Genomic DNA, 57,671 nt, shown 5'->3' with positions numbered 1-57,671 from the left:
TCAGCTGGGTGTTCTACATCTTCGGCGCGTTCCTGCTCTGGACCGCATGGAAGCAGGCCCAGGACGAGGGCGAAGACGAAGAAGACCGGGAGAACCCGCTGATCGCCAAGATCCGCAAGGTTATCCCCATGTCCGAGAAGTTCGACGGCGGCAAGCTGCGCACCACCGTGAACGGCAAGAAGGTCTTCACCCCCATGCTGATCGTGTTCATCACCATCGGCCTCACGGACCTGCTCTTCGCCGTCGACTCCATCCCCGCAATCTTCGGCCTCACCCAGAGCCCCTTCATCGTGTTCACGGCCAACCTGTTCGCCCTGATGGGCCTGCGCCAGCTGTACTTCCTGCTCGGCGGCCTCATGAACCGCCTGATCTACCTGAAGCACGCGCTCTCCTTCATCCTCGCGTTCATCGGCGTCAAGCTGGTCCTGCACGCCATGCACGTCAACGAGCTTCCGTTCATCAACGGCGGGCAGCACATTGAATGGGCCCCCGAAATCCCCACGTTCGTTTCCCTGGGCGTCATCGTTGGCACCATCGTCATCGCGGTGGTCGCCAGCCTGGTCAGCTCCAAGGCCAAGGAAGCGCACCTGGACCCCCGCCTCGAGGAGGACGTCCGGAGGAGCCACAGCGACGCCGAGTAGGCGTCCCTGCTCCTCCTGACCCGGACAATCCCGGCCGTATCCTGCGGCCGGGATTGTTGCTTTAAATCCCCTCTGCAGGAGGCGCATGGGGGGACTATGCTCGGACCATGGCCCCCACCCTGATATCGGACCAACGGGTGCGCCTCGTGCAGCGGCGCACGGTGGTGCTGCTGAGCGCGGCCCAGATTTTTGGCGGAATCGGCACCGGTGCCACGGTTTCGATCGGGTCCATCCTCGCCGTCGAACTGTCCGGGTCGAGTGCCTGGGCCGGCGCCGTCGCCACGGTCATGACCCTCGGCGCAGCCCTGGCTGCCCTGCCGCTTGCCTCGCTGGCGGACCGCCGGGGACGCCGGACCGGCCAGGTGGCCGGGCTGTCCGCGGCCCTCGCAGGCACGGTCCTGATGGTGCTCGCGGTGGTGTCCGGCCTTTTCGTCCTGCTGGTGCTCGGCGCAGCCGGGATCGGTGTGGGTACCGCCGCCAGCCTGCAGGCCCGCTTCGCCGCCGTCGACCTTGCGGACCCGGAGCACCGCGGCAGGGCCCTGTCCGCCGTGGTGTGGGCCGTAACCGTTGGCGCCGTCGCCGGACCCAACCTCATCCAGCCCGGCACCGTGGTGGGACAGGCGCTGGGCCTTCCGCCGGTGGCAGGGCCTTTCGTGATTGCCGGAGCCGGGCTTCTCCTGGCGAACGTCCTGCTTTTTACCGGCCTGCGGCCGGATCCGCTGCTGCTGGCCAGGGAACTTGCGCCGCAACAGGCGCGCACCGGCGCCCCCGGCACGGCACAACAAACGCCGGCAGCACCGGAGGGCAGCGGCGCGGGGGCAGGCACCAACGGGCAGGCAAAGCGCGACGGCGGCTCGCTGGTCCGCGGGCTCCGGGCCATCCGCGGCTCCCGGACCGCGCTCCTGGCAGTGGCCGCCGTCGTCGGGGCCCACGCGGTGATGGTGGGCGTGATGTCCATGACGCCACTCCACCTGCAGGAACTGGTCGAAGGGCCGGGCGCGAGCCACGCGGGCCACACGGCGTCCGGTGACGTCCTGGTGATCATCGGTTTCACCATTTCGCTGCACATCGCCGGGATGTTCGCTTTGTCGCCGGTGATGGGCTGGCTGACGGACAAGGCCGGCAGGGCGCAGACCATCATGATTGGCTTCACCCTGCTGATCACCGCCGTAGCTGTTGCCGGATTCGGCCAGGCATCCACGGGGGCGGTGGCGGCAGGCCTGGTTTTGCTGGGCCTGGGCTGGTCCGCGGCCACGGTGTCCGGTTCCACCCTGCTTGCCGAGAGCGTCGGCCGGGACTCCCGTGTAGTGGTGCAGGGGGTTTCGGACATGCTCATGGGTGCAGCGGGGGCCGTGGGCGGGGCGGTGTCGGGCCTGGTCCTCAGCTGGATCGGCTACCTGGGCCTGAACCTGCTGGGCGGCGTGGTGGGCGCAGCCGTCCTGGCCGCGGCGTTCGTGACCGTGGTGGCCGGCCGGCGCGAGTCAGCGCCCGCCTGACCTGGCCATACCCAGCAGCCTGGCGAAGATCGCCTCCCCGTCGTCGGCGATGCCATCATGGTGGAAGTCGCCGGTCTCCCAGACCTGCAGCCCGCGCACCGCGGACGCTGTTTCCAAGGAGAGTTTCCGGTCCACATAGATGTCGTCCGAGTAGACGGCGGCCGCCGCCGGAACGGTATTGGCCCCCAGCCGGGCAACATCGTAGAGCGGCTTCCAGTCCGTTTTGGCTGCAAGCAGGTCCGCCACGTCCCGGAGGGGCTGAAGCGCAGGGTCCTGTTCGAAGTACCACGGATAAACCATCTCGCCCGTCAGCAGCAGCGGCTCGGCGTCCGGCCGGAACTCCGGGTAGTCCGCCAGTACCCGCCAGGCGGACCAGCCGGTCGCCTGCCCCTGGCCGTAGATGGATTCATGCATCAGCGCGTAGAGGGGATTGGACCGGCGCGATACGATGCCCTGCACCTGGTCCAGGAAGGCATCCGAGAGCCGGGTGCCTTCCGCTGTTTCCGTGAAGGCGTCCTCCAGCAGGTGATGCAGGCTGTCCACGCGCGTATTGCCGCCGAGGAAGGAACCAACCATCTGGAAGCGCTCCACGGTGAGCGGGCCGCCGTCGGGCAGGAACTCCGGGGTGCTCCTGAGGTGGCGGGCAATCCGGTCAACCATGTCCCGGTCCTCCGGGTACCAGCCGAAGTACTCGGCGTTGCGGGCCGCAACGCGCTGGAACGTAGCCCGGTAGACGTCATCGGCCGGGCCGGTCAGCGGCGCAAGGCCGCCGGTGACCAGGACCTCCTTCAGGCCCTCCGGTGCAAAGGACAGGTACGTCAGTGCGCAGAAGCCGCCGTAGCTCTGGCCGTACACCGTCCACGGGCCCGCCCCCAGGGCATCCCGGATCAGCTCGGCGTCGGCCACGATTGAATCCGCACGGAAATGCTCCAGGTACGCGGCCTGGTCCGCGGCGGACCCCCGGAGCGGCAGGGTGTTCCGGTCCGCAGGCGTGGAGAGCCCCGTTCCGCGCTGGTCAAGCATGAGGATCCGGAAGTCCTTGGCAGCCGCTTTGCTCCAGCCGCCCAGCGAGCCAAACCTGTTGCCGCGCCCGCCGGGACCGCCCTGGAGGAACAGGAGCCACGGAAGACCCGCGGCCTGGTTCTCGCTGTGCGCGGCCGAAACGTACTCCCGGGCAAAGACGGTGATTGTTTCGCCCGAGGGGGAAGAATGGTCCAGCGGCACTGTGAAAAAGTGCTCCGTGGTCCGCATCCCGCGGAACTGGTGCTTCGCCCTTACCTCATGCCTTGCCCGGACCGCCGGGCCTGCCGGCGATGGCATCCCTGCACTAGCCATTGGCAGGGGCGGGGACGGCACTGCCGAACTGTTCGAGGGCCTGGCCGGTGAGCCGGAACGTGGACCAGCCGTCCATGGGCCTGGCGCCGAGGCGCCGGTAGAAGTTGATGGACGGCTCATTCCAGTCAAGGACGCTCCACTCCACCCTGGCGTAGCCGTTCTCCACGGCAATGGCGGCAAGGTGCTGGAGCAGGGCCTTTCCGTGTCCTTCGCCGCGGGCTTCCGGGCTCACGTAAAGGTCCTCCAGGTAGATGCCGTGCACGCCTTCCCAGGTGGAATAGTTCAGGAACCACAAAGCGAACCCCTGGACTTCGCCGGCCCCGTTCTCTGCCATGGCAGCGAACACGCGCGGGTTCTCTCCGAACAGCACCTGCTGCAGCATCCCGGGGGTGTTCCGGACGGCGTCAGGTTCCTTCTCGTAGTGCGCCAGTTCGTGGATCATCCGGAGGATTGCGGGTACGTCTTGCGGGGTTGCGGGGCGGATTACACTCATTGTTCGAGCTTACCGCCGGCACCCGGCAGGCGCTGGCAGCGTTCAGAGCCGGTTGACCTCAGTCACCCTGATCACAGCCGTTCCGGTTTCGTCCGAGGCAGCCAGGTCCACCTCGGCGGAAATCCCCCAGTCATGGTTGCCGGCGGGATCGTCGAAGATCTGCCGGACCTTCCACCGGTCCTTTTCCTCCGTGATGATGAGCAGGGCCGGTCCCCGGGCGTCCGGCCCGGTCCCGATGTCGTCGTGTTCGTCAAAGTAGTCGTCCAGGGCGTCTTCCCAGCGCTCGGCGCCCCAGCCGGCTGCGGCGTCGAGTTCCCCCAGCGCGGCCGCGTCCTCGTCGGCGAACAGCTCAACGCGGCGGAACAGTTCGTTGCGCACCATCACCCGGAAGGCCCGGATGTTGGACGTGAGCGACGGCGGGGGCGGCGGCGGCGCGTCGTGCGGTGTCGGGGCGGCGCCCGAGGCCAGTTCCTCCCATTCGTCCAGGAGGCTGGAGTCCACCTGGCGGACCAGCTCGCCGAGCCAGGCAACCAGGTCCTCCAAATCCTCGCGCAGCATGTCCTGGGGAACGGTCTGCCGCAGGGCCTTGAAGGCGTCCGCGAGGTAGCGCAGGACTATCCCCTCCGAACGGGCCAGCCCGTAGAACTGCACGAACTCGCCAAAGTTCATGGCACGCTCGTACATGTCCCGGACCACGGACTTGGGGGCAAGCTCGAAATCGCCCACCCAGGGCGCGGCCTTCCGGTACACCTCGAAGGCTTCCCCGAGAATCTCCGCCAAGGGCTGGGGGTAGGACACTTCCTCGAGCATGGCCATCCGCTGGTCGTACTCGATGCCGTCGGCCTTCATGGCGGCCACCGCCTCGCCGCGGGCCTTCTTTTGCTGGGCGGACAGGATCTGCCGCGGCTTCTCCAGGGTCGCCTCGATCACGGACACCACGTCCAGGGCGTACGACGGCGACTCCGGGTCCAGGAGTTCAAGTGCGGCCAGTGCGAAGGGGGACAGCGGTTGGTTGAGTGCGAAGTTCGGCTGGAGGTGGACAGTCAGCCGGACGGTCCGGCCGTCGGGTCCCTGCTCTTCCGCAGGGATCCGCTCCACCACCTCGGCCGCGAGCAGTTCGCGGTAGATGCCCAGTGCCTTTTTCATGAGCTGCAGCTGGGAGGACCGGGTCTCGTGGTTTTCCGTCAGGAGGCGTCGGGCCGCCGCGAACGGGTCCCCGGGCCGTTCCATCAGGTTCATCAGCATCGCGTGCGTCACCGTGAAGCTTGACGTCAACGGGTCCGGCACCGATTCGACGAGCCGCTTGAACGTAGGCTCGCCCCAGCTGACGAACCCCTCCGGCGGCTTCTTCTTCACCACCTGGCGCAGCTTCTTCTGGTCGTCACCGAATTTGGCCACGGCCTTGGCCATTGCCTTGACGTTCTCCGTCACGTGTTCGGGTGCCTGGACCACCACGGTCCCGGCGGTGTCGTAACCTGCCCGCCCGGCCCGGCCCGCAATCTGGTGGAACTCACGGGAGTTAAGCAGCCGGGTGCGGACGCCGTCGTACTTGCTCAGTGCCGTGAGCAGGACAGTGCGGATGGGCACGTTGATTCCCACGCCCAGGGTGTCGGTGCCGCAGATGACCTTCAGCAGCCCCGCCTGGGCCAGCTGCTCCACCAGCCGCCTGTACTTCGGCAGCATGCCCGCATGGTGCACGCCAATGCCGTGGCGGACCAGCCGGTTCAGGGTCTTGCCGAAACCGGCGGCGAACCGGAAGTTGGCGATCAGCTCTGCGATCTTGTCCTTCTCCTCGCGGGTGCAGACGTTGATGCTCATCAGCGTCTGTGCGCGGTCAATTGCCTCGACCTGGCTGAAGTGCACTACGTAGACCGGCACCTGCCTGGTGGAGAGCAGCTCCTCCAGCGTCTCGTGCACGGGGGTCTCGTGGTAGTAGTAATGCAGCGGAATGGGCCGTTCCGCGGAGCTCACCGTGGTGGTGGCGCGGCCCGTCAGCGTTGTCAGGCCTTCCTCGAACCGGCTGACGTCCCCCAGCGTGGCGGACATCAAAAGGAACTGGGCCTGGGGGAGTTCCAGCAGGGGAACCTGCCACGCCCAGCCGCGCTGCGGGTCCGAGTAGAAATGGAACTCGTCCATGATCACCGTGCCGAGTTCCGCGGCTGCGCCTTCACGGAGGGCGGTGTTGGCCAGGATCTCGGCCGTACAGCAGATGATGGGCGCATCCTGGTTGACGCCGGAATCGCCCGTGATCATTCCCACGTTCTCGGCGCCGAAAATATCGCACAGGGCAAAGAACTTCTCGGAGACCAGCGCCTTGATCGGCGCGGTGTAGTAGCTCCGCTGGCCCTGGGCCATGGCCTGGAAGTGGGCGGCGATGGCCACGAGGGATTTTCCGGACCCGGTGGGGGTGGCCAGGATGACGTTGGACCCCGTGGCCAGCTCCATAATGGCTTCGTCCTGTGCGGGATACAGGGCCAGTCCGCGGCTTTCCGTCCACTCAACGAACCGCGTGTAGAGGTCGTCGGGATCCACACCCACAGTACGGACGGAGGCGGGCAGATGGGGCAGCTGGTCAACGAGTTTCATTGATTGCCAGCTTAGTGCCCTGCCGTGCCCGGGATTCCGCCCCGCCCGGGTTAAGCTTCGCGGTACAGAAGACGGCACCAGAATGCGGAGATGGATATGAAGTGGGACCCGGCGAAATATGTCCAGTTCGGAGACTACCGGGACCGGCCCTTTTTCGACCTGACCGGCAGGGTCCGGGCGGACCGGCCCGTCCAGGTGGTGGACCTTGGCTGCGGGCCCGGGAACCTGACCGCCACGCTCGCGGACCGCTGGCCCGGTTCCGACGTGGTTGGCCTTGACTCATCGGAAGAGATGCTCGCCAAAGCCGCCGGACGGGCGGAAAGGAACCCGTCCCTGCGCTTCGAACTGGCGGACATTTCGGAGTGGAAACCCTCCGGGCAGACCGACGTTGTGGTCAGCAATGCGGCCCTGCAGTGGGTGCCGGGCCACCAGGACATGATGCGGACCTGGCTGGATGCCCTCCGCCCCGGTGCCTGGTTCGCGCTCCAGGTCCCGGGGAACTTCAACGCCCCGTCCCATGCGTTGATGCGCGGGCTGGCGGGGTCACAGCGGTGGGTGCGGCAGCTCGGCGGGGTGCTGCAGGGAGGCGAGTCGGTGGGCGAGCCTGCGGACTACCTTCATCTCATGCTCGACGCAGGGTTCTCGGCTGACGCCTGGGAGACGACCTACCTGCAGGTGCTGGCCGGCACGGACGCCGTCCTGGAATGGGTCCGCGGCACAGCGCTCCGCCCCGTCCTTGCCGCCCTTTCCGCGGCGGAGGGGGCGGAATTCGAGGCGGAGTACGCAGCCGTGCTGCGGGAAGCGTATCCAGAAACGGGGCATGGCACCGTCTTTCCCTTTCGAAGGATCTTCGCGGTGGGGTGCAAGAACCGGTGACGAACCGGGCCGCTGGACGCTCTTCACACTCCAGTCACACGCGTGACAACTCTGGAATGTGATCTGGCCTACAATGACGGGGTGGCGGATGGGGGAGAGGCCGCCGCAGGCTGTTCCCTCCGACGACTGACCCAACTGGAGGTACGTTGCTGATCGGACTGATGAGCCGGCTGCTTGGGGGCCACAAAGCCCATGTGGCTGCCATCGTAGTCCTCCAGCTGGTCCAGGCTGCGGCCACCCTGCTGCTGCCCACGGTCAACGCAGCAATCATCGATGACGGCATCGTTGCCGGAAACCACACAGTCATCCCGCGCCTGGGAATCACCATGGCGGTGCTGGCGGTAATCCAGGCCGTTGCCGCCATCGCCGCGGGGTACCTCGCCGCTGTGGCGGCCATGAGGATCGGGCACCAGCTGCGGGCGGAGATCTTCACCAAGATCCAGTCATTGTCCTCCCGGGAGGTGGCGGCCTTCGGAACCCAGAGCCTGGCCACCCGGGCCACCAACGACACCCAGCAGATCCAGGCGTTCGCGGTCCTCGTGTTCACCATGCTGGTTGCCGGCCCGGCCATGGGCCTGGGCGGCATTGTCCTGGCACTCCAGCAGGACCTGCCGCTGTCCGCGGTTGTGATCGTCATTGTGCCCCTGCTCCTGATCATCATGTACCTCATCGTGGGCCGCCTCATCCCGCTGTACCGCGAAGGGCAGGAACACCTCGACCGTGCAGGGGGCATCCTCCGCGAGCAGATCATGGGCGCCAACGTCATCCGGGCCTTTGTCCGCCAGGACCACGAAGTCCGGCGCTTCGCCCGGATCAACAGCATCCTGACGGCCAACAACCTCCAGTCGGCGCTGCTGGTGGCAGGAATGCTGCCTCTGGTCATGCTGGTGGTGAACCTTTCCTCCGTGGCCGTTGTCTGGTTCGGCGGGCAGCGGATCCAGGCCGGACTGATGAACATCGGGGCGTTGGCCGCGTTCATTGCCTACATCCTGCAAATCCTCCTGGCCATCATGATGGCCATGTACGTGCTTATGACGGCGCCCCGGGCTGCAGTGTGCGCGGAGCGCATCGGCGCCGTACTTGATACCGAACCCTCCGTGCGCGACCCGCAGCAACCCAGTCTGTTGCTTCCCGCGCCGGCGGGCGGCGCGCAGCATCCGTCGGCCAGGCAGGGGGTTCTCCAGTTCAAGGGCGTGGGTTTTTCCTATCCCGGAGCGGAAGCCCCCGTCCTCGCGGACATCAGCTTCACAGCCGTTCCGGGCACTACCACCGCCATCGTGGGGTCCACTGGCAGCGGAAAGTCCACGCTGCTGAACCTCATTCCGCGATTCCTCGACCCGACGGCAGGAACCATCACCCTCGACGGCGCGGACATCCGGGAGCTGCGGCTCGACACCCTTCGTGCCGCCATGTCCATAGTCCCCCAGCAGTCCCACCTGTTTTCGGGGACCATCGCGGATAACCTCCGGATGGCAGCACCGGACGCATCGGACGCCGAGCTTTGGCGCGCCCTCGAGACGGCCCAGACCATGCGGTTCATGAGCGTGCTGCCGTTGGGGCTTGCCACCCCCGTTGGCCAGGGCGGGACCAACCTGTCCGGGGGACAAAGGCAACGTTTGTGCATCACCCGCGCGCTGCTGAGGAAGGTGCCGCTGTACCTTCTTGATGACAGCTTCTCGGCGCTGGACTACGACACGGACGCGAGGTTGAGGCAGGCGCTGGCCGCGGAACTTGCCTCCAGCACAGTGATAGTGGTGGCGGAACGGATTGCCGCAGTGGAAAGCGCAGACCGCATTTTGGTCTTGGACGGCGGGCGCCTGGTGGCGCAGGGGACGCACGCCGAACTGCTTGAGATTTCCCCCACGTACCGGGAGATCGCGGACTCGCAGTTGGCCCTGGAGGGCCGGTCATGACGCTTCCGGCCGTTGCCCCAGGGGTGCCAGGGAGGTTTTGGCCAACAACTGGACGGCTTCTGGGCCTGCTCCTCCCGTTCAGGCGCTTCATGGTGGGCGCCGTGGTGGCTACCTGCACCTTTGCGGGGCTCAACGTGGCCGCGCCGAAATACCTCGGCGACGCCACCGATGTGGTGGTGGACGGCGTCGTGCTGGGATCCCTTGACCAGGGGCGGCTTGGCCTGTTGCTGGCGGGGGTGGCGCTGATGTACGTCCTGGCCTCGCTGTTCAACTGGATCCAGGGAGCGCTGACAGCCCGGTCGGTGCAGGGGCTCATGTACAACTTGCGGGCCTCGCTCGAGGACAAACTCCACCGCCTGCCCTCCACCTATTTCCAGGAACGCTCCCGGGGCGATGTCCTGAGCCGCGCCACCAATGACATCGACAACATCGCCCAGGCCCTGAACCAGCTCCTCACCCAGCTGATCATGTCCTTCCTCATGCTCTGCGGGTCCCTGGCAATGATGCTCTGGATCTCGCCGCTGCTCGCCGCAATCGCGGTGGCGACTGTTCCGCTGTCCACCCTGATCACCGTGCTCGTGGCCCGGCGTTCGCAGGCGCACTTCGCGAGGCAGTGGACCGAAACCGGCCAGTTGAACGCGCACGTGGAGGAGCTCATAACCGGACACGAGGTGATCAAAGCCTTCGGACACCAGGACAAGGCCGCCGAAATATTCGCCGGAAGCAACGGCCGGCTGGCGCGCGCAGCTACCAGGGCCCAGTATTCAGCCGGTGTGGTCCAGCCCCTGATGGTGCTGATGTCCAACCTCAATTACATCGCCGTGGCCGTGGTGGGCGCGCTCCAGGTCCTTGCCGGCGCCATGACCATCGGCGGGATCCAGGCGTTCATCCAGTTCAGCAGGCTCTTTAGCCAGCCGGTGGGCCAAATCGGCGGGATGCTCAACCTCATCCAGTCCTGCGCCGCGTCCGCTGCACGTGTTTTCGACCTCCTGGACACGGAGGAGGATCCCGCGGAGCCGTCCGCGGGATCCACCGCGGCCCTGGCCGGCGGCCGGATCGTCTTTGACGACGTGACTTTCGGATACCCGGAATCAGCCCCGGCGGTGCGCAACCTTTCCTTCTCCGTCGAGCCTGGCCAGACCGTAGCGATTGTGGGGCACACCGGTGCAGGGAAGACGACTGTGGTGAACCTCCTGATGAGGTTCTACGGGCCCGGATCGGGCCGCATAACCATGGGAGGACAGGACATTGCCGGGATCCCCCGGGACCGCCTCCGGGAGCAGTTCGGGGTGGTGCTCCAGGACGCGTGGCTCTTCGCCGGCACCATCAGGGAAAACATTGCCTACGGCCGGCCGGACGCCACGGACGCCTGCATCAGGGCGGCCGCCGAGGCCACTTACGTCGAACGGTTCGTCAGGGCACTGCCCGACGGCTATGACACCGTCCTGGAAAACGGCGGGGAACCCCTCAGCCAGGGCCAACGGCAACTGGTCACCATAGCCCGGGCACAACTGGCCGGCAGGGCTGTCCTGATCCTGGACGAGGCCACCAGCTCGGTCGACTCCCGGACCGAACTGCTCATCCGCCAGGCAATGCAGCGCCTGCGGCAGGGCAGGACGAGCTTCGTGATAGCCCACCGTTTGTCCACCGTCCGCAACGCTGATCTAATTCTGGTCATGGATCACGGCCGCATTGTCGAGCAGGGCACACACCGAAGCCTTCTGTCCGCCAACAGCTACTACGCCCGGCTTCACAACGCACAATTCTCCGTCCGGCCCGGCCGTGCGGACGCCCTTGAGGCCGGCCTTTGATGCCCGCATCCGGCTTCCCCGGAACATGGAAACCGAACACTGCCAGTTCCGTGGCGCTGTTTGAACAGCTGCGGCTCCAGGTCATCCACCAGGTGGACAACGGAGCCCTCCCGCCGGGGACCCGGCTGCCCGCCGTCAGGGCCCTGGCCGAGCGCCTGGATGTGGCTCCGCATACAGTGGCCCGCGCCTACAAGGAGCTCGAAGCCGCCGGAATCGTTGCCACCCACGGCAGGAACGGAACAACGGTGTGCGCACGTGACGAACGTCTCGGCGGGCTCTCAGCCGCCGCAGCAGCCTACGCTGCCGCGGCCAAAGCGCAGGGCGCCACGTTCGCCGAGGCGGTGAAGCTGCTGGCCGCCGCCTACGACGCCGGCTGACCGCCCCCGCGTGGATGTTCGAAGAAGTTTTCGATTAGCATAGTGGAGTGCCTAAAGCCGTAGCCGAAGAAACAGCCGTCCACCCCGTTTCCGTCGCAGCAGCACCCGCCGCCGCACCACACCGTCCGGACCTCTCCCGCCTGGTCGTCAAAGGCGCGCGGGAGCACAACCTGCGGAATGTGGACCTCGACCTGCCCCGGGATGCGATGATCGTCTTCACCGGGCTGTCAGGATCCGGGAAGTCCTCCCTGGCTTTCGACACCATCTTCGCAGAGGGCCAACGGCGCTACGTGGAATCGCTGTCCGCCTACGCGCGCCAGTTCCTGGGCCAGGTGGACAAGCCGGACGTCGACTTCATTGAGGGACTGTCGCCGGCGGTCTCCATCGACCAGAAGTCCACCAGCAAGAACCCCCGTTCCACGGTGGGCACCATCACCGAAATCTACGACTACATGCGCCTGCTCTGGGCCCGTGTGGGCCGGCCCCACTGCCCCGTGTGCGGCGAGCCGGTGGCCAAGCAGACTCCCCAGCAGATCGTTGACCAGCTGCTGGAGCTTGACCAGGGTACCCGCTTCCAGGTCCTGGCCCCGGTGGTGCGTGGACGCAAAGGCGAATTCGTTGACCTCTTCAAGGAACTGACCGCAAAGGGCTACTCCCGTGCACGCGTTGACGGGAACCTGGTCCAGCTGAGCGACCCGCCCAAGCTGGGCAAGCAGTTCAAGCACACCATCGAGGTGGTGGTGGACAGGCTGGTGGTCAAGGAAGGCATCAGCCAGCGGCTCACCGACTCCATTGAGACCGCGCTGGGCCTGGCCGAGGGCCGCGTCCTTGCCGAGTTCGTGGACCTTGAAGCGGACGATCCCGGCCGGCTGCGGGCCTTCTCCGAAAACCTGGCCTGCCCCAACGAGCACCCGCTTGCCATCGACGAGATCGAGCCCAGGTCCTTCTCGTTCAACAACCCCTTCGGCGCCTGCGCGGCCTGCAGCGGCATCGGCACCAAGCTGGAGGTGGACGAGGAACTCATCGTTCCCAACCCGGAACTTTCGCTGGCCGAGGGAGCCATCGCCCCGTGGTCGCTTGGCACGGCCACCACTGAGTACTGGAACAGGCTCCTGGAGGGCCTCGCCAAGGAACTCGGCTTCTCCATGGACACGCCGTGGGAGAAGCTGGGCAAGGACGTGCGCCAGACCGTGCTGCACGGCAAGGACCACAAGGTTGTGGTGCAGTACCGCAACCGCTTCGGCCGGGAACGGAAGTACAGTACCGGATTCGAAGGCGCCATCCAGTACGTCCACCGCAAGCACGGCGAAACGGACTCCGACTGGGCCCGCGACCGCTACGAAGAGTACATGCGGCAGATTCCCTGCCCGGCCTGCAACGGGGCGCGCCTCAACCCGGCCTCCCTGTCGGTGCTGATCAACGGCAAGTCCATTGCCGACGTCGCCGCCCTGCCCATGCGTGACTGCGCCGCGTTCCTGAACAACCTTGTCCTGACGGGCCGGGAAGCGCAGATTGCCCACCAGGTGCTCAAGGAGATCCAGGCCCGGCTGACCTTCCTGCTCGACGTCGGGCTGGAATACCTGAACCTTGAGCGTCCGTCCGCCACCCTCTCCGGCGGTGAGGCCCAGCGCATCCGCCTTGCCACCCAGATCGGCTCGGGCCTGGTGGGTGTCCTGTATGTGCTGGACGAACCGTCCATCGGGCTGCACCAGCGCGACAACCGGCGGCTGATCGACACCCTGACCCGGCTCCGCGACATGGGCAATACGCTCATCGTCGTTGAGCACGACGAAGACACCATCCACGTGGCTGACTGGATCGTGGACATCGGACCCGGCGCGGGCGAGCACGGCGGCCAGGTGGTCCACTCCGGCTCCTACAAGGACCTGCTGGAGAACACCGCATCCCTCACCGGCGACTACCTGTCCGGGCGCAAGAAGATCGAAGTCCCGAAGAAACGCCGCAAGTACGACAAAAAGCGTGAGCTGAAGGTGGTGGGCGCGAGGGAGAACAACCTCCTGAACGTGGACGCGGCGTTCCCGCTGGGGCTCTTCACCGCGGTCACCGGGGTGAGCGGCTCCGGCAAGTCCACGCTGGTCAACGAGATCCTCTATAAGGTGCTGGCCAACAAGCTCAACGGCGCCAAGCAGGTAGCCGGCCGGCACAAAACCGTCCAGGGCCTGGAGCACCTGGACAAGGTGGTCCACGTGGACCAGAGCCCTATCGGGCGCACCCCCCGTTCCAACCCCGCCACCTACACGGGGGTGTTCGACAACATCCGCAAGCTGTTCGCGGAAACCACTGAGGCGAAGGTGCGCGGGTACCTGCCCGGCCGGTTCTCGTTCAACGTCAAGGGCGGCCGCTGCGAAGCGTGCTCGGGTGACGGAACGCTGAAGATCGAGATGAACTTCCTGCCCGACGTCTACGTCCCCTGCGAGGTGTGCCATGGTGCGCGGTACAACCGGGAGACGCTCGAGGTGCACTACAAGGGCAAGACCATCGCGGACGTGCTGAACATGCCCATCGAGGAAGGCGCCGAGTTCTTCGCTGCCTTCTCGCCCATCGCCCGGCACCTCAACACCCTCGTGGACGTTGGCCTGGGCTACGTCCGCCTGGGCCAGCCGGCCACCACGCTGTCCGGCGGCGAGGCGCAGCGCGTGAAGCTGGCCGCCGAACTCCAGAAGCGGTCCAACGGGCGCAGCGTCTACGTGCTGGACGAGCCCACCACGGGGCTCCACTTCGAGGACATCCGCAAGCTGCTGATGGTCCTGCAGGGGCTGGTGGACAAAGGCAACACCGTGATCACCATCGAACACAACCTGGACGTCATCAAGAGCGCGGACTGGATCGTGGACCTCGGGCCGGACGGCGGTTCCGGCGGCGGCCAGATCGTGGCATCAGGAACGCCGGAGGAGCTGGCCAAGTCCACTGCCAGCCACACAGCCGCGTTCCTCGCTGAAATCCTGTAGAAGCGCGGCGAGGTCTCCTGACGTAATCCAAATGTATGCCGCTACGCGTATGCGAGTTTCAGGCATGAGTGGTGTCGTGAGAAACTAACCCGGTGACTCAAACAACAGTGCCCGTGATCTTTGACCTGGACGGCACTCTTGTCGATCCGGCCGGGGGAATAACAGACGGAATCTCCTTTGCCCTGAACGCCATGGGGCTTCCCGTTCCCGGGCAGGACCTGCTCCACGCGATGATCGGCCCGAAACTCAGCGATTCCCTGCTGAATGTGGCCAACGTGCCGGCGGACCTGCTGGACGATGTCATCCGCCTGTACCGCGAGTACTACGTCGCCACCGGGATCGCGCAGGGCCGGATCTACCCGGGCGTCCGTGAAGTCCTGGAGTCCTTCGCGGAAGCCGGGCTCCCGGTGGCTGTTGCCACCCAGAAGCCGCAGCGCCTTGCCCGCACTGTGCTGGCACACCATGGAATCGACGGGTTGTTCCACGGCATCCACGGCTCCGAGGATGACGAAAGCGCGGTGCAGGGGGTTCCGCTCGGCAAGACAGGGATCATCGCCGCTGCATTGAAGGACTTGAACACGCAGCATGCCGTGATGGTGGGGGACCGGGCACAGGATGTTTCAGGGGCCATCGCCAACGGCCTGGACTGCATCGGCGTGGCTTGGGGATTTGCGCCCGACGGCGAGCTGGAGGAGGCCGGTGCGGTGGCCGTGGTGGAAACCGCGGAGGGCCTGGTGGAGCTTCTCCGGCAGATGCAGGCCATCCACTCCGCGGCCCTGGGGGAGGTGACCAACGATGGCAATGTTTGATGCTGTCCGCTGGACCACGCGCAGCCTGATCTCGAGCACCTGCCGGCCCACCGTCGTCGGCCTTGAAAACGTTCCTGCCGACGGGCCGTTCATCGTCGCCCCGAACCATCTGTCATTCTTCGACAGCGTGATCGTCCAGGCCCTGATGCCGCGCCCCGTTGCCTTCTTCGCGAAGGCCGAATACTTCACAACCGGAGGCGTCAAGGGCAAGGTCATGAAGGCCTTTTTCGAGTCCGTGGGTTCCATTCCCGTGGAGCGGGGTGAGCAGGCCGCAAGTGTCCAGGCACTCAAGACGCTGCTGGACATCCTGGAATCCGGCAAGGGAATCGGCATCTATCCGGAAGGCACCCGCTCCCGTGACGGCATCCTCTACCGGGGACGCACCGGCGTGGGATGGCTGGCGCTCACCACAGGGGCACCGGTGATTCCCGTTGGACTTATCGGTACGGAAAACCTCCAGCGCGCCGGTGAGAGCGGGGTACGCCCGCAGCATTTCACCATGAAAGTGGGGGAGCCGCTGTACTTCGACAAGACCGGGCCGGACCATTCGCTGCCGGCCCGGCGGGCAGTGACTGACCGCATCATGGACGCCATTGCCGAACTCAGCGGACAGGAACGCTCCACCAGTTACAACCAGAGCAAGGCCACGGAATAACCCCGGTTCCAGCCGGATTTAAGGGCCGCGAGGACCGCCGGGTGGCAAAGGCACCCGGCGCGCCTCAGTAGACTGGATAGGTGGCAAATCCAGCAAGTTACCGGCCCAAGACGGGGGAGATTCCCACCAACCCGGGGGTGTACCGCTTCCGTGATGCGCACGGCCGCGTCATCTATGTCGGCAAGGCCAAGAGCCTCCGTTCCCGCCTGAACTCCTACTTTGCCAACCCTGCCGGCCTGCTGCCCAAGACCTACGCCATGGTCCACGCCGCCAGCAGCGTCGAGTGGACGGTGGTGGGCAGCGAACTCGAGTCGCTGCAGCTGGAATACACCTGGATCAAGGAATTCAAGCCGCGGTTCAACGTGGTGTTCCGTGACGATAAGACCTACCCCTACCTGGCCGTCACTGTCGGCGAGAAGTATCCGCGCGTCCAGGTGATGCGCGGCGACAAGCGGAAGGGCACCCGCTACTTTGGCCCCTACACGGCAGGCGCCATCCGGGAGACCATGGATACCCTGTTGCGAGTCTTTCCGGTCCGCAGCTGCAGCGCCGGGGTGTTCAAGCGCGCCGAGGCCAGCGGCCGGCCCTGCCTCCTGGGCTATATCGATAAATGCTCTGCCCCATGCGTGGGAAGGATCTCCCCGGAAGACCACCGGGCACTCGCTGAGGACTTCTGCGCCTTTATGGGCGGCGAGGCCAAGCGCTTCATCGCGAAGCTGGAAAAGCAGATGGCGGAAGCAGTAGCCGAGCTTGACTACGAGCGTGCTGCCCGGGTCCGCGATGACATCACCGCCTTGCGGAAAGTCTTTGAGCGCAACGCCGTGGTCCTCGCGGAGGACACCGACGCCGACATTTTCGCCCTGCACGAAGACGAACTGGAAGCTGCGGTCCAGGTGTTCCATGTCCGCGGCGGCCGCATCCGCGGCCAGCGTGGCTGGGTAGTTGAAAAGGTGGAGGATTCCACCACCCCGGACCTCGTGGAGCACCTCCTGCAACAGGTGTACGGCGAGGACGGCGATAGCCATGGCAGGCTGCCGCGCGAGGTCCTGGTGCCCGTCGCCCCCAGCAATACCGAGGAACTGGCGCTGTGGCTGGGCGGACTGCGCGGGGCAAAGGTTGATATCCGGGTCCCGCAGCGCGGGGACAAGGCCGCGTTGATGTCCACGGTGCGCGAAAATGCCGAGCATGCCCTGAAGCTTCACAAGACCCGGCGCGCGGGGGATCTCACCGTGAGGTCGCAGGCATTGCAGGAGCTCCAGGAGGCGCTGGACCTGCCGGTGCCGCTGCTGCGGATCGAGTGCTTCGACGTCTCGCACGTCCAGGGCACCAACGTGGTGGCCTCCATGGTGGTGGTGGAGGACGGGCTGCCCAAGAAAGCGGACTACCGGAAATTCTCCGTCACCGGACCGGCAGCGGCGGACGACACCGCCGCGATGCATGACGTCCTCACCCGCCGGTTCCGCCACTACCTGCAGGACAAGTCCGCGCAGGTGGGTGAGGCTGCCCTGGCCGGCGTCCCGGCGGAGGCCGAAGAGGGGCCTGGACAGGAACAGGAAGCGCGGGCCGGCCTGCTGGATACCACCACGCCTGCACCGCGGGCCAGGTTCGCCTACCCGCCCAACCTGGTGGTGGTGGACGGCGGCAAGCCCCAGGTCAATGCTGCAGCCCGTGCCCTCGCCGATCTCGGCATTGACGACGTCTACGTGGTGGGCCTGGCCAAGCGGCTCGAGGAAGTGTGGCTGCCGGACAGCGACTTCCCGGTCATCCTCCCCAGGACGTCCCAGGGGCTGTACCTGCTGCAGCGGATCCGTGACGAAGCCCACCGCTTCGCCATTTCCTTCCACCGGCAAAAGCGGGGGAAGGCCATGACCGTGTCCGCCCTGGATGGTGTACCGGGACTGGGTGCCTCCAAACGGAAAGCCCTGCTGGCCCACTTTGGTTCCGTGAAGGGCGTCAAGGCCGCCTCGGCGGCTGAGCTGTCCCAGGCGAAGGGCATCGGCCCTGCCCTTGCCGGCGCGATCGTGAACCACTTCGCGCCGGACGGACCGGAAGCTGCGGCTGTCCCTGCCATCAACATGACCACCGGCGAAATCATTGAAACTTAGCGGAGTCCCCTGAAACTTGGCTAGGGTAATGAACGGGGTTTCCGCCAACGCGGCAGCCTGCAGGACAACAACAGGAACGGGGCGGACTTAATGGCAGAGACGACGGCGGAATCCGGGGCCGGGGAGGACGGGCTGCAGCCCGTCAAGCCCCTCGAAGCGGAGCTGCTGGTGGTCACCGGAATGTCCGGAGCCGGGCGGAGCACGGCTGCCGATGCGCTGGAGGACCACGGCTGGTATGTCGTGGAGAACCTTCCGCCGCAGATGCTCGGAACCTTGGCCGACCTTGTGTCCCACGCCCCGCAGTCCATTCCGCGGCTGGCGGTGGTCATCGACGTCCGCAGCAAGGGCCTGTTCGCCGACATCCGGGCCGCGCTGGGAGCATTGGCCTCCAGCGGAGTGGCTTTCCGGGTGCTCTTCCTGGACGCCAGCGACAACGTCCTGGTCAGGCGGTTCGAGCAGGGACGCCGGCCGCATCCGCTGCAGGGCGGCGGCCGTATCCTCGACGGCATTGCCGCCGAACGGGAGTTGCTCCAGGAACTGCGCGACAGCTCAGACGTCGTCCTGGACACCTCCGGCTACAACGTCCACGGCCTTGCCACCGCCATCACCGAACTCTTCAGTGAAACGGGGCCCGTGGCCCTGCGGCTGAACGTCATGAGCTTCGGCTTCAAGTACGGCCTGCCCGTTGACGCCAACTACGTTGCGGACGTCCGGTTCATCCCCAACCCGCACTGGGTGCCCCAGCTGCGCCCGCACACCGGGCTGGACAAGGATGTCAGCGACTACGTCCTGGAGGCGGAAGGGGTCAAGAACTTCGTGGACCGCTACGTCATGGCCCTCGAGCCCGTCCTGGACGGTTACCGCCGCGAGAACAAGCACTACGCCACCATCGCCGTGGGCTGCACGGGCGGGAAGCACCGTTCAGTGGCCGTCGCCGTCGAGCTTTCCAAGAAACTGGCACAGTTCCCCAGAGTCACGGTGACCACCACGCACCGGGATCTGGGCCGGGAGTAATGTCGCTTTTCACCGGGGCCCTGCCGCTGGTTCCGCCCGCCGGAGCAGCGGGCGGCCAGCAAAACAAAGGCCCCAAGGTAGTTGCCCTGGGCGGCGGCCACGGCCTGTCGGCGTCGCTGTCCGCGCTGCGCCTCCTCACTTCGGACCTGACGGCGGTGGTGACGGTAGCGGACGACGGCGGCTCGTCCGGGCGCCTGCGCGAGGAGTACGGTGTCCTGCCGCCGGGGGACCTGCGCATGGCGTTGGCCGCCCTGTGTGACGACACTGACTGGGGACGCACCTGGCGGGACGTCATGCAGCACCGGTTCCGTCCCGGCAAGGGCCCGGGCGGCTCCCTGGACGAACATGCCATGGGCAACCTGCTGATCGTCACCCTCTGGGAACTGCTGGGCGACGCCGTCGCCGGGCTCAAGTGGGCAGGCGCGCTCCTTGGAGCACGCGGCCAGGTCCTGCCCATGTCCACCGTGCCGCTCACCATCGAAGGTGACGTCCGGATCACCGCCCCTGACGGCGGCTCCGCCCTGCACACCATCCGGGGCCAGGCGCGCTGCGCGGTGGCGGGATCCCTGGAGGAGGTGCGGCTCCTGCCCGGAGCCGCCCCCGCCTGCGTTGAGGCACTTACCGCGATCGAGCTCGCGGACTGGGTCATCCTGGGGCCCGGCTCCTGGTACACCTCCGTGCTGCCGCACCTCCTCCTGCCCGAGATGCGGGAAGCACTGTGCCAGACGCCGGCGAAGCGCTGCCTCACCATGAACCTGGCCACGGATACCAAGGAAACGTCCGGCATGACCGCCGCGGACCACCTTGACGTGCTGCGAAGATATGCCCCCGGGTTCAGCGTGGACGTTGTCCTGGCAGATCCCGCCTCTGTCCCTGACCGGCAGGAATTCGAGAAAGCCGCCGGGATGATCGGCGCCGAGGTGGTCTTGGGTAAAGTAGGGGCGTCGGGCCGCCGTCCCGTCCACGACCCCCTGCGTCTGGCGACGGCGTACCACGACGTTTTTGGGAACAGTTAGGAAGGTGCCATGGCACTGACAGCATCGGTCAAAGAAGAACTGTCCCGTCTGGACATCAAAAAATCATCAGTACGCAAGGCCGAGGTATCCGCCATGCTCCGCTTCGCGGGCGGGCTGCACATCATCTCCGGCCGGATCGTCATCGAGGCCGAGGTGGACCTGGCGTCCACCGCACGGCGCCTCCGGGCAGCGATCGCCGAAGTCTACGGCCACCAGAGCGAAATCATCGTCGTCTCTGCCGGGGGACTGCGGCGCGCCAGCCGCTACGTGGTCCGGGTGGTGCGTGACGGCGAGGCGCTGGCCCGCCAGACAGGCCTCCTCGACGGCCGCGGCCGCCCCGTGCGCGGGCTGCCGTCCGCCGTCGTCAACGGCTCAGCGGCCGACGCCGAAGCGGTGTGGCGAGGGGCTTTCCTGGCGCACGGCTCGCTGACCGAGCCGGGGCGCTCATCGTCGCTGGAAGTCACCTGCCCCGGACCGGAATCGGCCCTGGCGCTCGTGGGGGCGGCGCGCCGGTTGGACATCCAGGCCAAGGCCCGCGAAGTCCGCGGCGTGGACCGGGTGGTCATCCGGGACGGCGACACCATTGCGGCGCTGCTGACCCGCATGGGTGCCCATGACGCCCTGATGGTGTGGGAGGAACGGCGGATGCGCAAGGAGGTGCGTGCCACCGCCAACCGCCTGGCCAACTTCGACGACGCCAACCTGCGCCGCTCCGCCCAGGCCGCCGTGGCAGCAGGGGCGCGCGTGGACCGGGCCCTGGAAATCCTCGGCGACGACGTGCCGGACCACCTGAAGTACGCCGGCGAACTGCGGGTGGCGCACAAGCAGGCCAGCCTGGACGAGCTCGGCCGCCTGGCGGACCCGGTGATGACCAAGGACGCGATTGCCGGAAGGATCCGCCGGTTGCTGGCCATGGCGGACAAACGTGCGCTGGACCTGGGCATCCCCGGGACGGACGCCAATGTGACGCCTGAAATGCTGGACGAGTGACAGCCCCATAGAATCAAAAAGATTCCGGGCGCCAGCCGCCCGGATGCATAATCCGAGAGTTACCAACCGGACCGAATGTCCACGATATTGGAGGATTTTGTGACCGAGTACGTATTGCCCGAACTCAGCTACGATTACGCCGCCCTGGAGCCGCACATTTCCGCGCGGATCATGGAGCTGCACCACAGCAAGCACCACGCAGCCTACGTGGCCGGCGCCAACAACGCCCTGGCCCAGCTGGCCGAAGCCCGGGAGAAGGGCGACTTCGCCAACATCAACCGGCTCTCCAAGGACCTCGCCTTCCACACCGGCGGCCACGTCAACCACTCCGTCTTCTGGAACAACCTCTCCCCGGACGGCGGCGACAAGCCCGAGGGTGAACTCGCTGCGGCCATCGATGACGCGTTCGGCTCGTTCGACGCGTTCCGCGCGCAGTTCTCCGCTGCGGCACTGGGCCTGCAGGGCTCCGGCTGGGGTTTCCTCGCCTACGAGCCCATCGGCGGCAACCTGGTCATCGAGCAGCTGTACGACCAGCAGGGCAACGTTGCGCTCGGCACCACCCCGCTGCTGATGCTGGACATGTGGGAGCACGCCTTCTACCTGGACTACGTCAACGTAAAGGCCGACTACGTCAAGGCGTTCTGGAACATCGTGAACTGGGCCGACGTCGCCAAGCGGTTTGAGGCTGCGCGCACCAACGCCACGGGGCTCATCACCCTCCCGTAGTGAACACCGCCGCACCGCGGTGTAACAAACTTCACATTTCGGACATATGACGGCCGGGATGTGGACGGTCCGCCCCCGCACTTGCGGGGGCGGACCCAGTTAAACGTAAGATAGGTCACGGAAGGCGGTTAGCCTTCAGCAATGAGGCTGGTCGCCCTCCGTATGTAAATCATCTCTGCCCAATGGCGTGCGGGATCTGTTAGTTGGCTTGATAGCCCGCTCAACTAGTTGTGCTTCTGAAAGCACCAAGGAGACTGAACAAGTGACGACCCGTATTGGTATCAACGGCTTTGGCCGTATTGGCCGCAACTACTTCCGCGCAGCACTCGCACAGGGCGCGGACCTGGAGATCGTTGCAGTCAACGACCTCACCAGCCCCGAAGCACTCGCGCACCTCTTCAAGTACGACTCCGTCGGCGGCCGCCTGAAGGAAACCATCGAGGTCAAGGACGGCAACATCGTCGTCAACGGCAACGTCGTCAAGGTCCTCGCCGAGCGCGATCCCGCCAACCTCCCGTGGGGGGAACTGGGCGTTGACATCGTCATCGAGTCCACCGGCTTCTTCACCAAGGCCGCCGCTGCACAGAAGCACATTGATGCAGGCGCCAAGAAGGTCCTGATCTCCGCCCCGGCGTCCGACGAGGACATCACCATCGTGATGGGCGTAAACCACGGCCTGTACGACAACGCGACGCACCACATCATCTCCAACGCTTCCTGCACCACCAACTGCCTCGGCCCGCTGGCCAAGGTCATCAACGACGAGTTCGGCATCGAGCGCGGCCTCATGACCACCGTGCACGCCTACACCGCGGACCAGAACCTGCAAGACGGCCCGCACAGCGACCTGCGCCGTGCGCGCGCCGCGGCCATCAACATGGTTCCCACGTCCACCGGTGCGGCCAAGGCCATCGGCCTGGTGCTGCCCGAGCTCAAGGGCAAGCTGGACGGCTACGCCATCCGCGTCCCGGTCCCCACCGGCTCCGCCACCGACCTCACCGTCACCGTCTCCCGCGAGACCACCGTGGAGGAAGTCAACGCAGCCCTCAAGCGCGCCGCCGAATCCGAGGAACTGCAGGGATTCCTGACCTACACGGACGAGCCCATCGTGTCCTCCGACATCGTGGGCGACCCCGCATCCTCCATCTTCGACTCCGGCCTGACCAAGGTCATCGGCAACCAGGTCAAGGTTGTTTCCTGGTATGACAACGAATGGGGCTACTCCAACCGCCTCGTAGACCTTACGGAGCTTGTCGCATCCAAGCTGGGCTAGGGTTAGACACATGACATCTCACACCCTCAACGAACTGATCGCTGAAGGTGTCCGCGGGCGGTACATTCTGGTTCGAAGTGACCTGAATGTGCCGCTCGACGGCTCTACAGTCACTGATGATGGCCGCATCAAGGCCTCCCTGCCAGTGCTGTCAAAGCTCACGGACGCCGGTGCCCGCGTGCTGGTAACAGCCCACCTCGGACGCCCCAAGGGCGCTCCTGAGGACAAGTACTCCCTTCGGCCCGCAGTAACCCGCCTGGCGGAGCTGGCCGGCTTCAAAGCCACCCTTGCCGCGGACACCGTGGGCAGTGCCGCCAAGGAAGCAGCAGCCTCCCTGCAGGACGGCGAAGTGCTTGTCCTGGAGAACGTCCGCTTCGATGCCCGCGAAACCAGCAAGGACGACGCCGAGCGCGGCGCCTTCGCTGACGAGCTGGTTGCCCTGACTGGCGGCAACGGCGCCTATGTGGACGATGCCTTCGGAGCGGTGCACCGCAAGCACGCCAGCGTGTACGACGTCGCCACCCGGCTTCCGTCCTACCTTGGCGACCTCGTGCACACCGAGGTGGAGGTCCTGCGCAAGCTGACGGCCGACACGCAGCGCCCCTATGTGGTGGTGCTCGGCGGTTCCAAGGTCTCCGACAAGCTGGCAGTCATCGAAAACCTGCTGGGCAAGGCCGACACCATCCTGGTGGGCGGCGGAATGCTGTTCACGTTCCTCGCCGCGGCCGGGCACAAGGTTGCCTCCAGCCTGCTCGAGGAAGACCAGATCCCGGTGGTCCAGGACTACCTCAAGCGTGCGGCAGGCGCCGGCACCGAATTCGTGGTGCCCACGGACGTCGTGGTGGCGGAGAAGTTCGCCGCCGATGCCGCCCATGAGACTGTCCCCGCGGACAACATCGAAGGCAGCAGCTTCGGTGCCCAGGGCATCGGCCTGGACATCGGCCCCGAGTCCGCCGCAGCATTTGCCGAGCGGATCAAGGGTGCCAAGACGGTCTTCTGGAACGGTCCGATGGGGGTGTTCGAGTTCGAAGCGTTCTCCGCCGGGACACGTGCCATCGCCCAGGCGCTGACTGAGACCGAAGCGTTCACCGTGGTGGGCGGCGGCGACTCTGCTGCGGCCGTACGCACGCTTGGCTTCGCTGACGACCAGTTCGGACACATCTCCACTGGTGGAGGCGCAAGCCTGGAATACCTCGAAGGCAAGGAACTCCCGGGGCTCAGCGTCCTCGACCGCTAACGCCTTTCCGGCAGCAGTACCTGTCCCTCCGGCCGGCAGGTTGCCCCGCGGCAGCCTGCCGGCCGAACACATATCTAGAACTTTTTGGAGAATACGTGACTACGTCAACGAACGGCGCTTTCGACCGCAAGCCCTTCATCGCGGGCAACTGGAAAATGAACATGGACCACGTGCAGGGCATCACCCTCCTGCAGAAGCTCGCCTGGACCCTCTCGGACGCCAAGCACGACTACAGCCGGGTCGAAGTTGCTGTCTTCCCCCCGTTCACGGATCTCCGCGGCGTCCAGACCCTTGTCCAGGGCGACGACCTGGACATTGCCTACGGCGGGCAGGACCTCTCCCAGTTCGATTCGGGAGCGTACACCGGAGACACCTCGGGCCAGTTCCTTAACAAACTGGGCTGCAAGTACGTCCTGGTGGGCCACAGCGAACGCCGCACCATCCACAACGAAACCGACGACGTCCTCAACGCCAAGGTCAAGGCCGCCTTCAAGCACGGCATCACGCCCGTGCTCTGCGTCGGTGAAGGCCTGGAGATCCGCCAGGCCGGCACCCACGTCAGCCACACCCTGGAGCAGCTTCGGGCCGGCGTTGCGGGGCTTAGCGGCGAGCAGGCCGCCGAACTGGTCGTCGCCTACGAACCCGTCTGGGCCATCGGCACCGGTGAAGTAGCCGGACCGGAGGACGCCCAGGAGATGTGCGCCGCCATCCGCGCTGAGCTCGGGACGCTGTTCGGCGCCGATGTTGCCGCCAGGACGCGGCTGCTCTACGGCGGCTCGGTCAAGGCCAACAACGCCGCCGCAATCCTCAAGGAACGCGACGTGGACGGCCTGCTCGTGGGCGGGGCAAGCTTGGATCCTGCCGAGTTTGCTAATATTGTCAGGTTCGAGAGTCACTTGGTGACGGACTAGTCCGTCCGCCCAACTCCCGCAATCCCCAACTTCCGGAAAGGCCGTCGTGGACGTTCTTCATGTCATTCTGCAGATCCTCCTAGGCATCACCAGCCTCCTGCTGACGCTGCTCATCCTCCTTCACAAGGGCAGGGGCGGCGGGATGTCAGACATGTTCGGCGGCGGCATGAGCTCAGGCCTCAGCTCGTCGGGCGTCGCCGAACGCAACCTGAACAGGTTCACGGTGGTGCTTGGCGTGACGTGGGGCATCGTCATCATCGCGCTGGGACTGATCATGCGGTTCAGCGGCGGCGGGGACTCCTGACTACCTAATGAGCGAAAAGTGCCGTGGCGGAAACTGCCGCTGCACAGGTCTGCCAACTAAACTGTGGCTGTCGGTTCCCGACAGCCACAGTTCTGTTTAAGCAGGCAGGAGTCCCGATGATTCATCCGTCGTCAGGCTTCCGGGGCACCCGCGCGGGCGTCACGGAAGGAACGGGTTTCAGCTTCGAGTCGGAGGACCATGGGAAGCCGCTGCCGCGCATCCGGGTCTCGTACTGGTGCGCGAAGGGCCACGAAACCACCCCGGTATTTCTCAAACTCCCCGAGGACCAGATTCCGCTCGTCTGGGACTGCCGGAAGTGCGGCGGCCCGGCATCCCGGGATGGCGAGGCAGCGGCCGCCGACGCCTTGGACGACGGCTATAAAAGCCACCTTGAGTACGTTAAAGAGCGGCGCTCCGACCAGGACGCCGAAGATGTCCTGGCCGGAGCGCTGGAAAAACTACGCGCCCGCGGCGTCCTTCCGGACGAGCTGCTGGGGGACACGTGAGGCCGCGTTTTCGTCGATAAGCCACAGGGTCCGGGACGTCCCCCGTGGTCCTGCGGCCGGGACCTGGACGGGGTTGGCGCCTGCCAGTGCCAGGCCCACGGCGCCGGCCTTGTCCTCGCCCGCCACCACCATCCACACCTCGGAGGCCGTATTAATGGCCGGCAGCGTCAGGGATACCCGCAGGGGCGGCGGTTTTGGCGAGTTCCTGACTCCCACCACAGTGCGTTCCTTTTCGCGGATGCCGGCCTGCTCCGGGAACAGCGACGCGACGTGCGCATCCGGACCGACGCCCAGCAGGACGACGTCCAGGCGCGGCAGCGCGGACGGCTCCTCCGGCCGGTCGTCGGACATGTCGGCAGCGTGCTCGGCGGCTGCAGCTTCCCGCAACCGCCGGGCGTAATCCTCGGCGGCTTCTTCCGGAGTGCCGAAGTCATCCGCGGACCCCGGTTCGTGGATCCGTTCAGGGTCCACGGGGATGTGCGACAGCAGGGCGTCGGACGCCTGCTTCGTATTCCGTTCCGGGTCCCCGGCGGGGAGGAAGCGCTCGTCGCCCCACCAGAAATTCACCTTTGACCAATCGACCGCCGGGGCAGCCGGGGAGTCAGCAACAGCCTTTAGCGTGCCGATACCCACGGTTCCCCCGGTCAGCACCACGGTGGCCTCGCCGAACTTGTCCTGCACATCAACGAGCTTGGTGATCAGGCGGGCCGCGATCGCGGCCATCAGGACGGACGAATCAGGATGAATGCTTACTCTTGGGTCAACGCTCACTGGGTCGGACGCTCCTTAGATTGGTTCGTGGCAGTCCCATAGTAATCACTTCCCCAAACACCTCGTCCGGGTCCAGGCGCCGCAGTTCCTCGGCAAGGCAGTCACGCAGGCTGCGCCGGGGCAGCGAGATGCGCTGGGCGGGCTGGCCGGGCTGCGTTAGTTCGGCGACGGACAGGCCGGGCCGGAAGAGCTGGATGTCGCCACCGGGCCGGGAAAGCCGGACCCGGCGGATGCCCGTACCGGCCGGGTCGGCGACGATGGTCACGGGCGCGTCCAGGGTAAGCGTCAGCCAGGCTGCCAGCAGGATGGTGCTCGGGGAGTCCGAGGCCCCTTCGACCGCGACGGCCGTGACGGGGGAAGAGTCCACCTGGTCCAGGACGGCCGCGAGCTGGATCCGCCAGTTGGTCAGGCGCGTCCAGGCGAGGTCCGTGTCTCCGGCCTTGTAGGTGGACCGGATGTTCTCCAGCGCACGCTGTGGATCCGGCTCATTCGCGGAGTCGGTGATCCGGCGGTGGGCGATTCTCCCGATGGAGGTTTCGCACGCGTTTTTCGGCGCGCCGTGCGGCCACCAGGCCACGATCGGTGCGTCCGGGAGGAGCAGCGCGGCTACCAGGGATTCGCTTTCGTGCGCGAGCTCGCCGTAGCCGCGCAGTACGATCACCTCGGATGCGCCGGCGTCACCGCCGACCCGGATCTGGGCGTCCAGGCGATCAGGCGCCGTCGCCCCGGCGTCGGCCAGGACGATGATCCGGCAAGGGTGCTCGCGGCTGGCCTCGTTGGCTGCCTCGATAGCCTCTTCCTCAAGCCCGGACTTGGTGACCACCACGAGGGTGAGCACCCGGCCCAGGGCAATCACGCCGCCCTGCTCGCGCAGGGACATGATCTTCTTGGAGACAGCGGAGGTTGTGGTGTCCGGCAGGTCTACAATCATGGCCTTCTCCAGGTTCGTCCGTCGCGGGCCAGCAGCTCGTCAGCCGAGGCGGGGCCCCAGCTGCCCGGGGCGTAGGGTTCGGGCTGTTCGTCCAGGGTGGCCCAGTATTCCTCGAACGGGTCGAGGATCTTCCAGGACAGCTCCACTTCCTCATGCCGCGGGAAGAGCGGCGGCTCGCCCAGGAGCACGTCCAGGATCAGCCGCTCGTACGCCTCCGGGCTGGATTCGGTGAAGGAGTGGCCATAACCGAAGTCCATGGTCACGTCCCGGACTTCCATCTGCGTGCCGGGAACCTTGGAACCGAACCGGATGGTCACGCCTTCATCAGGCTGGACGCGGATCACCACGGCGTTCTGTCCGAAGTCGTCCTCGGCGTGGTCGCGGAACAGCAGGTTGGGCGCACGCTTGAAGACCACGGCGATCTCTGTGACGCGGCGGCCCAGGCGCTTTCCGGCGCGGAGGTAGAACGGGACGCCGGACCAGCGGCGGGTGTGGATGTCCACCCGGATCGCGGCGAAGGTCTCGGTGGTGGAATCGGCCGGGATGCCTTCCTCCTCCAGGTAGCCCTGGACCTGTTCGCCACCCTGCCATCCGCCGGTGAACTGGCCGCGCGCCGAGTGCGTGGAGAGGTCGTCCGGGAGCTTGACGGCGGCGAGGACCTTTTCCTTCTCGGCGCGCAGGTGATCGGCGTTGAAGGAGATGGGCTCCTCCATCGCGGTCAGCGCCAGCAGCTGCAGCAGGTGGTTCTGGATGACGTCGCGGGCTGCTCCCACGCCGTCGTAATAGCCCGCCCGGCCGCCGGTGCCGATGTCTTCGGCCATGGTGATCTGGACGTGGTCCACATAGTTCGCGTTCCACAAAGGCTCAAACAACTGGTTCGCGAAGCGCAGCGCCAGGATGTTCTGGACCGTCTCCTTGCCCAGGTAGTGGTCGATCCGGAACACGGCGTCCGGCGGGAACACCGATTCCACGATGTCATTCAGCTGCCGGGCAGACTCGAGGTCGTGCCCGAACGGCTTCTCGATCACCACGCGGCGCCACTTGTCACCCTCAGCCTGTGCCAGGCCGTGCTTGGACAGCTGCCGGCATACCTGCTCGAAGGCCTTGGGCGGAATCGAGAGGTAGAACGCGTGGTTGCCGCGGGTACCGCGCAGCTCATCAAGCTCATCGATGACTTCACCCAGCCGCTCGAAGGCGTCGTCGTCGTCGAACTCTCCCTGGACAAAACGGATGCCCTCGGAAAGCTGGTTCCACACCGCCTCATCAAAAGGCGTGCGCGCATAGGACTGCACGGAAGCCTTCACCTGACCGGCGAAATCCTCATCAGTCCATTCCCGGCGTCCGAAACCCACCAACGCGAAGCTGGGCGGCAGGAGCCCGCGGTTGGCGAGGTCGTACACGGCCGGCATGAGCTTCTTGCGGGCGAGGTCGCCGGTCACTCCGAAGAGCACCAGCGATGACGGGCCGGCGATCCGGTTCAGGCGGCGGTCACGCGGGTCGCGCAGCGGGTTCCGCAGCGTTCTCCCGGAACGCGTCCCGGGCGTCCTGCCGTATTCAGTTTCTGGCATGTTGCTTCTGTGCCTTAGCTTTCGGTAACGGAGGCTGACCTGGCGGACAGCGCAGCAATAATGTCCTGCAACTGTGCCACACCGGCGGCACGGTCGGTCAGGTGCAGGCGCAGCACGGGCCGGCCATGCCCTTCCAGGACCTGCGCGTCGCCGGCTGCCTGGGCGGCAATGAGTTCCCCGAAGGTGAAGGGACGCTCCGGGATGGCGACGTCTTCCGCTGAAGCCGCGGTGACCTGGAGGAACACACCGATGGCCGGCCCGCCCTTGTGGAACTGCCCGGTGGAGTGCAGGAAGCGCGGTCCCCAGCCGAATGTCACGGGCCGGCCGGTGACGGCTGCGAGCTCGTCGCGGACGCCTTCGAGCTGCGCGAACGCAAGGCGGTCGAAGTAGGCCTGGACGCTGAGGTAGCTGTCCGGCTGGAGGGTATCCAACAGTGCGCGCACTGCCTCTTCCGCCGTTGCCGCGCTGCCAAGCCAGTCTCCGCCGCGCACCTCGATGGAGCCGTCAATGAAAGCTGCGGGCGTGGGCTCGGGCTGTGCGTCCAGCAGGCCGCGCGCTGCGACCTTGGCGGCTTCGACATCGGGCTGGTCGAAGGGGTTGATGCCCAGCAGGCGGCCCGCCACGGCAGTGGCAAACTCCCACACCATCATCTGGGTGGGAAGTCCGCCGGCGATGGCCACTTCGTTGTCCCCGAGTTCGACGTCGGCATCGGCGGCTACCAGCCGGACCACCAGAACGTCGTCGGCGCCGGAAGTCACTTCGGGCGAGTTGGGGCCGGCCACCACCGGCAGGACGCCGGTGCCGAGCTTGCCGGTGGACTCGGCGATGAGCTGCTCGGCCCAGTCCGCGAAGCCAACAATCCCGGAGCCGTCCTCGGCGATGACAATCTTGTTGCGCAGCGGGCTGGTTCCGCCCAGCGCGGTTCCGAGTGCCAGCCCGATGTTTTCAGGAGCATCCTCGTTCAGGACTACCGCCGCTTCCTCGGCCTCGTCCAGAAACGCCTGGATATCCACCCCGGCCAGGCCCGAAGGCACCAGTCCGAAGGCAGTCAGGGCGGAGAAGCGGCCGCCGACATTGGGGTCGGCGTTGAAGACGGCCCGGTATCCGGACTCGCGGGATGCCTTGTCCAGGGGCGAGCCCGGGTCCGTGACGATGATGATCCGGCTGGCGGCATCGATGCCGGCGTCGTTGAACGCCTTTTCGAAGACCCTCCGCTGGGAGTCTGTTTCAACGGTGGAGCCGGACTTGGAGGAAACCACAATGGCGGTTTCCGCCAGCCGGTCCGCCAGGGCAGCACGGACCTGGTCCGGGTCCGTGCTGTCCAGCACAGTCAGCTCGACGCCGGCGGTGCCGGCGATGACCTCCGGAGCCAGCGACGATCCGCCCATGCCGCAAAGCACGATGCGGGTCACACCCTCGGCCCGGAGGGCGTCGCGCAGTTCGAGGATCTCTTTAACGAGCGGCTGGGAGACAGTGGCAGCCTCAACCCAGCCGAGGCGGATGGCCGACTCTGCTTCGGCGTCCGGACCCCACAGCGTGTGGTCCTTCGCGAAGATCCGGGTGGCGATCCGGTCCTCCACCAGGGCGGGAAGGTGCTGTTCGAGTGCCTGCTGTGCGGCACCGGTGGCTTCGTAGCTGAGTGTGCTCATGGTGGGTTAGGAAGCCTTCCGTGCGGAGGCGAGGGCGCCCTCGACGTCGCCGAGCAGTTCCTTCCAGCTGGCCACGAACTTGTCCAGGCCTTCGGATTCAAGGATTGCGACGACGTCGTTGTAGGAAATGCCGAGCTTCTCAAGGGCATCCAGGGTGGCATTGGCCTCGGCGTAGGTGCCGGTGACCGTGTCCCCGGTGACCACACCGTGGTCGAACGTGGCGTCCAGCGTCTTCTCGGGCATGGTGTTCACGACGCCCGGGGCCACGAGCTCGGTGACGTAGAGGGTGTCCGGGTAGGCCGGATCCTTGACGCCGGTAGAGGCCCACAGCGGGCGCTGGGGGAGGGCGCCGGCCTCGGCCAGCAGGGCCCAGCGTTCAGTGGCGAAGAGTTCCTCGTAGACCTGGTACGCCAGGCGGGCGTTGGCCAGGCCGGCCTTGCCCTTGAGTGCCTTGGCTTCGTCGGTGCCCAGGGCGTCGAGGCGCTTGTCGATCTCAGAGTCCACGCGGGAAACGAAGAACGAAGCCACGGAGTGGATCTTGGAGAGGTCGTGGCCGTTTTCCTTGGCCTGCTCCAGGCCGGACTGGAAGGCGTTGATGACTGCGCGGTAGCGCTCGAGCGAGAAGATCAGGGTCACGTTGACGCTGATGCCCTCGGCCAGGGTGGCGGTGATCGCTTCCAGGCCCTCAAGGGTGGCCGGGATCTTGATGAGGACGTTGTCCTTGTTGACGCGCTTGTACAGGTGCTTGGCTTCCGCGATGGTGCCTGCCGTGTCCCAGGCCAGGCGAGGGTCGACCTCGATGGACACCCGCCCGTCCACGCCCTTGGTGGCTGCGGCGACCGGTGCGAACAGGTCGCAGGCGTCGGCGACGTCGGTGGTGGTGATCTCGAAAATGGTGTCCTCGACGCTGGCGCCGGCTGCTGCCTGCTTCGCGATGGTGGCGTCGTAGTCCGTGCCGGCGGTGATCGCTGCGTGGAAGATCGACGGGTTGGTGGTTACGCCAACCACGTTCTTCTCTTCGATGAGCTTGGCCAGGGTGCCGGTTTCCAGGCGTCCGCGGGAAAGGTCATCAAGCCAGATGGAAACTCCGGCGTCGGAGAGCTGCTGGGTGGGAGTAGTCATGGTGTTTATCTCCTCGAAAATTGGGGTTATGCCTGGAGGCTGGCGAGGGAGTCCTTGGCGGCCGCGGTAACTGCTGCTGCGGTGAGGCCGAACTCCTGGAAGAGGCGCTTGTAGTCTGCGGAAGCGCCGTAGTGCTCGAGGCTGATGGAACGGCCGGCGTCGCCGACGAATTCCTTCCAGCCAAGGGCCAGTCCTGCTTCAACGGACACGCGTGCCTTGACGGCGGCCGGCAGGACGGATTCGCGGTAGGCGGCGTCCTGCTTGTTGAACCACTCAACGCAGGGCATGGAGACGACGCGGGCGGCGATGCCTTCGCCCTGCAGTGCCTTGCGGGCCTGCACGGCCAGCTGGACCTCGGAACCGGTGGCGATGAGGATGACGTCGGCCGGGACGGTGGCGCCGTCCTTGGCGGCCTCGGCCAGGACGTAACCGCCCTTGGCGACGCCCGCAACGGAACCGAACGTGTCGCCGTCGGCCTCGCCTTCGCCGCGCTCCCACGTGGGGATGTTCTGGCGGGTCAGCACGATGCCGGCAGGGTTGCTGTGGTTCTCCAGCATGGTCTTCCACGCAACGGCGACTTCATTGGCGTCACCGGGACGGACAACATCCAGCCCCACGATGGCGCGCAGCGAGGCCAACTGCTCCACCGGCTGGTGGGTGGGTCCGTCCTCGCCCAGTCCGATGGAGTCGTGCGTCCAGACGTACAGGGACGGGACACCCATCAGCGCGCCAAGGCGGATGGCCGGGCGCTGGTAGTCGCTGAAGATCAGGAACGTGCCGGAGAACGCACGCGTGCGGCCGTGCAGGCTGATGCCGTTCACGATCGAAGCTGCGGCGTGCTCGCGGATGCCGAAGTGCAGGACCCGTCCATAGGGGTTACCGGACCACGCGTCAGTCTGCTTGGAGGCGGGAACGAACGACGGCGAACCCTCGATGGTGGTGTTGTTCGACTCGGCGAGGTCGGCCGAGCCGCCCCACAGTTCCGGCAGGACCGGGCCCAGGGCGTTCAGGACCTTGCCCGAGGCGGCGCGGGTGGAGACGTCCTTGCCGGCGGGGAACACCGGAAGCGCTGAGTCCAGGCCTTCGGGAAGTTCCTTGGCCTCGATGCGCTGCAGCAGGGCCGCGCCCTCGGGGTTGGCTGCCTGCCATGCGTTGAAGGACTCCTCCCACTCCTTGCGGGCAGCGGCGCCGCGGTCGACGACGGCGCGGGCGTGGGCCAGGACATCCTGGTCGACGTCGAAGGACTTGGCGGGATCGAAGCCCAGGACTTCCTTCAGCGCTGCGACTTCCTCCGCACCGAGCGCGGAACCGTGGATCTTGCCGGTGTTCTGCTTCTTGGGTGCCGGGTAGCCGATGATGGTGCGCAGGGAGACGATCGAGGGCTTCGAAGTCTCGGCCTTGGCGGCGAGGAGTGCGGAGTACAGCTCCTGCACGTCTTCCTTGTACTCGCCGGTCTTGGTCCAGTCCACGCGCTGGACGTGCCAGCCGTAGGCCTCGTAGCGCTTCAGGACATCCTCGGTGAAGGCGATGTCGGTGTCGTCCTCGATGGAGATGTGGTTCTCATCGTAGACAACGACGAGGTTGCCGAGCTCCTGGTGGCCGGCCAGCGAGGAAGCCTCTGCCGTGACGCCTTCCTGCAGGTCGCCGTCGGAGGCGATAACCCAGATGGTGTGGTCGAACGGGCTCTCGCCGGCGGGAGCATCGGCGTCGAACAGTCCGCGCTGGCGGCGCTGGGAGTAGGCGAACCCGACGGAGGACGCCAGGCCCTGGCCCAGCGGGCCGGTGGTGATCTCGACACCCGCGGTGTGCTTGTACTCGGGGTGGCCGGGGGTCAGCGAGCCCCAGGTGCGCAGTGCCTGCAGGTCCTTCAGTTCCAGGCCGTAGCCGGAAAGGAACAGCTGGATGTAAAGGGTGAGCGAGGTGTGGCCGGGGGAGAGGATGAAGCGGTCACGGCCCAGCCAGTCAGGGTTGCGGGGATCGTGGCGCATCAGCTTCTGGAAAAGAAGGTATGCGGCCGGCGCCAGGCTCATGGCCGTTCCGGGGTGGCCGTTGCCCACCTTCTCCACCGCGTCCGCGGCCAGCACGCGGATGGTGTCCACCGCGCGCTGGTCCAGGCTGGTCCAAGACAGTTCTTGCTCTTCCAAATGTGGCACGAAAACCGGGCCCCTCTCTGTGCTGATGGCAGGCGGCACACGGGATCCGTACAAAGGCACGCTGTGTGGCGCCCGCTCGGTGTGTACCAGCCGTTCACCATCGAAACGTTGATCTTTTCACTCAGCCACTGGCCAGTCAGGGAATGCGTTTTCCACTGCTTCCTCGCTGCGTGCTGATCTTGTGACAGCTTAGCTCTATTCCATCCTTTGGTCGCTGCAAATCTCACGTTTTGGACGCAATTTCCGCTTATATGAATGCGTCTGAAGTGAGGTTGAGTTAATCTGCTCGAATCGGTGCGCGAGCAATCACCAGCACCTAATGGCGGGCCGTCGGGAGCAGGCCGGCGCGGTATGATATTCGGAGGCCAGCGCCGGGTCGGGGAATAATTCCAGCCGCCCGCACTCCCGGCTGTTGCGTGGATCACTGTTCCGCGGGCGCCCGGTTGGACCGGGCCGCATGACTAGCTGGACAGCCAGACAGAACTGCCAACAGAACGGGTGACTGCCACCGTGAGCACAACAGATACGCCGCTGAACGCATCCCGGGCCTCGCGACCCGGGATCGCCCGTAAGGCAAAGGCGTATCTCGCCCTCACCAAGCCCCGCGTCATTGAACTGCTGCTGGTCAGCACGCTGCCCACCATGATTTATGCGGAACGCGGCTTTCCGTCCATCGGGCTCATCCTGGCCACGCTGGTGGGCGGGGCCTTTGCTGCAGGCAGCGCCGGAGCCTTCAACTGCTACATCGACCGCGACATCGACAGGCTGATGCACCGGACGGAGAACCGGCCGCTGGTCACCGGTGAGGTCAGCCCGCGCGAGGCGCTGGTCTTCTCCTGGCTCCTCGGTGCCGCCGCCATCGCCATCCTCTGGTTCGGCGCCAACCCGCTGTCCGCGTGGCTTGGGCTTGGGGCGATCTTCTTCTACGTGGTGATCTATACGATGATCCTCAAGCGCCGCACCGCGCAGAACATCGTGTGGGGCGGGGCGGCCGGCTGCTTCCCCGTGCTGATTGCCTGGGCCGCCGTCACCAACTCGGTGGAATGGCCCGCCGTCATCCTCTTTATGGTGATCTTCCTCTGGACGCCACCGCACTACTGGCCGCTGTCCATGCGCTACGGCGAGGACTACCGCAACGCCAAGGTCCCCATGCTCGGCGCCATCGCCGGCGCCCAGGTGGTTTCCGTGCAGGTGGTCCTCTACGCCTGGGCCATGGTGGCCTGCTCGCTCCTGATGGTTCCCGCGGGCGGTGCCGGCTGGGTCTACACCGTAACCGCCGTCCTGGCCGGGGCCTGGTTCCTTTACGAGTCGCACGCCCTCTACAACAGGGCACAGCGTGAGGACATCTCCGACAAGCGGGCCATGAAGGTCTTCCACGGCTCCATCAGCTACCTCACCCTGCTCTTCATCGCCCTGGCGGTAGACCCGTTCGTCGGGCCCGCCGTCATGGCCGGCTAGCAGGGGAAAGCGGTCCGGCGGGTTCCTTTCGCACCCGCAGCTCTCCATTACTTTCCGCGGGACTTTCCGCAACGCCCTTGCACTTTGGACTCAGCCCCACGGGGGCCGCCTTCTGTAGCGCCCGGGCGTATGACGTTTTTGTCATGTGGATCACGTTTCCTGTCATTTGAAATGACGGCGTGGTTACGGTGGGGGGATCCTGCCCGCTAGCAAAGGAAGTTCCATGGCACAGGCACCCGATCCATCCTCCGTCCGCACCGCGACCAGTCCGCCCGGAGCAGGGAGCGGGGGGATGGGACGGCGCCGCCTGAAGTTCCCTGGCAATCTGGGCGCAGACGTCCCGGCGTCACTCGTGGTGTTCCTCGTGGCACTGCCACTTTCCCTTGGTATTGCCGCGGCATCCGGTGCGCCCATCATGGCGGGCCTCATAGCGGCCGCCATCGGCGGCATCGTTGCCGGCAGCCTGGGCGGGTCTCCGCTGCAGGTCAGCGGACCGGCGGCCGGACTCACCGTCGTCGTGGCCGGGCTGGTCCAGGAGTTCGGCTGGCAGGTGACGTGCGCCATCACCGCAGCGGCCGGCGTCGTGCAGATGCTGCTGGGCTTCAGCCGCGTGGGGCGCGCCGCGCTGGCAGTCTCGCCGGTGGTAGTGAAGGCGATGCTGGCCGGCATCGGCGTCACGATCATCCTTCAGCAGATCCACGTACTGCTTGGCGGCCAGCCGGCCGGCTCGGCTGTTGAGAACATCGTGGGCTTGCCTGCAGCTATCACCAATGTCGAACTGCACGCAGCCCTCCTGGGACTGGCCGTCGTCGTAATCCTCCTCGGCTGGAAGCACCTTCCCGCGGCGGTGCGCCGTATTCCGGGGCCGCTTGCCGCCGTCGCCGCCGGCACCGCGCTTTCCATCGCCTTCGCTCCCGGGGTGGGACGCATTTCCCTCGAAGGGTCGATCTTCGACGCCGTCGCGCTGCCGCAATTGCCCGACGACAACTGGCGCGCCGTTGCCTTCGCCGTCATCTCAATGGCGCTGATCGCCAGCATTGAATCGCTGCTGTCCGCCGTCGCCGTGGACAAAATGCACCACGGCCCCCGCACCAACCTGGACAGGGAGCTCGTGGGCCAGGGCGCAGCCAACATTGTTTCCGGGTCCTTGGGCGGACTGCCCGTGACCGGCGTCATCGTCCGCAGCGCCACGAACGTGGAAGCCGGCGCCGCCACCCGTTCGTCCGCAGTCCTGCACGGCATCTGGGTCCTTGCCTTCTCCGCCATCTTCGCCGGACTGATCCAGCTCATCCCGCTGGCCGTCCTTGCGGGCCTCCTTGTGGTGATCGGCGCGCGCCTCATCAAAATTGCGGACATCAGGATCAGCCTCCGCACGGGCGACCTCCTGATCTACTCCGTGACCCTCCTCTGTGTCGTCTTCCTGAACCTGCTCGAAGGTGTCATGATCGGCCTCGTGCTGGCGGCGGCGAGCGTGCTTTGGCGTGTGTTGCGGGCGGCGGTCCACGCACACAAGCCCGTTTCGTCGTCGGATCCCTGGCGCATCACCGTCGCGGGGTCCTGCAGCTTCTTCGCCCTGCCGCGGCTCAGCCGCGTGCTGCATTCCGTGCCGAACGGCAAGGGGGTTGTGGTGGAGCTGAACGCGGACTACGTTGACCACGCATTCCGCGAGGCGCTGATCGCCTGGCAAAGGCAATACGAGGCGGCCGGCGGAAAGGTCCGCCTTGAGGAACACGGCAACAGCCTGTTCCAGGATGCTGCTGACCGCACGCCCAAGCGCCAGGACGCCAGGGAGCTTCCGCTGCCGCCCAGGACGTCATGGCAGTCCGCCATGCCAACCCGGGAAGGGGCCGGGGAAGCAGCCGGACGGCAGGCCGGGCCGCTGGATTCGCTTCTTCAGGGGATCAGCAAGTACCACCGGCGGTTCGCCCACCAGGTCCGGCCCCTGGTCCGGGATCTGGCAGAGGGCCAGAACCCGGACACCCTGTTTATCGCCTGCGTTGATTCCCGCTTCAACCCCAACCTGATCACCAGCAGCGGCCCGGGCGACCTGCTGACCCTGCGGAACATCGGGAACGTGGTGTGCCACGAGGGCCAGGATGCCTCGATTGACTCGGCCCTGGCCTTCGCCGTCAAGGGCCTGAACGTGGATTCGATCGTGATCTGCGGGCACTCCAACTGCGGTGCCATGAAGGCGCTGGTCGAGGAGGCCAACGGCAAGGGGAATGGTGTTTTGGGGGCGGCCTTCGATTCCTGGCTGGACCACGCGAGGCCCAGCTACGCCGAGCTTCTCGCGGAGCATCCGGTTGCATTGGAAGCTGCAGCCGCAGGCTACAACGAGGTGGACCAGCTGGCCATGGTGAACGTTGCCATTCAGCTGCGCAAGCTGGAACGCCATCCGGCGGTTGGCCCGGAACTCGTTACCGGCAAAGTGCAGGCAACAGGGCTGTTCTATGACATCGCCACGGCGCGGGTGCTACTGGTGGAACCCACCGGCATCCGGTTCCTGGACCCGGACCGGGCCGCCGCCCCGGTGTGTGCCGGGTGACGCGAACGGCAGGACCAAGGCGCCCGCGCTCCGGCGCGGAATGAAGAGTGAATGTTTCCCTCAGGTGTCGCGAGGGGAGTCCCGGCGAAAGGTTCAATTTTTCGGGCGGACGGCTTTGACCACCAGGACGACGGCGGCGATCGCCCAGAACGCCATGCCCCAGGCCAGCGAGGGAACCAGGATGGCAAGGCCGGATCCAGTGCCGGAGGCCGCCATGAAGGAGAGGATGAAAGCGGCCGCCGAAAGTGGCGCATGCATCGCCATCGCCAGGGGAAGGCTCCCCGTCCGCTCGTACACCCACACCATCAGCACCCTGTACGGGGGAAGCCACGCGAAAAGGTACACGGCCACCACCAGGGCGGCGGGTACGGCTCCTGACGGATCAGCGCTCCCGGCGAACATGGGGTAGTGCCAGGCGCCCCACAGCAGGCCCATGATGAGCCCGGTGGAGAGGATGCCGAACCGCTGCCGGAGCCGGGGAAGCGCAAAGCCTGTCCAGCCGAGCTCTTCCAGGCTGCCGACCACGGTTCCCACCACGACGCCGGCCAGCACGATGATGGCCAGTTCACCGGGGGTGGCAAAGCTCCGGTAGAACCCCGGGAACGCCCATGTGACAGCAGCCGCAGTGGCAGCCATGACCAGGGGTCCGGTCAGGAGCGCAACCGCGTACCAGCGTGCACCGGCCGGCCATGTACGGAGCCGGATTCCGAGCTGCCGCAGGCCGGCTTTTCCGTGCAGGAGCCAGGTGAGGAGGACGCCTGCGGCCGCCGGGCCCAGCGGGCCTGCCGTTAGCGCGACGCCCATCGGTACCGGCCCCACACCCTGGATGGCAGCTACGGCGCCCCAGGAGATGGCGAAGGTCAGGAGGTAGTAGGCAGGGGCGGGATGCCGCCGCATGAACGCTGTTGGTCCGTTCCCGCTGCCGGCAGGTACCCCTGGCAGCGGGACTCCGGGCTGTGGCTGGCCTGCCATCGCGGATCCTCCTGCCCGTAGCCCCCCCCTGGGACCGCCTTTCGGCACCAGAGAGCAAGCCAAAGTGTTTCAATACCCAGCCTGATGGCGCAGGGGTCGGGGGAGTAGGGGCGTTGGTCACAGATTGGCAGCGGCCGGACCGATCCGCTGCAGGGGGTTATTCCACCGGACTTGCTTTTGCGAGATCCCAGGCGTTCGTGGAGGCAACCATCAGCAGCGCGGCCCCCAGCATGTGGGCGGCCACCAGCAGGGCCGGGATGCCGTTGTAGTACTGGGTGAAGCCGATGACGGCCTGGAGGACTGTCACGCCAAGGAGTCCCAGGACTGCCGTTCGGATGGGGCCTGTGATCCGTCGCAGCAGCACCAGCGCAAGCGCAACCAGGGTTCCTGCGGTCACCAGGTAAGCCGGCACGGCGTGGATGTGGGAGAACAGGTCCCAGTCGAGCCCATTGCGCGGAGCGTCCGCGTCGCCGGCGTGGGGGCCGGCTCCCGTTACCACCACGCCCAGCATGACCGCGAGAGCGGAAAAAAGCGCGACGGCGGCGGTCACCGGGCGCATGGCGCCGGGCAGGACGGCGAGGGGAACGGTCCGGAACCGGCCGGTCCGGCCGAATGCCCGGTTGACCAGAAGCGCGGCGAACACCACCAGCGCCATGGATACCAGGAAATGAAGTCCGACTACCCAGGGGTTCAGGTTGGTGAGGACGGTGATGCCGCCGATCACGGCCTGGGCGGGGATGCTGGCCAGGAGGCCCAGTGCCAGCAGGAAAAGGTCGCGCCGCTCCTTGCGCAGGTTCCACAGGTAAACCAGCATCAAAGCGGCGACGGCGGCCAGGGCGAAGGTGAGGAGGCGGTTGCCGAATTCGATGAAGCCGTGGATGCCCATCTCGGGGGTGTTCACCAGGGAGCTGTCAGTGCAGCGGGGCCAGGTGGGGCAGCCCAGGCCGGACGAGGTCAGCCGTACGGCGCCACCGGTGACCACCAGCAGGGTCTGCCCGATCAGGGAAGCTACGGCCAGGCGGCGGACGCTGGTGTCCACAGTGCGGGGCAGCCGCGCCGCCAGGCGGCCGGCGAACTCAGGAAGGCGGAAGGCGGTGCTCACGAATATCTCAATTCCACTTGAACCAACGGATTGCTGCTGCGCCGGCTATGACTGTCCAGAGCACCAGTATGAGGGCGGCGGCGCCATTCACCGCACCGTGCAGGAAGGCGTCCCGCAGGGCTTCGCCGAGTGCGCCCGAGGGCAGGTATGCAACGATCTGCTGGGCCCCGGCGGGGAGCCTTTCCGCGGGAATCACGATGCCCCCGAGGGCCCCCAGGAGGATCCACAGCAGGTTGGTGATGGCCAGGGTGGCTTCCGGGCGGACAGTTCCGGCCACCAGGAGGCCCAAGGCAGTAAAAGCCGCCGCCCCCAGCGCAAGGAGCAGGAGCCCCGGAATCCAGCCGGCCGCCGTCGGCCGCCACCCCAAAGCCAGCCCAACGGCGGCCACCACGGCAACCTGCAGGCACAGCACCGCCAGGACCGAAAGCACCTTGCCCGCGATCAGCCCGCCGCGGCCCAGCGGCGTGGTGGAGAGGAAGCGGAGCACGCCATAGCGCCGGTCGAATCCGGTGGCGATGCCCTGCCCGGTAAAGGCCGTGGACATGGCGCAAAGGGCGAGGATGCCGGGCACCGCCACATCGATGCGGGTGGGTCCGAGCCCGTCCAGGAAGGGTGTCACGGTCAGGCCGGCAAGCGCCAGCAGCGGCAGCACCACTGCGAGGATCAGCTGCTCGCCATTGCGCAGCATTGCCAGCGCTTCGTACTTGCCCTGCAGCAGTATGCGCCGCAGCAGGGGTGCGGGCGACTGGCGGCCGGGGCCTGGAGCGGTGCCTGCGGCACCCGCGGGAGTCCCGTTCATCGGAGGTCCTTTCCCGAGATGTCCAGGAAGACGTCTTCAAGGCTACGCGCCTGCAGGGTCATGGAAGCGGGCATGATGTCGTGGACGGCCCACCACTCTGCCAGGGCTGCAAGGTGGCGGGGGGTCAGAGTACCGGTGGCGGTGTAGCTGCCGGCCCGTTCCTCGGAGATGACGACGTCGGCGGGCAGCACGGCGGACAGGTCCAGTCCCGGCTTCGCCTCGAAGGAGAGGGTCCGCACGTGGTGGGCGCCTGCTTCCAACGCGGGTCCGCGCTGAAGGAGTTCCTGGACTGTCCCTTCGGCGACGTTCCGGCCGCCGTCGATGATGTAGACGTAGTCGGCCAGCCGCTGGGCGTCGTCCATCAGGTGCGTGGTGAGGATGATTCCCAGGCCGGCATCCCGCAGTTCGCCGATCAGCTCGAACACAAGCTGGCGGGACTGCGGATCCAGCCCGGCGCTCGGCTCGTCGAGGAACAGGACTTCCGGCCGGCCGATCAATGCTGCCGCGAGGGCAAGGCGCTGTTTCTGGCCGCCTGAGAGCCGCCGGACGGTGGTCCGGCCGAACGCGTCGAGCCCCAGCCGCTCAACCAGGTCCTCCACGGGCCAGGGGCGCGCGTAGAGTCCGGCAATGTGCCGCAGCAGCGGCAGCGGCCTGGCCGACGGCGGGAGGCCGCCGTCCTGGAGCATCACGCCTACGCGGGACCGCAGGTCGGCCCCTGCCGACGCCGGGTCCTGGCCCAGCAGGGTGATGCTGCCGCCGCTGCGCTTCTGCAGGCCCTGGGCGCATTCGAGCGTGGTGGTTTTGCCTGCACCGTTGGCACCCAGCAGTGCCGTGACCTGCCCGCGCTCGGCGACGAGTGAGATGCCGCCCACCACCCGGAGCATTTTTCCGTCCAGGCTGGAAAGCGGACCTACATCCTTGATGAGCCCGTTAATGGACAGGACGGGGGATTGGGGCGATCGCACCCCAGTATTCTACGGGAAGTAGTATTGCCGGCAGTCCGCTGTTGCGGGTCAGGTCAGCCTCGCCTTACTGGAACCCGGGACTAAATTACGACACTATTGTGTTGTGTATTCCATGACCAACGCTACTGCTGTGCCTGTTGTCCGGCACGGGGCTTCCGCTGTTTCCGCGGAAGGCGGCGTCATGCCCGCAGGGCCGGTGGCTGACGCAGATGAGCGTACCCGCGACCGCGTCCTTGCTGCGGTCCTGGAACACGGACCGGTAAGTGCCGCCGAACTGGGCGACCTGCTGGGATTCACGCCCGCGGCAGTCCGCCGCCACCTGGACCATTTGTCCCGCGCCGGCGTTATCGAAGTCAAGCGGGTGGCCAAGTCGGGTGCAGGGGCAGGCCGCCCCGCCCGGCGTTACGTCCTTAGTTCCCAAGGCCAGTCGAGCCTTGGCAACGACTACCTTGATATTGCGGCCCTCGCCCTCCAGCAGCTCCAGGAAATGGCAGGCCCGGACGCGGTGCGGGCCTTCGCCGTCGAGCGCTTTGCGGACATGGAGCGCCGGTATGCGCCCGAGATCGAAAAGGCGGGTCCGGACATCACCGACCGCGCCAAAGCGCTTGCGGACGCCCTGAGCCGGGACAACTTCGTGGCGTCGGCAGCCTCCATCGAGGCCAAGGCTCCGTTGCCGGCAGCCCTTTCCAGTGTCCAGCTGTGCCAGGGCCATTGCCCCATCCAGCAACTCGCCGCCCGTTTCCCCGTGTTTTGCGATGTGGAGACCGAAGTGTTCTCGAGGCTGGTGGGGGTAGACGTACGCCGGCTCTCCACACTTGCCCGCGGCGGCCACGTCTGCACCACCCACATTCCCACAGGAAGGCTGTCTGCCGGAGGGCCTAAACCGCTCCCGGCAGCCCCCGCCCGCCTGAATGAAGTAACCAACCATCAGCAAGAAAGGCCGTGATGACGGACCAACTATCAGAGAAAGCAGTCGCCGAAAACACTGTGATCTCGGAGATTCTTGAGAAGAATCCCGAGCTTCACGGCATCGGCAACTACGAGTACGGCTGGGCTGACAAGAACGACGTCGGCGCCAACGCCCGCCGTGGGCTCGATGAAGAGGTAGTCCGGGACATTTCGGCCAAGAAGAGCGAGCCGGAATGGATGCTCGACCTGCGCCTCAAGGGCCTGAAGTACTTCGACCGGAAGCCCATGCCCACGTGGGGTGCGGACCTCTCCGGCATCGACTTTGACAACATCAAGTACTTCGTCCGCTCCACGGAGAAGCAGGCTGCCACCTGGGAAGACCTGCCCGAGGACATCCGCAACACGTACGAGAAGCTGGGTATCCCGGAAGCCGAGCGCAGCCGCCTCGTCTCCGGTGTTGCTGCACAGTACGAGTCCGAGGTTGTCTACCACCAGATCCGCGAGGACCTCGAAGCCCAGGGCGTCATCTTCCTGGACACCGACACCGCCCTCAAGGAGCACCCGGAGATCTTCCAGGAGTACTTCGGCACGGTCATCCCCGTGGGCGACAACAAGTTCGCGTCGCTGAACACCTCGGTGTGGTCAGGCGGTTCCTTCGTCTATGTGCCCAAGGGCGTCCACGTGGACATCCCGCTGCAGGCATACTTCCGCATCAACACCGAAAACATGGGCCAGTTCGAGCGGACCCTGATCATTGCCGACGAGGACTCCTACGTCCACTACATCGAAGGCTGCACCGCGCCGATCTACACCTCGGACTCGCTGCACTCGGCCGTCGTGGAGATCATCGTGAAGAAGGGCGCCCGCGTCCGGTACACCACCATCCAGAACTGGTCCAACAATGTGTACAACCTGGTGACCAAGCGTGCCATCTGCGAAGAAGGCGCCACCATGGAATGGGTCGACGGCAACATCGGCTCTAAGGTCACCATGAAGTACCCGGCCGTCTACCTCGTAGGCGAGCACGCCAAGGGCGAAACCCTGTCCATCGCGTTCGCCGGCGAAGGCCAGCACCAGGACACCGGCTCCAAGATGGTCCACATCGCGCCGAACACCAAGAGCTCCATCATCTCCAAGTCCGTGGCCCGCGGCGGCGGACGCGCAGCCTACCGCGGCCTGGTCCAGGTCCGCGAAGGCGCCAAGCACTCCGCAAACACCGTCCGCTGCGACGCGCTGCTGGTGGACACCATCAGCCGTTCGGACACCTACCCGTACATCGACATCCGCGAGGACGATGTCGTGATGGGCCACGAGGCAACTGTTTCCCGGGTCAGCGAAGAGCAGCTCTTCTACCTCATGTCCCGCGGCATGCGCGAAGACGAAGCCATGGCGATGATCGTCCGCGGCTTCATCGAGCCGATTGCCCGCGAGCTCCCCATGGAGTACGCACTTGAGCTGAACCGCCTGATTGAACTGCAGATGGAAGGGTCCGTCGGATAACGATGACTGAAATCACTACTGAAAAGGCACGCATCGGCGCGCCCTCAGCCCAGCCGTTCATTGACGGCTTCACGGAGGAAGGCGAGAGCCTTTCTCCCATCAATGCCGGCAACAAGGCACCGCTTGCCGGCGCTCCGGCCAAGCGCCACTCCCACGGCGGCGGCGTCGGTGTCCCGGACAGCTCACGCGCCGGCCGCCTGACGTCCTACAGGCTTGCCGATTTCAAGCCGCTGACCGGCATGGAGGAAGACTGGCGGTTCACCCCGCTCAAGCGCCTCCGCGGCCTTCACACCGAGGTCCTTTCCGGCGCGGCGCCCGCAGTGGTTGTCACCGGTCCGGAGCAGGTCATCGTTGAGAGCGTCGGCCGTGACGACCAGCGCATCGGTACGGCCGGCATCCCCGAGGACCGCGTGTCCGCCAACGCCTGGGAGAACTTCGCCGGCGCGACGGTGGTAACCATCCCGTCCGAGTTCGAAGCCACGTCGGAGATCAACGTGGACATCGAAGGCACGTCCCTCGAAGCCGCCGCCCAGCACCTCGTGATAGTCGCAGAGAAGTTCTCCAAAGCGGTGGTTGTCCTGAACCACAGGGGCTCCGCCGTTGTTTCGGAAAACGTCGAGATCATCGTGGAAGACGGCGCGAACCTGACCGTGATCACGCTCCAGGAATGGAACGACGACGCCGTCCACGCCTCCTCCCAGCAGGCGAAGATCGGCCGCGACGCCAAGCTCAAGCACGTCATGGTGAGCCTCGGCGGCGACCTCGTCCGCGTCACGCCGTCGGCCCGCTTCACCGCCCCCGGCGGCGAAGCCGAGATGTTCGGCCTGTACTTCGCCGACGCCGGCCAGCACCTGGAGCAGCGCCTCTTCGTTGACCACGCCGTGGCCAACTGCAAGTCCAACGTGCTGTACAAGGGCGCGCTGCAGGGCCGGAACGCCCACGCAGTCTGGGTTGGCGACGTCCTGATCCGCAAGGAAGCCGAAGGCACCGATACCTACGAGGCCAACCGCAACCTGCTGCTGACGGACGGTGCCCGCGCCGACTCCGTGCCCAACCTCGAAATCGAGACCGGCCTGATCGAGGGTGCCGGCCACGCCAGCGCCACCGGCCGCATGGATGACGAGCACCTGTTCTACCTGATGGCACGCGGCATCCCCGAGGACGTTGCCCGCCGCCTGGTGGTCCGCGGCTTCCTGAACGAGATCATCCAGCAGATCAAGGTCACCTCCATCGAGGAGCGGCTGACCGAGGCTGTTGAGCACGAGCTCGCCCTCACGGACAACTAGGAAGCACGGAGCACGGTTTACAGATGACTGACCAGCCAAAGGGCGAGCTTGTCTGCAAGGTGGATGAAATCCAGCTGAAGCAGGCGCTGCGGATCCTGATCGACGACTACCCTGTGGCCATCGTCAAGGACTCCATGGGGGAGATCCACGCCATCGGCGACACCTGCTCGCACGCGGACATTTCGCTGTCCGAGGGCGAGGTCGAGGGCTGCGCCATCGAGTGCTGGGGCCACGGGTCCCAGTTCGATCTGCGCAGTGGGCAGCCGCTGCAGCTGCCGGCCTACGATCCCGTCCCGGTGTTCGCCGTCGACGTCCGCGGGGACGAGGTCTACGTGGACGTCACCACTGTCCTCAACGGCGCCGAAGCTCCGAACTTCAGCTAGCACCACAGAATTACGAACCAACTTCCAGACAGAGAGCGCACCGCGGCCGGCAGGCACGGTGCAGAGGAGAACAAGACACATGTCTACTCTTGAGATCAAGGACCTGCACGTCAGCATTGAGACGGAGCAGGGAACCAAGGAAATCCTGAAGGGCGTCAGCCTGACCATCCGGACCGGCGAGACCCACGCCATCATGGGCCCCAACGGCTCCGGCAAGTCCACGCTGGCCTCCACCATCGCGGGCCACCCGCGCTACAACGTCACCAGCGGCTCCATCACCCTCGACGGCGAAGACGTCCTGGCGATGAGTGTTGACGAGCGCGCCCGTGCAGGCGTCTTCCTGGCCATGCAGTACCCGGTGGAGGTCCCCGGTGTCAGCATGACCAACTTCCTGCGCACCGCAAAGACTGCCATCGACGGCGAAGCGCCCAAGCTCCGCACCTGGACCAAGGACGTCAAGGCTGCCATGGAGAAGCTGCGGATCGACGCCGACTTCGCCCAGCGCAACGTGAACGAAGGCTTCTCCGGCGGCGAGAAGAAGCGTGTGGAAATCCTGCAGCTGGAACTCTTCAAGCCGAAGTTCGCCGTCCTGGACGAGACCGACTCCGGCCTGGACGTCGACGCCCTGAAGGTCGTCTCCGAGGGCGTCAACCGCGCCCACGCCGAGGGCAAGATGGGCACGCTGCTCATCACGCACTACACGCGCATCCTGCGCTACATCAAGCCTGACTTCGTGCACGTGTTCGTGGACGGCCAGGTTGTCGAGGAAGGCGGCCCGGAGCTGGCCGACCGCCTGGAAGAAGAAGGCTACGACCGCTACGCCAAGGGCGCCGGCGCGGCCACCATCGCGGCCTCCGCCGCAGCACAGGCCTAGTAAAGGACACTTGCCATGACCGAAATCAACACGGCACGCACGAGCCTTGAGGACGTCGAGGAGGCGCTGAAGGATGTCATCGACCCCGAACTCGGCGTCAACATCGTTGACCTGGGCCTGCTGTACGGCTTGAAGTACTCCGATGACGACGGCGCGCTGCTGATCGACATGACCCTGACCACCGCGGCCTGCCCGCTCACCGACGTCCTGGAGGAACAGGTGGGCAAGGCCCTGGACGGCGTTGTTGACGACTGGCGCCTGAACTGGGTCTGGATGCCGCCATGGGGTCCTGAGCGGATCACGGACGACGGCAAGGACCAGATGCGGGCACTCGGCTTCAACATCTGAGAGCTTCACAAGTACGACGACGGCGGGTCATCTTTCCCAGGAAAGGTGACCCGCCGTCGTCGTTCCTCCACCACAACCATCCGCTGCTCCGTACTTGTCGTTTTCACCGCTCTAAACGACATTTGCGGAGCAATCGATGGGGCTAGAGCTGCAGAGTGCTCGGCGGAGTTAGAGCGAGGGTGCCGAGAACGTATCGCACTGGTTGATGTCCCCGGTCTCGTAGCCGCGGTAGAACCAGCGCTGGCGCTGCTCGCTGGATCCGTGGGTCCAGGCCTCGGGCGTGACACGGCCGGTGGCCGCCTCCTGGATCCGGTCGTCGCCAACCGCAGACGCGGCGGACAGTGCATCGTTCAGGTCCTGCTGCGTGAGGGCTTCCAGGAATGGCTGGCCGTCGGGGCCCGGCTGGGTGGATGCGTGTTTTGCCCAGAGTCCGGCGTAGCAGTCAGCCTGCAGTTCAACCCGGACTGCACCGGACTCCGGCCCCTGCGGATCCTGCTGGGCTTGGTCGAGGCTCCCCAGCACGTTCTGGATGTGGTGTCCGAACTCGTGGGCCACCACATACTCCTGCGCCAGCGGCCCGCCTGAGGAACCGAACCGGTCCACGAGTTCCTGGAAGAACCCGGGATCAAAGTAGGCGGTGGTATCGGTGGGGCAGTAGAACGGTCCCACCGCGCTGGAGGCCGTGCCGCAGCCGGTGCTGACAGCCTGGTCGAAGATCACGGTCTCCGGCTGGGGGTACTGCACGTTGTACTGCTGCAGGTAGGCAGGCCAGAAAGCGTTCAGGCTGTTGACTGTGCCGGTGATGCGGCAGTCCACGCGGGCGTCCGCATCCGCCCCGGTCTGGCAGGCAGGAGCCGTGCCCTGGCTCTGCGGTGCCTGGCCCGCACCGGCCAGGCCCTCCAACAGCTGGGGATTGACGCCCAGCAGCGCGGCAATGAGCAGGATGAGCCCGCCGCCGATGCCGCCGCCCACTTTGACTCCGCGGCCCATGCCGCGCCGGTCCTGGACCTGCGAGGGGTCCAGCTGCACATTGTCATTGAAACTCATAAAGTCACAATACCCGCGGACCCGCGGCTCAATCCGTGCCGGCCGGTAAAGTTGATGCGATGCCTTTCCTCAACCGAATCCAGCGCTGGGCCGATGAACGGCCGCACGACACAGCAGTCGTGATTGCGGGACGGCGCCTTTCCTGGTTGGAGTTCCGGGATTCCGCCGCCGCGCTGGTAGCCCACGCCAAGTCCGTCACGGCCCTCTGTGAGGCCAATTCGGTTGACTTCGCCACCAAATTCGCCGCGGCGGTGGCGGGCGGGCGCCAGTGCGCCGTCCTCGACCCGGCGTGGCCCGCCCAGCTGCAGGAGGACATCAGGCGGCGCGTCGAAGCATCCGCACTTCCGGCACCGGTGTCCCCGGACGATGAGCTGGCGGACGGCGTGCCGGAGGGCACCTTCCTCATCGGCCTGACGTCCGGCACCACCTCGGTTCCCAAAGCCTTCACGCGCTCCCGGCGGTCCTGGCAGGAATCCTTCGACGCCTCGATCGAGTTCTTTGGGCTCCGCCAGGATGATGTGACGCTGGCGCCGGGGCCGCTCGCCGCGAGCCTCAACCTCTACGCCCTGGCAGAGTGCCTTTATGCGGGGTCCGAGTTCCAGACCCTCGAATCCTTCGACGTCGGGGACGTCCATACCGCCATCGCGCATGACCGCGTCACCAGGCTGGTGCTGGTGCCCACCATGCTAAGGATGCTCAGCGAGCGCGGCCTGACCGGATGCGTGGACGCTTCCGGGGTCCGCACCATCATCTGTGCAGGCTCGAAGCTGGACGCGCGGACGCTGGAGGCTGCGCGCCGCTGGGCCCCGAACGCCACCATCTTCGAGTATTACGGCGCCTCGGAGCTGAGCTTTGTGTCCGGGGCCGGGCTGCCAGCCCGCCAGCCTGCCGTGCACGGCGGCACCGGAATTGGCCGGCCCTTCCCGGGCGTGGACGTCCGGATCCTCGATGACGCCGGCATGCCCCTCCCGGACGGTGACGCCGGGAACATCTGCGTCCGGAGCCCGATGGTCAGCAACGGCTACCTCTGGGGCGACGACGGCCAGGCCCTGAAGTCCTTCGGCGGCTGGTTCACAGTGGGGGACCAGGGGTATCTCGCCGAGGGGGAACTGCACATCCTGGGCCGACGCGCGGACATGATCCTCACGGCCGGCAGGAATGTCTATCCGCATGAGGTTGAACTGGCACTGTCAGCGGTGCCCGGGGTCTCCGCCGCCGTGGCTGCCGGAATGCCCGACGACCTGCGCGGCCAGAGGGTGGTGGCCGGCGTCGTCCCCTCCCATGGGGCGGTCACGGCAACGCAGCTCCGGGCGGGACTCGAAGAGCTGCTGGCACGGGACAAGCGGCCGCTCCAGTACTACCTGCTGGCCGAATTGCCCGCCACGGACCGCGGCAAGGTCAGCAGGAGCCTGCTGCTGGACTGGATAGAGTCCCGGGACCCGAGGGTGCGCAGCCTTGGCGGCTGACCAGCTCCCTCCGGACCGGCAGCCCGTCATCATCGCGGCCCTGCGGACGCCGGTTAGCCGCACCAACGGCGTCCTCCGGAAACTGCGCGCCCACGAGCTGCTGGCGCCTGTCCTGCGCAGCCTTCTGGCCGGCGCCGGGGTTGAGCCCGGTGCCGTTGCCGACGTAGTGATCGGCAACGCCGTGGGCGGCGGCGGAAATGTGGCGCGCCTGGCCCTGCTCGAGGCCGGAATGCCCGTCAGTGTTCCCGGCATCACCGTGGACCGCCAGTGCGGTTCGGGGCTGGACGCGATCGTCCTCGCGTCACGGCTGGTGGCAGCGGGCGGTGGTCCGCTGTTCCTTGCCGGAGGTGTTGAGAGCACCAGTACGGCGCCATTGCGCGCGTACAGGAACGACGACGGCAGCCCGGAGTTCTACCGGCGGGCCCAGTTTGTGCCGGCGGCCTTCGGGGACCCGGACATGGGCGTGGCCGCGGAAACCGTGGCGCAGAAGTTCAGTGTCAGCCGGGAGCGGCAGGACGCCTTCGCCCTCCGGAGCCACCGGCTGGCGCTTGGCGCCTCTCAAGCAGGGTATTTCGACGGCGAGCTGGTTCCGCTGGACACCGGCGCCGGGACTGTTGCTGCTGACGATGGTCCACGGCGGGGGTTGAACGCCGCGGTGATGTCCCGGTTCCCGGCCGCCTTCGTGGAGGGAGGAACTGTCACCGCGGGGAACTCATGCTTCGACGCGGACGCCGCCTCCGCCGTCGTCCTGACATCCCTTCAGCGGGCGCGGGAACTGGGCGCGGCGGACGCGCTGCTGGTGCTGGGCGCCGGGACGGCAGGAGTGGACCCCGAGGTGCTGGGTGTCGGTGCCGCCGCCGCGGCGAAGAACGTGCTCGGTGCCGCGCAGGTGGGCGCCGGAGAGCTGGACCTGGTGGAGTTCAACGAAGCCTTCGCCTCACAGACGCTTGCCTGCCTGGATCTGCTGGGGATTGACGGTGAGCGGGTAAACCTCGACGGCGGGGCGCTGGCCTTGGGCCACGCGTACGGTGCGTCCGGCGCTGTCCTGGTGACGCGGCTTCTCGCCCAGGCGCGCAGGAACACGGCGCCGGGAAGCCTGGCACTGGCCATGATCAGCAGCGCCGGAGGCATGGGTACGGCAGCGTTGCTGCAGTACGAGCGCCTCTAGGAAGTTCCCGGGCTTCAGTCCTCCGCTTCGCCCAGGCCGCGGGCGGCAAGCGCCTCGCCCGTCTGGCGGGCGAAAGCCACCGAGGTGATGAAGACGGGCAGGATCAGGGCCCTCGGATTTCGTTCCAGGCCCCGGGCGCGGGCGGAATCCCGGACGTCGGCAAAGGTGCCGGCGATATACGGGATGCTGCGCAGCATGATGCCGATGGTGAGGGCGAACCGCTCGGGATCGGCACCAAACCTCCTGAAGGGCGTGGCTGCCCTGACTACTCCATCCAGGAGCTGCTGCACCGGGGTAGTGGCTGTGAGCAGCGAGGCCGCCACAACGCAGATGACGATGTTCAGGACGATCCTGGCCGCAGTCGGGGCTCCCAGCTGCCACCACTGGAACAGCCCGATGACCAGCAGGACGGCAGCGAGCGGGCGGATGGCTCCCCAGAGCCGTTTCAGGCCCGCACCGGTGAGCAGGAAGAGGCCGCAGAGTCCGCCAAGTACCGCCGCCGAGATGAGCCAGTCCTGGATGATGAACGAGGCCAGGCCGCAGCCGAACACCAGGAGGAACTTCAGCGCGAGCGGTGACCGGTGGAGCAGTGAATTCCCCGGCACGTAGTTGGCCAGGAGGAAGCCGTGCCCCCTCATCGGACGCCCGGCTCCGTGGCACGGAGGCCTTCCATGCACAGGGCGCGGTACGCTGCCACCGCTTCCGCCGGGGCACCGTCGAACGCGACTCTTCCCTGTTCGATGACCAGTACGCGGTCCATCTCCAGTGAAAGGTCAAGGTCGTGGGTGGACATGATGACCTGCTGGTCCAGCCCCGCCAGGGTCCTGCGGAGAAGCTCCCGGTTGCGAAGGTCCAGGAGGGTGGAGGGTTCGTCGAGCACAAGGACCTGGGGGTTCACCGCCAGGACGGCCGCGAGGGCCATCAGCTGCCGCTCGCCGCCGGAGAGTTCGTAGATGCTCTGGTCCGCCAGATGCAGCAGTCCCATCCGCTCGAGGGCCGCTTCGGCCTGGCTGCGCCGCTCGGTGCCGTTCTTCACCGAGCGGCGCAGCGAAAGCTCCACGTCCTCCCGGCCGGTGGGCATCACCAGCTGGGAGAGGGGATCGGTGAAGACAAAGCCGACGTTCCGCCGGACTTTCCGGACGGCACGTACTGTGTCGTCGCCGTCGACCGCAACGCTGCCCGCTGTCGGCTGGATGAGGCCGTTGACCAGCCGCAGCAGCGTGGACTTCCCGGAGCCGTTGGCGCCGATGACGCCCACGCGCCGTTCCGTGAGTTCGAGGTTGACGTCGGCGAGGAGGACCTTGGGCTCAGGGGAGTGGTCCGTTTCGACGGCGACTGTTGTCTTGTCAAAGGTCACGGAAGGCATGGCGGTTGTTCCTAGGCTTCGGTGGTCTGGACGGTGCTGTGGCGGACGCGGCGGACCAGGATGTCCGGGAATGCGCGGTGGAGGGCGACGGCGATGATGGCGGCGAGGATGTTCTTGACGATGTCTCCGGGGTAGAAGACCAGGTCGCTTACGAATGCCTGCGCCAGGGTTGCCTTGGTGTTCAGGGCAATGCCGGCGACGCCGAGCGAGTGCACCACCAGCACGCTGGTGGCCATGGCGGCCAGGAAGAGCCAGAGGGCACGGACTTTGGTGGTGCGGCGGATCACCAAGGTGGCGAGCCAGCCTACGACCAAAGCTGCGATGGGGAAGGCGATGATGTAGCCGGCGGACGGACCGGCGAGGATGCCCAGTCCGCTGCGGCCCTGGCTGAAGATCGGAAGGCCGGCGAGGCCCAGCAGGGTGTACAGGCCGACGGCGGCGAAGCCCCTTCCGGGGCCGAGCACCAGGCCGGTGAGCATCACGGCAAGGGTCTGGAAAGTGATGGGGACGCCGAAGCCGTTCACGGCCAGGCCGGGAACGAGGGCCGCGCCGGCCACGAGGGCGGCGAAGACGGCGATCAGGCCCAGGTCGGTGGCGTTCCAGCTGTGGCGCTTGGTCTTGCCGGTATTGCTGACGGCAGTGTCGGTGTTGCTCATGGTGGTCCTGTCGGGGTAGTACAAGCGGGATCTGGTGTAGTCCCGACGTTACCGGGGCAGGGCAGGAGGTATTTTGTAGGGGCCCTACTAAAGCAGGCCCCGGCGGATGAGGGCTGGGCACAACTGGCCCACCGTTCATGCCAGTAACGGTTCTGGTTCCTGGGGGCCGCGATGGGTTCTGTGAGCTGTGAGCTCCTACGGTTATTGCAGCTGAAGCACCAGCTTTGGCGGGGTGCTTGTCTCCCTTGAGCCGAAGTCGGCCCCGTCGCTGCTGGTGGCGTTGATGCCAAGCGAGAGGATGCCGCCGACCTCGCCCTGCAAAGCTGACGCACTCAGCGTCACTTCGTAGCTGGTGTTCGACGCGACGGGTCCGAGACTGCCCAGCACACTGCTGCCCAGGGCCGGCCTTGTGCTGTACGTGAGGCCGCTCTCAGTCCAGGTGTCGTCCGTAACCAGCCTGACGTTCTGCATACCCACTGAGCCGCTGGTCGTCGCCCGCAGTTGGAGCTTCGCGCTCACGATCGTCTTTCCTGCGAGCGCCGACACATCAAACTTCAGGTAGGCATTCTCCACCGGACTGTTGTCCACCGCGAGCTTCGGCGCCGTCCCGTAATTCGCCGTCGCCGCCCCGCTGGAAACATAAGCGTCCGCTGTGGCCGTCAACGTCACCGTCACCGTCTCCGGGGGCGTCGTAGCCGCGGCTGTGGTGAAAGTCCACGTCTTGGCAATGACTGCATTTCCGGAGGAATCTTTCGCCCCGGTGACCCTCGCGGTGTACTGCGTACCAGGATTCAAATTGGCGGTGGGATCCAGCGTGGCGGTGTTGTTGCTGAGGGTCACGACCGCATTCACAGGAGTGGTTGAAGCTCCCTCGGCCAGCGTGAACGTCGTGTTGTTGACCGTCGTCGAGTCCATTGCCTCCGAAAACGTAGCCGTGACATTGCCGGTGACCGCTGCGTCTGCTGCATTTTCTGCAGGAGTCACCGAGGTCACCGTAGGCGCGGTGGTATCTCCGGGCGGGGTCCCCGTGCCCGATCCCAGCTGGAGGACCAGCCTGGGTGGGGTGGTTGTCTCTCTTGAGCCGAAGTCGGCCCCGTCGTTGCTGGTGGTGTTTATGCCAAGCGAGAGGATTCCGCCGAGCTCGCCCTGCAGAGCTGACGCAGTCAGTGGCACTTCATAACTGGTGTTCGACGAGACGGGTCCGGCGGTGCCAAGGATGCTGGTGCCCAGGGCCGGCCTTGTGCTGTACGTGAGGCCGCTCTCAGTCCAGGTGTCGTCCGTAACCAGCCTGACGTTCTGGGTTCCCACTGAGCCGCTGGTCGTTGCCCGAATCTGGAGCTTCGCGCTCACGATCGTTCTTCCTGCGAGTGCCGACATATCAAACTTCAGGTAGGCATTCTCCACCGGGCTGTTGTCCACAGAGAGCTTCGGCGCCGTCCCGTAATTCGCCGTCGCCGCCCCGCTGGAAACATACGCGTCCGCTGTGGTGGTCAAGATCTCCGTTTGCGGCGCCGTGGTGTCGATCAGCCACGTTCGCTCCGCGGGAGTCGGGTCCGCGTTGCCGGCCGCGTCGGTCGCCCGCACCGTGAAGACGTGCGAGCCAACCGCGAGATCAGCGTATCTCTTCGGCGAGGTACATCCCTCGAAGGCACCTCCATCCAAGGCACACTCGAAGGTCCCGGGCTCCGTGGCAGTGAAGGTGAACTCGGCCGAAGTGCTGCCACTGGTCCCTGACGGACCACCTGTAATCGATGTATCGGGCGGGGTGGTGTCCGGCACGGGGTCTCCGCCTCCGCCCTCTGCTCCTATTTGTCGCGGGTCAAAAGTAGTGTCCACAAGCAGGCGGGGGCTGAACGCATCGGCAATCTGCTGCCAGGAGACAAGCTTGTGGTTTTGGTTACCGCTGTTACCGTTGCCCGCGTCCGTGTTGTTGTGGTCCTGGCTCGTGAAAAGGCCAGCGGGATAGGAGGGTCCAAGTGGGAAATTGGTGACATCAATCCCGTCTTGGCCATTGACACCGTCGACGCCGCCTCCGGCGACGATCTTGAAGGAGCCGACGAACGCGTTGTCACCGCGGTTGTAGACAACGAAGTTGGATCCGCCCTGGCTCGACACAATCAGATACCCGGTCCCCTGCCGGCCATAGTAAATGGCGGAGTTTTTGACGTTCTCCACTATTCGTCCGCCGGTCGCCACCGTGCGGTCCACGAGCGACCGGGTTGAGCCGTCCCCCGGCTCAGCTCCGTAGCGCCAGAGGCCGACTTTCTCCTCGGACACGTATAAACGTTGCAGCTCATCATCTGCGGAAATACCCTCGGAGCTGTCGCCATTGTCGAAAGAACGCACCGCTGTCCCGCGAACCGATCCGTTGGCGCCATCCAACTCGAACTGGGTAATCACATTCGTATTGAAGTCATGCACAAAGGCGTAGTACTTCCCCGACGCCGGGGAGTGATACATTCCAAAGCCGCGGGGCCTGCCTGGAGTGCTGATGCGCCCCACCTCTGTCAGGGACCGGTCCGCGACGTTCACCTTGTAGAACCGAACGCCGGTCGACTCCACGTTCCTCTCCGTCACGCCGACGAGGGCGACGCGCTCACTGCCCAACGGAAAGTTGTACCGGAGATCGACGTTGTTCATGCTGCCGTGCAGGTAGAAATGCAGCTGGCGCCCGGACAGGTCGTAGACCCCCACTCCTCCGGTACTTAACTTGTCTGTGCCGATCACCACGCTCTGCGACGGATCCGTGGGGTGTATCCAGATCGCGGTGTCGTCTGCCGCGTCACTGGAGCTCGGAACGGGTGTTGTCTCTCCCGACGGAACCACGAGGACGTCCGCCGCATGCGCCTGCGGGGCGATGATTACGTTGAGGCCTGCGAGGGCGGCGGCTAAAACCGCAACAAGCAGGATCCGGAACAGCGTGGGAGCGTGGCGCAAGGATCCGCCAGCGGCCCGCGTGCGTCGAGCAGCAACCGTGTGAGCCATGGACTTCCTATCCGTTGGCCGGTGCTGCATAAATGCACCGGATGTCCGATACGGACGCCCCAGGCCCCCAGCAGCATTCAGCGTCGTAGGGGAAGCCTACGCGCGGCCGGACCAGGCAAGAATAAGGGCGATCACCCATTTCACTCATTAGGTATAGGTGTTTTGTTAGTCCCAAAAACTTGGGTATAGGGGATCGATTGCTCCGTTATTGTTCCAGGCTTACGCTTTGAGATAACTCGCATTTAGCCGTCGTTGTTTCTGGGGTCGACACTCGCGCGGGCAGCCGGTACATCAAAACCCCTAGTAGAAACAGCGACGACCATGAAGGCTACGAGCGTTCAAGCGCTGCAAACTCAGCAGAACCGGCGTGGCATTGACTTCCGGCGTAAATGCGCAGCGGTTGCTTCGTCCATTCTGATTATGTTCGCAATTATCACTCCGACAACCGCAAGCGCCGCAGCGACAACCTCGTTAGTCATGGATACTTACGTGCAGGCCGACAAAGCGAATTCGAACTTTGGGACCAGCATCCGTTTATCTACGGAAGGCCGGGCGTATATCTGGCGGAACTCGCTCCTACGGTTCTCCGTGCTGGTGCCCGCAGGAGAACATGTCGTATCAGCCAAACTTCGGGCGTATTCCGAGGCATCTGCAAATTCCACTCAGTTCGTTGACGCCTTTACTACATCTGGCGGCTGGACCGAGAGGGGCGTCACCTGGAATAATGCGCCGGCACGCGGGACATGGCTCGGGAAGGCCGGCGGATTCGCCAGCGGCTCCTGGGTTGAATGGGATGTAACCAAGGGCGTCAATCCGAAGGGCGGCGAGCAGAACTTCAAGCTGGAAAGCAACGCGCAGAAGTGGATCGGATTCAAGTCAAGGGAATCGTCGAACTCCGCCCTGCGCCCAAAACTTGTGGTGACGACAGCGCCTGACACGGTGACCTCCACCGAGGCGGCCGTAGTCCAGGGGTGGGGCGCGAGCGTGGCCGGGGACGAGTTCAATTATTCCGGCGCGCCCGATGCCGCGAAGTGGAATGTCTACAACAGTGCCGGCCACGCAGGAAACGGTCTCCGGAGTCCACAGCAGGTAACCGTGAACGGGTCCACAATGGTCATGACAGGTACTCCGGATGGCACGACTGCCGGGATGGGCGCCAAGTTTGCTAACCAGAAGTACGGGCGGTGGGAAGTCCGGGCGGCCGGGTCCGGTGATAACGAATACCACCTGGTGTCCATCCTGTGGCCCGACAGTGAAAATTGGCCGTGTGACGGCGAGATTGACTATGCAGAGACGACCGGCGACTGGAACGTCATGCAGTTCTTCCACCACTATGGATGCTCGAACTTACAGACCGCGGCGTCCAAGCCCCTGGATGTGACGCAGTTTCACAACTACGCGGTCGACTGGTCGTCGCGCGGGATCGTCGGCTATATCGATGGCATAAAGTGGTTCGAAGACACCGACCCTGCACATCAGCCTCCCGGTCCGATGCACCAGACCTTACAACTGGATTGGTTCCCTGACGCCAGTGCCGACGGAGCGGGCGAGATGCGGGTTGACTGGGTCCGCGTGTACGCGGCAGGGTGAACATCCAAGCGCAAG

48 protein-coding genes (1 of these 48 only partly in view) are annotated in these 57,671 nt (G+C 66.0%); 30 read left to right on the top strand and 18 right to left on the bottom strand.

The features are described 5' to 3' along the window. A protein-coding gene (locus U7114_RS09730) for a TerC family protein (RefSeq protein ID WP_321216170.1) crosses the window boundary here: on the top strand, nucleotides 1–641 show its 3' portion. The gene continues 388 nt to the left of window position 1, outside the view; 641 of the gene's 1,029 nt are visible here — the last part of the coding sequence; the start codon falls outside the window, past its left edge; the stop codon is at nucleotides 639–641. Nucleotides 642–748: 107 nt separating this feature from the next. After that, complete coding sequence (locus U7114_RS09725) at nucleotides 749–2,137, top strand: MFS transporter (protein ID WP_323057196.1); 1,389 nt, start codon at nucleotides 749–751, stop codon at nucleotides 2,135–2,137. Here U7114_RS09725 and U7114_RS09720 read toward each other — a convergent pair. Genes U7114_RS09720 through U7114_RS09710 form a run of 3 tightly spaced genes read right to left on the bottom strand, consistent with a single transcriptional unit; the run spans nucleotide 2,123 to nucleotide 6,551 of the window. Then, on the bottom strand, nucleotides 2,123–3,457 hold the full coding sequence (locus U7114_RS09720) for an alpha/beta fold hydrolase (protein ID WP_321216171.1): 1,335 nt from the start codon (nucleotides 3,455–3,457) through the stop codon (nucleotides 2,123–2,125). The two genes, U7114_RS09725 and U7114_RS09720, sit on opposite strands and share 15 nt — an antisense overlap. A gap of 7 nt (nucleotides 3,458–3,464) precedes the next feature. After that, on the bottom strand, nucleotides 3,465–3,965 hold the full coding sequence (locus tag U7114_RS09715) for a GNAT family N-acetyltransferase (RefSeq protein WP_323057195.1): 501 nt from the start codon (nucleotides 3,963–3,965) through the stop codon (nucleotides 3,465–3,467). A gap of 42 nt (nucleotides 3,966–4,007) precedes the next feature. Next, nucleotides 4,008–6,551: a DEAD/DEAH box helicase gene (locus tag U7114_RS09710; protein WP_321216173.1), complete on the bottom strand. Its 2,544-nt coding sequence runs from the start codon at nucleotides 6,549–6,551 to the stop codon at nucleotides 4,008–4,010. Nucleotides 6,552–6,647: 96 nt separating this feature from the next. On the opposite strand from U7114_RS09710, the gene U7114_RS09705 reads away from it, so the two are divergent. From U7114_RS09705 to U7114_RS09625, 17 genes are all read left to right on the top strand, one after another. Beyond that, on the top strand, nucleotides 6,648–7,427 hold the full coding sequence (locus U7114_RS09705) for a trans-aconitate 2-methyltransferase (protein ID WP_323057213.1): 780 nt from the start codon (nucleotides 6,648–6,650) through the stop codon (nucleotides 7,425–7,427). 161 nt (nucleotides 7,428–7,588) lie between these two features. Continuing rightward, the gene (locus U7114_RS09700; RefSeq protein WP_323057212.1) at nucleotides 7,589–9,340 is read left to right on the top strand and encodes an ABC transporter ATP-binding protein; all 1,752 of its coding nucleotides are present in this window, start codon (nucleotides 7,589–7,591) and stop codon (nucleotides 9,338–9,340) included. Further along, a complete protein-coding gene (locus U7114_RS09695; protein WP_323057194.1) occupies nucleotides 9,337–11,151 on the top strand; it encodes an ABC transporter ATP-binding protein in 1,815 nt (604 codons plus the stop codon). Before U7114_RS09700 ends, U7114_RS09695 begins: the two co-directional genes overlap by 4 nt. Continuing rightward, nucleotides 11,151–11,528, top strand: a complete 378-nt coding sequence (locus U7114_RS09690) for a GntR family transcriptional regulator (RefSeq protein ID WP_157242372.1) — start codon at nucleotides 11,151–11,153, stop codon at nucleotides 11,526–11,528. The genes U7114_RS09695 and U7114_RS09690 overlap by 1 nt, the downstream gene beginning before the upstream one ends. A 47-nt stretch (nucleotides 11,529–11,575) precedes the next feature. Further along, nucleotides 11,576–14,497 (top strand): excinuclease ABC subunit UvrA, encoded by a 2,922-nt coding sequence (gene uvrA, locus U7114_RS09685; protein ID WP_321216176.1) that lies wholly within the window; start codon nucleotides 11,576–11,578, stop codon nucleotides 14,495–14,497. A 92-nt stretch (nucleotides 14,498–14,589) separates the two neighbouring features. Next, on the top strand, nucleotides 14,590–15,306 hold the full coding sequence (locus tag U7114_RS09680; protein ID WP_323057193.1) for an HAD hydrolase-like protein: 717 nt from the start codon (nucleotides 14,590–14,592) through the stop codon (nucleotides 15,304–15,306). After that, a complete protein-coding gene (locus U7114_RS09675) occupies nucleotides 15,293–15,961 on the top strand; it encodes a lysophospholipid acyltransferase family protein (protein ID WP_321216178.1) in 669 nt (222 codons plus the stop codon). Before U7114_RS09680 ends, U7114_RS09675 begins: the two co-directional genes overlap by 14 nt. Nucleotides 15,962–16,041: 80 nt before the next feature. Beyond that, nucleotides 16,042–18,066 carry an excinuclease ABC subunit UvrC gene (gene uvrC / locus U7114_RS09670; protein ID WP_323057192.1) on the top strand — a complete coding sequence of 675 codons (2,025 nt, stop codon included), beginning with the start codon at nucleotides 16,042–16,044 and terminating at the stop codon, nucleotides 18,064–18,066. Nucleotides 18,067–18,156: 90 nt separating this feature from the next. Continuing rightward, complete coding sequence (gene rapZ / locus U7114_RS09665) at nucleotides 18,157–19,080, top strand: RNase adapter RapZ (protein WP_157242370.1); 924 nt, start codon at nucleotides 18,157–18,159, stop codon at nucleotides 19,078–19,080. Continuing rightward, on the top strand, nucleotides 19,080–20,096 hold the full coding sequence (locus tag U7114_RS09660; protein WP_321216180.1) for a uridine diphosphate-N-acetylglucosamine-binding protein YvcK: 1,017 nt from the start codon (nucleotides 19,080–19,082) through the stop codon (nucleotides 20,094–20,096). The genes rapZ and U7114_RS09660 overlap by 1 nt, the downstream gene beginning before the upstream one ends. A 9-nt stretch (nucleotides 20,097–20,105) precedes the next feature. Beyond that, nucleotides 20,106–21,086, top strand: coding sequence for a DNA-binding protein WhiA (whiA, locus tag U7114_RS09655; protein ID WP_015937022.1), 981 nt, complete (start codon nucleotides 20,106–20,108; stop codon nucleotides 21,084–21,086). 99 nt (nucleotides 21,087–21,185) lie between these two features. After that, nucleotides 21,186–21,812 (top strand): superoxide dismutase, encoded by a 627-nt coding sequence (locus U7114_RS09650; RefSeq protein WP_188808970.1) that lies wholly within the window; start codon nucleotides 21,186–21,188, stop codon nucleotides 21,810–21,812. A 262-nt stretch (nucleotides 21,813–22,074) separates the two neighbouring features. After that, nucleotides 22,075–23,085: a type I glyceraldehyde-3-phosphate dehydrogenase gene (gap, locus tag U7114_RS09645; RefSeq protein ID WP_321216181.1), complete on the top strand. Its 1,011-nt coding sequence runs from the start codon at nucleotides 22,075–22,077 to the stop codon at nucleotides 23,083–23,085. Between the two features lie 10 nt (nucleotides 23,086–23,095). Next, nucleotides 23,096–24,322, top strand: a complete 1,227-nt coding sequence (locus U7114_RS09640; RefSeq protein WP_323057191.1) for a phosphoglycerate kinase — start codon at nucleotides 23,096–23,098, stop codon at nucleotides 24,320–24,322. A gap of 95 nt (nucleotides 24,323–24,417) precedes the next feature. Beyond that, nucleotides 24,418–25,233: a triose-phosphate isomerase gene (gene tpiA, locus U7114_RS09635; protein ID WP_323057190.1), complete on the top strand. Its 816-nt coding sequence runs from the start codon at nucleotides 24,418–24,420 to the stop codon at nucleotides 25,231–25,233. 46 nt (nucleotides 25,234–25,279) lie between these two features. Next, nucleotides 25,280–25,537: a preprotein translocase subunit SecG gene (gene secG / locus U7114_RS09630; RefSeq protein ID WP_104997906.1), complete on the top strand. Its 258-nt coding sequence runs from the start codon at nucleotides 25,280–25,282 to the stop codon at nucleotides 25,535–25,537. A 116-nt stretch (nucleotides 25,538–25,653) separates the two neighbouring features. Beyond that, nucleotides 25,654–26,043 (top strand): RNA polymerase-binding protein RbpA, encoded by a 390-nt coding sequence (locus U7114_RS09625; protein WP_157242365.1) that lies wholly within the window; start codon nucleotides 25,654–25,656, stop codon nucleotides 26,041–26,043. Here U7114_RS09625 and pgl read toward each other — a convergent pair. Genes pgl through tkt form a run of 6 tightly spaced genes read right to left on the bottom strand, consistent with a single transcriptional unit; the run spans nucleotide 25,996 to nucleotide 34,228 of the window. Then, nucleotides 25,996–26,814, bottom strand: a complete 819-nt coding sequence (gene pgl / locus U7114_RS09620; protein ID WP_323057189.1) for a 6-phosphogluconolactonase — start codon at nucleotides 26,812–26,814, stop codon at nucleotides 25,996–25,998. The two genes, U7114_RS09625 and pgl, sit on opposite strands and share 48 nt — an antisense overlap. Further along, complete coding sequence (locus U7114_RS09615) at nucleotides 26,804–27,745, bottom strand: glucose-6-phosphate dehydrogenase assembly protein OpcA (protein ID WP_157242364.1); 942 nt, start codon at nucleotides 27,743–27,745, stop codon at nucleotides 26,804–26,806. Before U7114_RS09615 ends, pgl begins: the two co-directional genes overlap by 11 nt. Then, nucleotides 27,742–29,313 (bottom strand): glucose-6-phosphate dehydrogenase, encoded by a 1,572-nt coding sequence (gene zwf, locus U7114_RS09610; protein ID WP_197432524.1) that lies wholly within the window; start codon nucleotides 29,311–29,313, stop codon nucleotides 27,742–27,744. Before zwf ends, U7114_RS09615 begins: the two co-directional genes overlap by 4 nt. A 14-nt stretch (nucleotides 29,314–29,327) precedes the next feature. After that, nucleotides 29,328–30,962 (bottom strand): glucose-6-phosphate isomerase, encoded by a 1,635-nt coding sequence (locus U7114_RS09605; RefSeq protein ID WP_323057188.1) that lies wholly within the window; start codon nucleotides 30,960–30,962, stop codon nucleotides 29,328–29,330. Between the two features lie 6 nt (nucleotides 30,963–30,968). Further along, on the bottom strand, nucleotides 30,969–32,084 hold the full coding sequence (gene tal, locus U7114_RS09600; protein WP_157242362.1) for a transaldolase: 1,116 nt from the start codon (nucleotides 32,082–32,084) through the stop codon (nucleotides 30,969–30,971). Nucleotides 32,085–32,110: 26 nt separating this feature from the next. Further along, complete coding sequence (gene tkt / locus U7114_RS09595) at nucleotides 32,111–34,228, bottom strand: transketolase (protein WP_157243214.1); 2,118 nt, start codon at nucleotides 34,226–34,228, stop codon at nucleotides 32,111–32,113. 507 nt (nucleotides 34,229–34,735) lie between these two features. Here tkt and U7114_RS09590 point away from each other — a divergent pair. Both U7114_RS09590 and U7114_RS09585 read left to right on the top strand, forming a co-directional pair. Next, entirely contained in the window at nucleotides 34,736–35,695 is a 960-nt protein-coding gene (locus U7114_RS09590) for a heme o synthase (RefSeq protein ID WP_323057187.1), read from the top strand. 292 nt (nucleotides 35,696–35,987) lie between these two features. After that, on the top strand, nucleotides 35,988–38,240 hold the full coding sequence (locus U7114_RS09585; protein ID WP_416235550.1) for a SulP family inorganic anion transporter: 2,253 nt from the start codon (nucleotides 35,988–35,990) through the stop codon (nucleotides 38,238–38,240). A gap of 93 nt (nucleotides 38,241–38,333) precedes the next feature. Here the strand turns inward: U7114_RS09585 and U7114_RS09580 are convergent, their stop codons facing one another. The 4 genes from U7114_RS09580 to U7114_RS09565 form a co-directional block, all read right to left on the bottom strand. Continuing rightward, nucleotides 38,334–39,212: a type II CAAX endopeptidase family protein gene (locus tag U7114_RS09580; protein WP_323057185.1), complete on the bottom strand. Its 879-nt coding sequence runs from the start codon at nucleotides 39,210–39,212 to the stop codon at nucleotides 38,334–38,336. A gap of 157 nt (nucleotides 39,213–39,369) precedes the next feature. Next, nucleotides 39,370–40,314 (bottom strand): COX15/CtaA family protein, encoded by a 945-nt coding sequence (locus U7114_RS09575; protein WP_323057184.1) that lies wholly within the window; start codon nucleotides 40,312–40,314, stop codon nucleotides 39,370–39,372. 7 nt (nucleotides 40,315–40,321) lie between these two features. After that, nucleotides 40,322–41,113 (bottom strand): ABC transporter permease, encoded by a 792-nt coding sequence (locus tag U7114_RS09570; protein ID WP_157242358.1) that lies wholly within the window; start codon nucleotides 41,111–41,113, stop codon nucleotides 40,322–40,324. After that, nucleotides 41,110–42,078: an ABC transporter ATP-binding protein gene (locus tag U7114_RS09565; protein WP_323057183.1), complete on the bottom strand. Its 969-nt coding sequence runs from the start codon at nucleotides 42,076–42,078 to the stop codon at nucleotides 41,110–41,112. Before U7114_RS09565 ends, U7114_RS09570 begins: the two co-directional genes overlap by 4 nt. A 103-nt stretch (nucleotides 42,079–42,181) precedes the next feature. On the opposite strand from U7114_RS09565, the gene U7114_RS09560 reads away from it, so the two are divergent. The 6 genes from U7114_RS09560 to U7114_RS09535 all read left to right on the top strand — a co-directional run bounded on the left by U7114_RS09560 (nucleotide 42,182) and on the right by U7114_RS09535 (nucleotide 47,378). Beyond that, nucleotides 42,182–43,024, top strand: coding sequence for a helix-turn-helix transcriptional regulator (locus U7114_RS09560; RefSeq protein ID WP_370460741.1), 843 nt, complete (start codon nucleotides 42,182–42,184; stop codon nucleotides 43,022–43,024). Beyond that, entirely contained in the window at nucleotides 43,024–44,487 is a 1,464-nt protein-coding gene (gene sufB / locus U7114_RS09555; protein ID WP_104997916.1) for a Fe-S cluster assembly protein SufB, read from the top strand. Before U7114_RS09560 ends, sufB begins: the two co-directional genes overlap by 1 nt. A gap of 2 nt (nucleotides 44,488–44,489) precedes the next feature. Further along, the gene (sufD, locus tag U7114_RS09550) at nucleotides 44,490–45,773 is read left to right on the top strand and encodes a Fe-S cluster assembly protein SufD (RefSeq protein WP_321216189.1); all 1,284 of its coding nucleotides are present in this window, start codon (nucleotides 44,490–44,492) and stop codon (nucleotides 45,771–45,773) included. A gap of 23 nt (nucleotides 45,774–45,796) precedes the next feature. After that, the gene (locus U7114_RS09545) at nucleotides 45,797–46,156 is read left to right on the top strand and encodes a non-heme iron oxygenase ferredoxin subunit (protein WP_323057182.1); all 360 of its coding nucleotides are present in this window, start codon (nucleotides 45,797–45,799) and stop codon (nucleotides 46,154–46,156) included. 79 nt (nucleotides 46,157–46,235) lie between these two features. Beyond that, complete coding sequence (sufC, locus tag U7114_RS09540; RefSeq protein WP_104997919.1) at nucleotides 46,236–47,030, top strand: Fe-S cluster assembly ATPase SufC; 795 nt, start codon at nucleotides 46,236–46,238, stop codon at nucleotides 47,028–47,030. A gap of 15 nt (nucleotides 47,031–47,045) precedes the next feature. Next, complete coding sequence (locus U7114_RS09535) at nucleotides 47,046–47,378, top strand: metal-sulfur cluster assembly factor (RefSeq protein WP_157242355.1); 333 nt, start codon at nucleotides 47,046–47,048, stop codon at nucleotides 47,376–47,378. Nucleotides 47,379–47,546: 168 nt separating this feature from the next. Here the strand turns inward: U7114_RS09535 and U7114_RS09530 are convergent, their stop codons facing one another. Next, the gene (locus U7114_RS09530; RefSeq protein ID WP_157242354.1) at nucleotides 47,547–48,425 is read right to left on the bottom strand and encodes a neutral zinc metallopeptidase; all 879 of its coding nucleotides are present in this window, start codon (nucleotides 48,423–48,425) and stop codon (nucleotides 47,547–47,549) included. A 59-nt stretch (nucleotides 48,426–48,484) separates the two neighbouring features. Here U7114_RS09530 and U7114_RS09525 point away from each other — a divergent pair, with 59 nt between their 5' ends. Further along, nucleotides 48,485–49,891 (top strand): class I adenylate-forming enzyme family protein, encoded by a 1,407-nt coding sequence (locus tag U7114_RS09525; RefSeq protein WP_323057181.1) that lies wholly within the window; start codon nucleotides 48,485–48,487, stop codon nucleotides 49,889–49,891. After that, the gene (locus tag U7114_RS09520; protein WP_323057180.1) at nucleotides 49,881–51,059 is read left to right on the top strand and encodes a thiolase family protein; all 1,179 of its coding nucleotides are present in this window, start codon (nucleotides 49,881–49,883) and stop codon (nucleotides 51,057–51,059) included. The genes U7114_RS09525 and U7114_RS09520 overlap by 11 nt, the downstream gene beginning before the upstream one ends. Nucleotides 51,060–51,073: 14 nt before the next feature. Here U7114_RS09520 and U7114_RS09515 read toward each other — a convergent pair whose 3' ends face one another. The 4 genes from U7114_RS09515 to U7114_RS09500 all read right to left on the bottom strand — a co-directional run bounded on the left by U7114_RS09515 (nucleotide 51,074) and on the right by U7114_RS09500 (nucleotide 56,066). Continuing rightward, complete coding sequence (locus tag U7114_RS09515; RefSeq protein WP_157242351.1) at nucleotides 51,074–51,697, bottom strand: energy-coupling factor transporter transmembrane component T family protein; 624 nt, start codon at nucleotides 51,695–51,697, stop codon at nucleotides 51,074–51,076. After that, nucleotides 51,694–52,425, bottom strand: a complete 732-nt coding sequence (locus U7114_RS09510) for an ABC transporter ATP-binding protein (protein ID WP_323057179.1) — start codon at nucleotides 52,423–52,425, stop codon at nucleotides 51,694–51,696. The genes U7114_RS09515 and U7114_RS09510 overlap by 4 nt, the downstream gene beginning before the upstream one ends. An 11-nt stretch (nucleotides 52,426–52,436) precedes the next feature. Further along, the gene (locus U7114_RS09505) at nucleotides 52,437–53,081 is read right to left on the bottom strand and encodes a biotin transporter BioY (RefSeq protein WP_323057178.1); all 645 of its coding nucleotides are present in this window, start codon (nucleotides 53,079–53,081) and stop codon (nucleotides 52,437–52,439) included. Nucleotides 53,082–53,282: 201 nt separating this feature from the next. Further along, nucleotides 53,283–56,066, bottom strand: coding sequence for a phytase (locus U7114_RS09500; protein ID WP_323057177.1), 2,784 nt, complete (start codon nucleotides 56,064–56,066; stop codon nucleotides 53,283–53,285). A 321-nt stretch (nucleotides 56,067–56,387) separates the two neighbouring features. On the opposite strand from U7114_RS09500, the gene U7114_RS09495 reads away from it, so the two are divergent. Beyond that, nucleotides 56,388–57,656, top strand: coding sequence for a DNRLRE domain-containing protein (locus tag U7114_RS09495; RefSeq protein WP_323057176.1), 1,269 nt, complete (start codon nucleotides 56,388–56,390; stop codon nucleotides 57,654–57,656). Nucleotides 57,657–57,671: the final 15 nt, after the last annotated feature.

The sequence above is a fragment of the Pseudarthrobacter sp. C1 genome (assembly GCF_034720455.1).
GTDB lineage: Bacteria > Actinomycetota > Actinomycetes > Actinomycetales > Micrococcaceae > Arthrobacter.
This window is presented reverse-complemented; position numbering and strand designations above follow the sequence as displayed.

Coding starts and splice junctions, on each gene's coding strand:
- U7114_RS09500 (WP_323057177.1), bottom strand. CDS start 56,066: ATGGCTCACACGGTTGCTGCTCGACGCACGCGGGCCGCTGGCGGATCC.
- U7114_RS09660 (WP_321216180.1), top strand. CDS start 19,080: ATGTCGCTTTTCACCGGGGCCCTGCCGCTGGTTCCGCCCGCCGGAGCA.
- U7114_RS09640 (WP_323057191.1), top strand. CDS start 23,096: ATGACATCTCACACCCTCAACGAACTGATCGCTGAAGGTGTCCGCGGG.
- tal (WP_157242362.1), bottom strand. CDS start 32,084: ATGACTACTCCCACCCAGCAGCTCTCCGACGCCGGAGTTTCCATCTGG.
- U7114_RS09510 (WP_323057179.1), bottom strand. CDS start 52,425: ATGCCTTCCGTGACCTTTGACAAGACAACAGTCGCCGTCGAAACGGAC.
- U7114_RS09715 (WP_323057195.1), bottom strand. CDS start 3,965: ATGAGTGTAATCCGCCCCGCAACCCCGCAAGACGTACCCGCAATCCTC.
- U7114_RS09535 (WP_157242355.1), top strand. CDS start 47,046: ATGACCGAAATCAACACGGCACGCACGAGCCTTGAGGACGTCGAGGAG.
- U7114_RS09530 (WP_157242354.1), bottom strand. CDS start 48,425: ATGAGTTTCAATGACAATGTGCAGCTGGACCCCTCGCAGGTCCAGGAC.
- U7114_RS09625 (WP_157242365.1), top strand. CDS start 25,654: ATGATTCATCCGTCGTCAGGCTTCCGGGGCACCCGCGCGGGCGTCACG.
- rapZ (WP_157242370.1), top strand. CDS start 18,157: ATGGCAGAGACGACGGCGGAATCCGGGGCCGGGGAGGACGGGCTGCAG.
- sufC (WP_104997919.1), top strand. CDS start 46,236: ATGTCTACTCTTGAGATCAAGGACCTGCACGTCAGCATTGAGACGGAG.
- U7114_RS09580 (WP_323057185.1), bottom strand. CDS start 39,212: ATGGCAGGCCAGCCACAGCCCGGAGTCCCGCTGCCAGGGGTACCTGCC.
- zwf (WP_197432524.1), bottom strand. CDS start 29,313: ATGCCAGAAACTGAATACGGCAGGACGCCCGGGACGCGTTCCGGGAGA.
- sufD (WP_321216189.1), top strand. CDS start 44,490: ATGACTGAAATCACTACTGAAAAGGCACGCATCGGCGCGCCCTCAGCC.
- U7114_RS09570 (WP_157242358.1), bottom strand. CDS start 41,113: ATGAACGGGACTCCCGCGGGTGCCGCAGGCACCGCTCCAGGCCCCGGC.
- U7114_RS09615 (WP_157242364.1), bottom strand. CDS start 27,745: ATGATTGTAGACCTGCCGGACACCACAACCTCCGCTGTCTCCAAGAAG.
- U7114_RS09675 (WP_321216178.1), top strand. CDS start 15,293: ATGGCAATGTTTGATGCTGTCCGCTGGACCACGCGCAGCCTGATCTCG.
- U7114_RS09585 (WP_416235550.1), top strand. CDS start 35,988: ATGGGACGGCGCCGCCTGAAGTTCCCTGGCAATCTGGGCGCAGACGTC.
- U7114_RS09525 (WP_323057181.1), top strand. CDS start 48,485: ATGCCTTTCCTCAACCGAATCCAGCGCTGGGCCGATGAACGGCCGCAC.
- U7114_RS09695 (WP_323057194.1), top strand. CDS start 9,337: ATGACGCTTCCGGCCGTTGCCCCAGGGGTGCCAGGGAGGTTTTGGCCA.
- U7114_RS09720 (WP_321216171.1), bottom strand. CDS start 3,457: ATGCCATCGCCGGCAGGCCCGGCGGTCCGGGCAAGGCATGAGGTAAGG.
- U7114_RS09705 (WP_323057213.1), top strand. CDS start 6,648: ATGAAGTGGGACCCGGCGAAATATGTCCAGTTCGGAGACTACCGGGAC.
- U7114_RS09690 (WP_157242372.1), top strand. CDS start 11,151: ATGCCCGCATCCGGCTTCCCCGGAACATGGAAACCGAACACTGCCAGT.
- U7114_RS09515 (WP_157242351.1), bottom strand. CDS start 51,697: ATGAGGGGGCACGGCTTCCTCCTGGCCAACTACGTGCCGGGGAATTCA.
- U7114_RS09505 (WP_323057178.1), bottom strand. CDS start 53,081: ATGAGCAACACCGACACTGCCGTCAGCAATACCGGCAAGACCAAGCGC.
- U7114_RS09710 (WP_321216173.1), bottom strand. CDS start 6,551: ATGAAACTCGTTGACCAGCTGCCCCATCTGCCCGCCTCCGTCCGTACT.
- U7114_RS09545 (WP_323057182.1), top strand. CDS start 45,797: ATGACTGACCAGCCAAAGGGCGAGCTTGTCTGCAAGGTGGATGAAATC.
- whiA (WP_015937022.1), top strand. CDS start 20,106: ATGGCACTGACAGCATCGGTCAAAGAAGAACTGTCCCGTCTGGACATC.
- U7114_RS09725 (WP_323057196.1), top strand. CDS start 749: ATGGCCCCCACCCTGATATCGGACCAACGGGTGCGCCTCGTGCAGCGG.
- U7114_RS09495 (WP_323057176.1), top strand. CDS start 56,388: ATGAAGGCTACGAGCGTTCAAGCGCTGCAAACTCAGCAGAACCGGCGT.
- U7114_RS09700 (WP_323057212.1), top strand. CDS start 7,589: ATGAGCCGGCTGCTTGGGGGCCACAAAGCCCATGTGGCTGCCATCGTA.
- U7114_RS09605 (WP_323057188.1), bottom strand. CDS start 30,962: ATGAGCACACTCAGCTACGAAGCCACCGGTGCCGCACAGCAGGCACTC.
- sufB (WP_104997916.1), top strand. CDS start 43,024: ATGACGGACCAACTATCAGAGAAAGCAGTCGCCGAAAACACTGTGATC.